The following is a 55515-nucleotide window of genomic DNA, read 5'->3' as shown; positions in this document are numbered from 1 at the left end:
CGGCCGGTGCGGATCGAGGCGAAGTCTTCCTTGGCTACCTCAACAGCCTTGTCCATCTTGTCCCCGGCTTCGAGCAAGGTTTCTTCGATCACGGTCTCTCCTCAGAAATCGGTTCCCGGCAAACCGGGCATTTCACAATCCTGGTCCCGCCCCGTGGGCGGAACCGTCCTAGAAATATCCTAGCTGTAACTAGGGCGTGACCAGCGTTCCCAGCTTCTCACCGCGGATGGCGCGAGTGACGTTGCCTTCGCCTTCCATGCCGAACACCACCATGGAGAGCTTGTTGTCCTTGCACATGGTCATGGCGGTCTGATCCATGACGCGGATGTCGCGACGGAGTGCGTCGTCGTAGCTCAGCTTTTCCAGCTTCTCAGCGCTCGGGTCCTTCTTCGGGTCGGCGGTATACACGCCGTCCACGCCGCTCTTGGCCATGAGCACCACGTCCGCGTGCACCTCGAGTGCACGCTGGGCGGCCACGGTGTCCGTGGAGAAGTACGGCAGGCCTGCGCCCGCACCAAAGATGACCACGCGGTTCTTCTCCATGTGGCGGATGGCGCGGCGCGGAATGTAGGCCTCGGCCACCTGTCCCATGGTGATGGCGCTCTGGACCCGGGTTTCAACACCGGCCTGCTCCAGGAAGTCCTGCAGGGCGAGGCAGTTCATGACGGTTCCCAGCATGCCCATGTAGTCGGCACGCGAACGGTCCATCCCGCTCTGGGACAGCTCGGCACCGCGGAAGAAGTTGCCGCCGCCAACCACGATCGCCACCTCGACGTCGGGAACGGCGGCAGCGATCTGCTTGGCCACTGCGCGAACGGTGTCCGGGTCGACGCCCAGCTTGCCGCCGCCGAAGACTTCACCGGACAGCTTCAGGAGAACCCGGCGCCTGCTCTTCTCTGACTGGACGGGAGTATTGACGGCTTCCATGGTGCCTTCCGGTTGGTGAACTCTGAGCTAGGTTATCGCGCATCCGGCCAGCGCTCATATTTCTTATGTGGCCGGTGCATGCAAAAGGGGCGGCCACCGAAGTGGCCACCCCCTTGCTTGTCAGACTAGGAGCCGACGCGGAAACGCGTGAACGCGGTTCCCTTGACGCCGGCCTCTTCGAGGACCTGCGCCACAGACTTCTTGGCGTCCTTGGCGAAGGCCTGGTCAACCAGGACCTCACCCTTGTAGAAGCCGGTAACGCGGCCTTCGACGATCTTGGTCATCGCAGCTTCGGGCTTGCCCTCGGCCTTTGCGGTTTCCTCGGCGATGCGGCGCTCGGACTCGACGAGCTCGGCCGGAACGTCCTCACGGGAGAGGTAGTTCGGAGCCATGGCTGCAACGTGAACGGCAACATCGTGTGCGGCGGTGGCAGCTGCTTCGCCTTCGCCGTCAACAGCGAACAGGACGCCGACCTGGGCCGGGAGGTCCTTGGACGTCTTGTGCAGGTAAGCGTCGACCGTAGCGCCCTCGATGCGGGAGATGCGGCGGACAACGACCTTTTCGCCGAGGATAGCGCCCTCTTCGACGACAACCTCGGACAGCGGCTTGCCGTCAACATCGGTGGCGAGGAGGGTCTCGAGGTCGGCAGCGCCGGACTCGACGGCGATGGCCAGCACCTTGTCAGCCAGCTGGATGAACTTGTCAGCCTTGGCAACGAAGTCGGTCTCGCAGTTGACCTCGATCATTACGCCGACGCCGCCCTCGACCTTGGCAGCAACCAGGCCCTCGGCCGTGGAGCGGCCTTCGCGCTTGGTGGCACCCTTGAGGCCCTTGATGCGGATGATCTCGATCGCCTTCTCGGCGTCGCCGTTGGCTTCGTCGAGAGCCTTCTTGACATCCATCATGCCGGCGCCGGTGCGCTCGCGCAGAGCCTTGATATCAGCGGCAGTGTAGTTCGCCATGTGAACCCCTCTGTCTAGAAAATTTTCGTGTGTACGGACCGACAGGACGGCAGCTCACCTGGTGAGCGGCCATCCTGTCAGTTGCCCGGACGCTGCTGACAGCGCCCGGAAATCCCGATGAAGTTATTACTTCGCGGTGTCGGTGCCCTCGGCAGCAGCCGGGGCTTCCTCTGCGGCCGGAGCATCTTCTGCGGCGGGAGCAGCCTCGGCAGCCGGAGCTTCCTCGGTCTTGCTGCCTTCGAGGAGCTCGCGCTCCCACTCAGCCAGCGGCTCTTCCGGGGTCTCGGTGGTGCCGGTTGCGCGCTGGTTGCGGGCGATGAGGCCCTCAGCAACGGCGTCAGCAACAACGCGGGTCAGGAGGTTCACCGAGCGGATGGCGTCGTCGTTACCCGGGATCGGGAAGTCGACTTCGTCCGGATCGCAGTTGGTGTCCAGGATGGCAACAACCGGGATGTTGAGCTTCTTGGCCTCGTCAACAGCCAGGTGCTCCTTCTTGGTGTCGACAACCCACAGCACGGACGGTGCCTTGGTCAGGTTGCGGATACCGCCGAGGTTGGACTCAAGCTTGGTGAGCTCGCGGCGGAGAAGCAGCAGTTCCTTCTTGGTGTACGCGGAGCCGGCGACGTCGTCGAAGTCGATCTCTTCGAGTTCCTTCATGCGCTGGATACGCTTGGCAACAGTCTGGAAGTTGGTGAGCATACCGCCGAGCCAACGCTGGTTGACGTACGGCTGGCCAACGCGGGTGGCCTGCTCGGCGATGGCTTCCTGAGCCTGCTTCTTGGTGCCGACGAACAGCACGGTGCCGCCGTGGGCAACGGTGGCCTTGACGAACTCGTAGGCGCGGTCGATGTAGGACAGCGACTGCTGGAGGTCAATGATGTAGATGCCGTTGCGCTCGGTGAAGATGAAGCGCTTCATCTTCGGGTTCCAACGGCGGGTCTGGTGTCCAAAGTGGACGCCGCTGTCAAGCAGCTGGCGCATGGTTACGACGGGCATGCCGACGCTCCTTCCGGCAGGTCATTCATGAGAGCGGCCGCGGCCGCTCTTACCCTGCCAATAGTTGACGGTTATTTAGCCTTACCCGGGCGGGCACAGGCTCCTGGCATCCATTGCGCCCCTCATCAGGACCGTTGCCGGGCCTGACCGCAAGAGGCACAATCCTCCGCAGCAGCAAGCAACTGCTTACCGGTGGTGGAGGGCTGGATACGCGTAGTCAGCTGCTGCTCCCCCGCACTCCTGAATGGGGCGTGCTGACGCTAGCCACGAAATGGAATGCGTTGAGGGCACAGCAAACTGCTCCACCAAGTGTACTACAGCGGACTGCAGCAAATGCACCGGTCCTGCCGCGCCGGGCGGCGTTTTCCACATAGGCCGGAGGCCCCGTTCCGGCCAGCGGATCGGGCGCCCATGCTGGGGACATGAGAGCCCACGCAATGGCAGCGCTGCTCCTGCTCACGACGGCGGCCGCCCCACCTTCCGTCGCACCCGCGCCTTCTGCTTTACCACCGGTTTCACCCGCTCGGGCCACTGCGCCGGCCCCGGCGGGCTGGAGTTGGCCACTTGCACCACGGCCGGCGGTCCTGCGCCCGTTCGACCCTCCGGACAAGCCGTGGCTGAGCGGGCACCGGGGTGTTGACCTTGGATCAGCATCCGACGGCGGTCCGGTCACCGCCCCGGAGTCCGGCACCGTCAGCTTTGTGGGCGTGGTGGTGGACCGGCCCGTCCTCACCATTGATCACGGCAATGGCCTGCGCAGCAGCTTCGAACCGGTGCGGAGCACGCTCAAAAAGGGCGCTTCCGTGGCCAAGGGCGCCGTGGTGGGCACCCTGCTGGCCGGCCACTGCGGCTCTTCACCTTGCGTGCACTGGGGCGTCCGCCGCGGAGAAGAGTACCTCAATCCGCTGTCCTTCATTCTGGACCTGCGGCCCTCGGTGCTGCTGCCGCTGAACTGACCTGCCAGTCGGTCGCGGACTAGACGATCGCGGAGACGCCGGTGATGGCCCGGCCAGCCACCAGCGTGTTGACTTCGTGGGTGCCCTCGTAGGAGTAGATCGCCTCGGCGTCCGCGAAGATCTTTGCCATCTCGAAGTCCGTCACAATGCCGTTTCCGCCGAGCAGGCTGCGGCCGATTGCCACGCTTTCCCGCATCCGTGCGGTGGTGAAGGCCTTGGCGAGGGCTGACTGCTCATCCTTGGCCTGGCCGGCATCCTCGAGCTGGGCCAGCCGCACCATCATGCCCATGGAGCTGACCGTGTTCCCCAGGATCTGGACCAGCTGGCTCTGCACCAGCTGGAAGGAAGCCAGCGGGCGCCCGAATTGGTGCCGCTCCACGGCGTAGCGCCGGGCCACGTCGAAGGCGGCCAGCTGCTGGCCCACCGCCTGCCAGGCCACAGCGAGGCGGGTGACCTTCAGGACCTTGTTGGTATCGCGGAAGCTGTTGGCGTTGGCCAGCTTGAAGAAGTCCGGCACCACCACGTTGTCGAGGGTGATGTCCGCGTTCTGCACGGTCCGCAGCGAGATCTTGTTCTCAATCTTCGTTGCAGTGAACCCCGGAAGCGCCGTGTCCACAAGGAAAGCCTTGACCTGGTTGTCGGCCACGTCGCGCGCGTAGACCACCACCCAGTCGGAAAATGTTGCGTTGCCGATCCAGCGCTTGGCGCCGTTGAGGATCCAGTGGTCGCCGTCCCGCCTTGCGGTGGTGCGGGTGCCACCGGCGACGTCGGAACCACCTAGGGGCTCCGTCAGCCCGAAGGCCCCGATCTTGCGTAGCGAGTAGATGTCCGGCAGCCAGGCATCCTGCTGCTCCCGGGAAGCCAGGGCTTCGATGGAGCCGGTGAAAAGCCCGTCGTGCACCCCCATGAAGGTGGCGATGGACGTGTCCGCGCGGGTAACCTCCGCATGCACAATGCCGGCAAACAGATTGGAATAGCCCTGGCGCCGCACGGGGCTGACGAGGTCGAGCTCGGCCAGCCTGGGAATCAGGTCCATGGGAAATTCGCCGCGGTTCCAGCAGTCCACAGCTATCGGCTTCACTTCCCGGGCCAGGAAAGAGCGGACCTCAGCCAGCCTGTCCCGCTCCTTGGAAGTCAGCAGCTGCTCGAAGGAGAAGAAGTCGCCATCGGCATAGGGCAGGTTGTTGATGTCTGATTCAGTGGCGGACATGGCACTCCTTCGGCGTGACCGGCGGCCGCGGCGTAGGAAGGCCGTTGCCAGCAGGGCTTGTTACTGATGAGTAACATATCGCACCAGAGCCCGGAAGGGAAAGCGCCCCGGACCAACCGGGAAAAGAAGAAGAGCCCCGATCCGCGATGACGCAGATCAGGGCTCTAAAGGTAGGGCTACTCGGACTTGAACCGAGGACCTTAGGATTATGAGTCCCGCGCTCTAACCAGCTGAGCTATAGCCCCGTGCACCCGTCCCGTTTTACCGGGTGGTGCGCCCGGCCAGCGCCAGCCCGGGAAGGGTCCGTCGTCGGCGGGGCAGATTCACTCTAGCAAACCGGAGAAGCGCCTCCGACCACTTCAGACACTCCCGCCCCGGACGAACAAGACCTAAACGACCTTGTCCTCGTAGTTCGCCCCGTAGTACAGATCCTCAAACGTCTGCAGCGTCCCCTCGATGCTGTGCGGTTCCACCATGCAGCGGCTGGCGTCGCCCATGGCTTTCCGCTCCTCGGCCGGCAGGCGGAGAATCCGGGTGATTTTCGCTGCGAGGTCCGCGCTGTCATTCGGCGTGAACAGGTAACCGTTTTCGCCGTCGCGCACCAGGTGCGGAAGTGCCATGGCGTCCGCCAGCAGGACGGGCGTTGATGCCGACATGGCCTCCAGCGTGACCAGCGACTGCAGTTCCGCGGTACCGGGCATGCAGAACAAGTCGGCCCGGATGTAGGCCTCACGGAGTTCGTCATCGCTGGCCAGGCCCAGGAACTTCACCCGGTTCTGCAGTCCGAGCTGTTCCACCAGGGCCTCAAGCGAGGGGCGCACCTCGCCGCCGCCGACGATTTCAAGATGGACATTCAGGTCCGCTGGGGTGGCGGCGACCGCCTTGATCAGCACGTCAACGTGCTTCTCCTCCGCCAGGCGGCCCGCGAACAGCACCGTCGGGTGTTCGTGCGGCTCAATGACTTCGTCAGGCTTGGGCTCATACGCCGCGGAGTCGATGCCGTTGGACAGCGGCAGCACTTTGCGCAGGAAGGCATGCTGGTGCATCGCCTTCGCGGCGAGCGGCGTGGGCGTCGTTACGACGTCCGCCTTGCCCATGACCTTCCCCATGTCCTTCCAGGAGATCTTCCCGATGATGTCCTTGAACCACTGCGGGAACGGCAGGAACGGGTTGAGGTTCTCCGGCATGAAGTGGTTGGTGGCGACGATGCGGATGCCGCGCTTCACTGCCTCATACAGGACATGCTCGCCGATCATGTAGTGGCTTTGGATGTGCACTACGTCCGGCTGGACCTTGTCGAACAGGAGGCTGATTTCCTTCTTGATCTCCCACGGGAAACAGACCCTGAAGTATTCGTGCGTGAAGACGCTGTGCGAGCGGAGGCGGTGGACAGTGGCCTCGGCGCGGAACTCCGTAAAGCTCTTGCCCTTGTCCTGGCGGCAGGCCAACACGTGGACATCGTGTCCGCGAGCCGTCATGCCTTTGGCCAGCCGGTAGCCGAACTGGGCGGCTCCGTTAACGTGTGGCGGGTACGTGTCGGCCGCGATAAGGATGGTCAGTGGACGCTGGGCGTCGGGCATGGTCACGTAGAAAGCTCCTGGTGGTCATGGTGGTCGGCTGCGGCTGACCACACCGGCCGGTGCCGGCACGTGATGCACCGGCACATTCTTGCCTGGTCCGCAGTGAAAACCGGCTAGTGGGACGCCCTGCCCGTGGCCTTCCGAACGTCCTTCTTCCGTTTGGTGACCTCGGGATGGTGTCTTGAAAGGGCAATTACTCCCACGATAGCAAGGGTTGCGGCCGTACCCATGGCAATAGCCAAGACGGCGTGGACATCGGGGCGCAGTTCGCCAAGGATCGTGATGCCGATCGCGATGCCCACAATGGGGTCGATGACGGTGAGTCCGGCTATCACCAGATCCGGCGGACCGGTGGAGTACGCGCTCTGGACGAACCAGGACCCGAGTCCCCCGGCCGCTGCGATGGCAACTACCGAATACCACGGCACGTTCAGCAGGAACTGGCCGTTCGGGTCCAGCAGGTGTTTGCCTATGATCCGGGTCAGCACGGCCACGAAACCGAACAGGATGCCGGCGCCCAGGATGTAAATGAACGCGCTCATGCGGTGCTTGAACATTGCGGCGAGGCTCCCGAAGATGCCCACCGCCAGGGAAAGCAGCAGTACGATCGTCAGTTCGTCCTCGGGCGTGACGTGGTGGCTTTCCTGCGTGACGTTGACGGCCAGCAGGACGAACAGCGCCGATCCCGTCACGCACGCGGTGATTGCTACTACCGTGGCGCGGTTGATGCTCAGCCCCTGGTCCTTGGCGTTGACCACAGTGGTGACCACCAGGGCGATGGCGCCGATGGGCTGCACCACGGTGAGGGGTGCTGTGACCAAGGCTACGGAGTTCATGGCCATGCCCATGCAGAGCAGGAGGAGGCCGAAGACCCACCGGGGGTTCCGCAGGAGGCGGAGGAAACCGTTGGAGCTCAGCGCAAGACCGCCGGTGTCCGCCTTCACAGCACTGCCCTGGCGCTGGGCACCAAAGGCGAGGCAAAAGGCGCCCAAGACCGCGAGCAAAACCGCAACCCAGACCATCAGCCGTTCCCGCCGTCGTCGGCCGTCTGCATTTTCCCTTTGCGCCGGATCGCCCAGAAATAGTTGTAGGCGGCAATCCAGTGGCCGACGAGCCCCAGCGCCAGAACGACCCATGCCGCCACGAACCATGCTCCGGCATACGGAATGGACAGTTTGGACAGCACCAGGAGCGGGGTTCCCAGCAGCAGCAGGCCGGTGCGGGCCTTGCCCACCAGGCTGACCGGCAGGTCCGGGTGCCCGCGGAAGTAGAACAGTGACAAGCCCAGCAGGACAGCATCGGGTACCACCAGCGCCGCAAGGTACCACCACTGCACGACGCCGGCGATCACCAGGGTGACCGCAACGGCTATCAGGGCGAGCCGGTCGGCGATGGGGTCCAGGACGCGCCCGAGTTTGGAGGTCTGGTTGAACCGCCGGGCGATGTAGCCATCCACCCAGTCGGTGCTGCCCATGATGGCCAGCACCAGCACGGCAAGTCCGTATTCCTTCTGGGCCAGCACAAGCCAGACGAAGATCGGCACGCCCATGAAGCGCAGTACCGTAACGAGGTTGGGGACGGTATAGATCAGATCGCGATCGACATGCGGCCGGCCGGGACGGGAACCAGCACCGATGAATCTCATCAGGCCTCCCTCTCCACGGCCGGCGGGCCTATCACAGTCTTCGTTCAGGGCAAGGCTCAGCTCTTGAAGAGTTTCCGCAGCAGGGCGAGCAGGACCGCGGTGGAGGCTGCGAGGGCAAGCAGCGGCTTCCAGCGTGCCTCCAGCTGGCCGGGCAGCGAGGCCTCCGAAGCGCCGGAGCGGGCCGACGTCGACAGGGCGGCGAAGCGTTCGGCGGCACGTCCACGGATCTCCTGGAACTTCTCGTTGCCCTCCGCGGCGCGGTGCTTCGCGACGCCGAGCAGTGCCTGGGCCTGGGGTTTCACATCCAGTTCCTCGCCAAGCTCGTCCCGCACACCTGTCAGGTGTTCACGGCGCTGCTTCAGCCGGCGGCGGAGTTCAGGCTCGGTGGCCACGGGAACATCCACGGCCTCGGCGGACTTCTTGGCTTCCTTGTCAGCCTTGGCCCTGGCCTTGTCCGCGGCCTTGGCTTCCGCCGCGGCCTTCGCCTGGGGCGAGTTGGGATCAAGCACAGCGGCGTCGAAGTCCGAGCCCTCTTTGGCGATGCCCAGGTCGTGCTTGAGGCCGCGGACGGTGTCCTCCGGAATCAGCGGCATGGCCTGCTTGAACTTCCGGAGGCCGATGAGCCCGCCAATCAGCGCAATAAGCAGGAAGACCGCGCTGACGAGCAGGGCCGCAAGCCAGGCCGGCATGATGGTGGCCAGGCCCATGATGGCTGCCACGATCAGACCGGTTACCAGCAGGGCCAGGAAGACGGCGGCCACGCCGAAGAACGCACCGGCGACGCCAAGCTGCTTGCCTTTGCGCTTCGCTTCGATCTTGGCAAGCGCGATCTCATCATTGAGCTGGCGCGGCGCAAGCTTGAGGGCCAGTTTCACTGTCTTTGGCAGCGCAGTGATACGCAGTCCTTGGTTGGTCCGCCCGATGTGACGCCCGCTCATAGGTTCCGCCTTACTGGTCCGTCGTCGATTTTTCGCTGTTTCGGGGGGTTTCCGGTGCGTCCGCGCTCCCCCGCTGACAAAACTATCATTCAGGGTCAGCCTGAACTTCTGGAATTAGCCCCGGCGAGCCCTCCAACGCTGTAAAAGTCTGATCTGTCAGCCCTAGGATGGTTCTCTGTGACCACCACCAACCCGGGCGATGCGCTCAGCCGCCGGCAGAAATTCCTGTACATCCTTCTACTCGGCGCGCTCACCGCCCTGGGGCCGTTCACCGTGGACCTCTACCTGCCCGCCTTCCCCGCCCTGGAAGCGAGCCTCAACGTCTCGGAAGCAGCCGTCCAGCTGACCTTGACCGGCACCACTGTCGGCTTTGCCCTGGGGCAGCTGGTGGTGGGACCTTTCAGCGACAAGTTCGGGCGCAGACTCCCGCTGATCCTGGCCACGGCCCTGCACATCGCTGCCTCACTCGGCGCGGCGCTCTCCACCGACATCGCGACCCTTGGCGTGTTCCGCGTCCTCATGGGCATCGGCGCCGCCGGCGGCGGCGTGGTGGCGATGGCCATGGTCCGCGACCTGTTCAGCGGCTACGCCATGGTCCGGATGTTCTCCCGGATGGCGCTGGTCAACGGGCTCGCCCCCATCCTGGCGCCCGTCATTGGATCCCAGCTGCTCCTCGTCATGCCGTGGCCGGGCATCTTCGTGTTCCTGGCCTGCTACGGCACCGCGGTGATCCTTGCCGCCATCGTGCTTGTCCGGGAGACACTGCCGCGGGAGAAACGGGGTCTATCCGGCCTGACGGCCCGGCAGCGGTACGGTGTCCTCTTCTCCGACCGGATCTTCGTGGGGCTGCTGATGCTGGGCGGGATGAACTTCGGTGGACTGTTCACCTACCTCTCGGCCTCCCCTTTCCTGTTCCAGGACGTCTTCGGGTTCTCCCCCCAGCAGTACGGCCTCCTCTTCGGCGTCAACTCGCTGGGCATCGTCGCCGGGGTGCAGACAAGTTCCCGGTTGATAAAGCGGGTCCCGCCGCAGTGGATCCTGGCCTGCTCCACGGCCTGGATGTTCCTGATGGCCGTGCTGATCGTCGTGTTCGACCAGCTGGGGTTCGGGCTCTGGGGCGTCATGGTTCCGCTGTGGTTCTACATCCTGGGCACCGGGTTCACCTTCCCCTGCGTGCAGGTCCTGGCACTGGCCAGCCACGGCGCGCAGGCCGGCACGGCCGCGTCCCTGCTCGGGGCGTCCACCTTCATGATGGCCGGCATCATCTCCCCCGTCGTCGGATGGCTGGGCGGTAATTCCGCCACGCCCATGGGCGCCGTCCAGGCCTGTTGCATCTTCCTCGCAGCAGCCGCCCTGTGGCTTGTGGTCCGGCCCCGGACGGTGCCTTCCATCCACTAAGTTCCCCTGATGCACGCCGGGTAGGCTGGCACCATGACCCGCAAACCCCACCGCAACGGCCGAGGGCTGTTCCTCGGCGCCATCCTCGGCGCCGTGGCCGGCTTCTTCGCGGGCAGGATGATGGGCAACGCGGCGCTGGGCATCCTGGTGGGCGCCGTCGTCGGTTCTGCCCTGCTGTACCGCGTCAATCCAGGACCGTGGAACCGGCCCTGACCCGCCCCTTCCCCAAAGCCGCGCCGTACGTCCGGACCGGGGGCGATCGACGTCAGACCATCTGTTCGCTGGGGTAGCTGCGCGATAAAGTTGTTACGTGCCCCACTGGCAGGATCATCCCCCGCTTCCGGCCACGTGGCAGCGGTGCGACTCCGGCATTCTGCCGTTGTGGTGGGACCGGCTGTGCACCCAGACCAGTGCGCAGTCGGCAGCGCTCTATGCGGCGGGACTTTTCACCGAGGACCGGCGCCGGCCCATAGCCCAGTGGTTCAATCCGGCTTTCAATGCCGCCCTGCTGGTGGCACCCGAAACGTCTCCCGAATGGCCGGTCCAGCGGTTCGGCATCTTCTATGCCCCGCCCGACGGCGGCTTCACGCGCGTGCACTCCTCGCCCCACGAGTGGCACCCCCGGGAGCCGCGGAAGTCCCCCACAGAGCGGGAAGCGTTTGAAGCCGCCATAGCCGAGGCAGAGCGCTTCCTCCAGGTGGAGATGGATTTCGTCTGACGCCGCACTGACGACACAAAAAAGTCCCGCGGCCGGCTCTGGGCCAACCGCGGGACTGTGCGCTCCTCCTGCTGGACTTGAACCAGCAACCCTTCGATTAACAGTCGAATGCTCTGCCAATTGAGCTAAGGAGGAATGAAGCAGGTATGACATTAGCAAACGTTCTGCCGCAATGTGAAATCGGCGCCAACACTGGGCACTAATACCCCTCCCGGGTATAAAAAAGTCCCCGTTCCGGAACCCGGAACGGGGACTGCGCGCTCCTCCTGCTGGACTTGAACCAGCAACCCTTCGATTAACAGTCGAATGCTCTGCCAATTGAGCTAAGGAGGAATGAAGCGGGTACTAGCCTAGCAAACACCCTGCCCGGAAACGAAATCGGCGTCTTTTGCTCTCCACCTAGGCATCGGAGCGGAGCGACCGGCGCTCCATTTCGAGCATCATGAGTTCGCGGTTCAGCTGCTGGAACTCCTCGGGGTGGGCAGTGGAATCGAGCCGCTGCAACTGCCCCAGCTTGTCCGCCTTAACGCGGGTGATCTGCAGCTCGGACAGCCTGGCGAGGATGTCCCGGCAGTACTTCTGCACCGCTTCGGCTGTATTAGCCGGCAGCGGCACCACGGCGAGCTCAGAAACCAGCGGCTGCAGCGGCTCGGGAACCTCCTGGCGCAACGCTTCCACCCACTGCACGGCGTCGCCGGAGAAGCCCGGAGCCGTGGCTCGGATGGCGTCGTGGATGGCCTGGTAGGCGGGCGTGGCGAACCTGGCGCTCGCGAACCGCTCCCAGGCCGCACCACCCAGCATCGCCGGTTCCTGCAGTGCCACCTCAAGGGCCTGCCGCTCCATGGACGCCACCGGGTCCCGGGGGTCGGGACGGTGGAAGGATGGAAGGACGCCCGACGGCGGAAGCGCCGCTACGCCGGGAGCTTCCGGATCGCTGCCCCGTTTCGCGGCGGCACCCACAGCCCTGGAGACGTCCTCAATGGGCATTCCCAGCCACCCGGCCAGTTCCCGGGCATAGCCAGGCCGGAGCCCGGCGTCGCGGATCTGCGCCACCACGGGGGCGGACTCACGCAGCGCGGCGACCCGCCCCTCCACGGTGTCCAGGTTGTGCTTCCGCAGGGTGGCGCGGATGGCGAATTCGAAAAGCGGCCGCCGGGACGCGATCAGGTCGCGGACGGCGGCGTCACCCCTCGTCTGGCGCAGGTCGCAGGGGTCGGCCCCGGTGGGTTCGACGGCCACATAGGTCTGGGCGACGAAGCGCTGGTCCTCTTCAAAGGCCCGGAGGGCCGCCTTCTGGCCGGCCGCGTCGCCGTCGAAGGTGAAGATGACCTCTCCCCCGGTGCCGTCGTCGGACAGCAGGCGGCGGGCAACCTTGATGTGGTCGGCGGCGAACGCCGTACCGCAGGTGGCCACCGCCGTCGGGATTCCCGCCAGGTGGCAGGCCATGACGTCGGTGTAGCCCTCCACCACCACCAGCTGCCGGTCCTTGGCGATGTTCCGCTTGGCAAGGTCGATCCCGTACAGCACCTGGGACTTCTTGTAGAGCGTGGTTTCCGGGGTGTTGAGGTACTTGGGGCCCTGGTCGTCCTCGTAGAGCTTGCGGGCGCCGAAACCGATGGTGTCGCCGGCGATGTCCCGGATGGGCCAGATCAGGCGGCCCCGGAAGCGGTCGTAGATGCCCCTGTTGCCTTCGGAGAACATCCCGGTGAGCTTCAGCTCCGGATCGGTGAAGCCCCGGCCGCGCAGGTGCTTGAGCAGCGCGTCCCATCCCTGGGGTGCGTAGCCGACGCCGAAGTGGTCGGCTGCGGCCCGGTCGAAGCCGCGCTGCTGCAGGAACTTCCGGCCCTCGGCGGCACCGGCTGTCAGCAGCTGGGCGCGGAAGAACTCGTCGGCGATCTTGTGGGCGTCGAGGAGCCGCTGGCGCTTGCCGACTTCCTCGCGGCTGGGACCGGTGCCGCCGTCCTCGTAGCGGAGCTCGTACCCGATCCGCGCGGCCAGCTTCTCCACGGCCTCGTGGAAGGAGGTGTGGTCCAGCTTCTGCACGAAGGAGATGACGTCGCCGTCCTCGCCGCAGCCGAAGCAGTGGTAGCGGCCCACCTGCGGGCGGACGGTGAACGACGGCGAGCGCTCGTCGTGGAAAGGGCACAGGCCCTTGTAGGAGCCGAGGCCGGCGCCCTTGAGTGTGACGTAGCCGTCGACGACTTCCTTGATGTCCGTGCGCTGGCGGACTTCATCGATGTCTTCCCGTTTAATCAGCCCAGCCACGAAGCAATCCTAGTCTCTGGGGCACTGCCACGGGCAGCGCTCATGGAGCGTATGTGGACTGGTGCGTCCAATCTCACCACAGGGACGGCAGGCTGCCGACGAGCCGTTCGTACATGGCCAGCGCCGAGCCGTCCGTCAGGGATGCGACCTGGTCGATGACCACCCGGAGCCGGGCGCCGTCGTCGGCAGCTTCGCGCCAGTCGGCGGCGAACATGGGCTCAAGGTGCCGGTCACCGGAGGCGTTCAGCGCCGTCACCAGGGCGTGGAGCACCTCGCGCTGGCGCTCGTAGATGGGCTGCCGGTGGTCCGTGGTCATCACGAACGTGGTGGCCAGGCCCTTCATCACCGCGATCTCCAGGACGGTCTCGTCCGGAACCATGAGTTCGGCGTTATAGCGGGTCAGGTTCGCCGGGCCGTAGACGGCGCGGGTGGTTTCCAGCGCGCTCTGGCAGAACCGGCCGATGAGCTGGCTGGTCATGTCCTTCAGCGCCGCCATGGACTTGCGGCTGCCGTCCGCCTCGCGCACCCAGACGTCGGTGGCTTCCAGCCGTGCCAGGGCGGCGTCGATGGCGGCGGGGTCGTTGTGCGGCAGGTACCACTGCTTGGCGTACCCCACCACGCGCGCCCGGTGGTCCGGGTTGTCCATCCACCGCAGCTGGAAGTGCCCGGCCACGATCGCGTCCTCAACGTCGTGCACGGAGTACGAGATGTCGTCCGCGAGGTCCATGACCTGCGCTTCGAGGCAGGACCGCCGTTCGGGGGCGCCTTCCCGGATCCAGTTGAAGATGGGCAGGTCGTCCTCATACGCGCCGAACTTGCTGGTGCGCTGGCCGTGGATCACGGGGGCGTCCAGGGCGGACCACGGGTACTTCGCGGCCGCGTCAAGGCTGGCCCGTGTGAGGTTCAGGCCGGCCGGCCTGCCCTCCGGGTCGAGGACCTTCGGCTCCAGCCGGGTGAGCAGCCGCAGGGTCTGGGCGTTGCCCTCAAACCCGCCGATCGCGTGGGCCATCTCATTGAGGGCCGATTCACCGTTGTGCCCGAAGGGGGGATGGCCGAGGTCATGGCTGAGGCAGGCGGTGTCCACCACATCGGGATCGCAGCCGAGGGCGCGGCCCAGTTCCCGGCCCACCTGCGCCACCTCGAGGCTGTGCGTCAGCCGGGTGCGGACAAAGTCGTCGGTGTCCGGGGCCACCACCTGCGTCTTGGCGCCGAGCCTGCGCAGCGCCGAGGAGTGCAGCACTCGGGCACGGTCGCGCTCGAAGTCGGAGCGGTACGTGCTTTTGGGCGGTTCCTCCACCCAGCGGGCGGTGTCGCGGGCTTCGTAGCCCGGCAGCGCCTGCGGGGTGGTGCGGGCTTCCGCCAGCCGGCTTTCAGCCACCGGACACATCCAGTTCTGCCGCGGCGATGTCACGCGACTGGTCCTCGTTCAGCTGGCGGCTCAGCAGCCAGTCCTTGGGCAGGGCCGGTTTTTTGGGTGAACCGGCGCGCCCGCGGGGCCCCTCCGAGTCGACGCCGGGATACGGCAGGTCCATGTCCAGCTGGTCGAGCAGTTCGCGGAGCACTTCGAGGGTGGGCACGGTGGCCAGTTTCGTCCTCAGGTCGCTGCCCACCACGTAGCCCTTGAAGTACCAGGCCATGTGCTTGCGGATCTCCCGCAGCGCCTTGTATTCGTCATTTCCGAAGGTTTCGACCATGAGCTCGGCGTGCCGGTATACGCCCTCGGCCACCTCGCGCAGGCCGGGACGGTGCCGCTGGTCGCTGCCTTCGAACGCCGCCTGCAGGTCGCCGAACAGCCAGGGCCGGCCCTGGCAGCCGCGGCCGATGACGACGCCGTCGACTCCGGTTTCGCGGACCATCCGGACGGCGTCCTCGGCGGACCAGATGTCGCCGTTGCCCAGCACCGGAATATCCGGAAGGGCCTCGCGCAGGCGGGCGATGGCGGACCAGTCAGCCTGGCCCGAGTAGAACTGAGCCGCCGTGCGGCCGTGCAGGGCGACGGCGGCAACACCGGAATCGCGCGCGATCCGGCCGGCGTCGAGGTACGTCAGGTGGTCATCGTCGATGCCCTTGCGCATCTTGATGGTCAGCGGGATGCCGCCCTTGGAGGCTTCCCGGACGGCGGTCTGCACGATGGAGGTGAAGAGGTCGATCTTCCACGGCAGGGCCGATCCGCCGCCGCGCCGGGTGACCTTGGGCACGGGGCAGCCGAAGTTGAGGTCGATGTGGTCCGCCCGGTCCTCCTCCACCAGCATGCGGACGGCCGCACCCACGGTGACGGGGTCCACGCCGTAGAGCTGGACGGACCGGACTTTCTCGTCGTCGTCGTGCGAGATGATGCGCAGCGATTCCGGCGTCCGCTCCACAAGGGCTCGGGAGGTGACCATCTCGGCCACGTACAGCCCGCCGCCGTATTCACGGCAGAGCCTGCGGAAGGCGGTGTTGGTGATTCCGGCCATGGGGGCGAGCACCACCGGGGTGTCCACGGTGATGGGGCCGAGTTTCAGCGGCGGAAGTTCCAGCCGGGGGGCGGGAGGCGTTGCTACAACAGTCACCCGTCCATTGTCTCAAAGGCGGGCAAATCGGGCAGAAGTCCGGGCGGGACGGCGACGGCGGCGTTCAGTCCCGCTGCACTGAATCATGCCGGGCAGCACGCCGTCCCCGCCGGGTCGCCGGCGCGTCAGCTTCGGCACGTTCCCGGCCAGCCACCGCCGCGGCGGCCGCGAGCGCGCCGGTGTCGTCGACGTCGTCGGCCGTTATGGCGGCATGGCCGCCCGGGTGGGGATCAGCATCCGACGTGCGGGGCAATACAGCCGACCGGACGCCCGTGGCCTTGACCACCAGCACGGCGATCAGCGTGGTGACCGGAATCGCCAGGACCAGGCCGATGGAGCCGACCAGCGTGCGGATGACCTCCTCGGACAGCTCGGCGCTGGTCAGCGCCTCCCCCAGCGGACGGTTGTAGAGCATCACGATGATGAGGATGGGCAGGGCGGCACCCGCATAGGCGAACGCAATGGTGTACACCGTGGAGGCGATGTGGTCGCGGCCGATCCGCATGGCCGAGGAGAACAGCTTCCGCGCACTCGTGTTGGGCGCGAGTTCGTACAGCTCCCACACCGCGGAGGACTGGGTGATGGTGACGTCGTTCAGCACGCCGAGCCCGGATATGATGAGGCCGCACAGGATGATGCCGGAGATTGAAATGCTGTCCGAGATGTTCACGAGCGTGGCGGCGTCGTGGCTTCCCACGCCGGCGAGGTTGGCCGCGTCGGTGGCCCAGGCCGCGAGCAGGGCGGTGATGCCGAGCCCGAAAATGGTGCCCAGCAGCGCCGTCGAAGTCCGCGCCGAGAATCCGTGCGCGAAGTACAGCACCCCGATCATGATTACCGTCGAGCCCACCAGGGCCAGCAGGAGCGGAGGCTTGCCCTCCACGAGGCCGGGGAGCATGAAGCTGCCCAGCACAAAGTAGGCGCCGATGAGGCCGATCAGGGCGCGCAGCCCCCGCCAGCGCGCCACGGCTACCACCACGACGGCGTAGAGGATGGCCAGCAGGATGATCGGCATGGTGCGGACGAAGTCCACAAAGATGTACGACGGCGACCCCTGGGCCGCCGGGGCATCGGTGCCGGTGGCTGCCGCCTGGGCGTGGGACAGGTTGAGGTAGCGGATGTTGTCGCCCACCTTGACGCCGTGCGACTTGGCGATGTCCGGGTTGATCACCACTTTGACAGGGTTGCCGCCCTTGTCCGGCTCTGTGAATGCGAAGGTGCATTGCGAACCGCCGCCTGTGCTGCCCTGCGCTGGGCCGTCCTGGGCTGCCGTGCCTCCGGCCGCGCTGTCTCCGGCTGACGCCTGCGTGCAGCTCTCGGTGACCACGCGCTGGATCCGCCCGGTGTCGAATGTGACGCCCGGGGCTGCGGCATACGGGTTGGCCAGGGTCAGGCCTTCCTTGCTGCCCGAGGGCCAGAGCGCGGCCATGGCCGCAAGGGTCAGCAGGGTCAGCGGGATCAGCACCGCAGCCAGAATCCTGTTTGCTTTCCTGCGGGCGGCCATCGCTTCAGCGGTTGGCTCCGAATGCCCTGTATGACCGTGGGAGTGACCTGAACCCATCAGCAGCTAAACCTCATGCTTGAACTCTACGGCGGCCGCCATAGGGTTGATAAATGAACGACGAAACGTCGGAGGATGCAGCAGTGAGCCAACACCGAACTGGCAACGAAGCGGTGCTGACGGTTCTGGCCCCGTCCGGTCCCACCCGCGGCGTGGCCCTGGTGCTGCACGGCGGCAAGTCGCGCAGCTTCGAGCCCGTCCAGGCCAGGCACCTGAGCCCGGCGCGGATGGTGCCGTTCGCCCGCCACCTGCACGGTGCCGGCAAAAAGCACGGCCTGGAGGTCTGGATCCTGCGGAACAGCGTGCGCGGCTGGAACGGCGAGGACATGACCCCGCTGAAGGATGCGCGCTGGGCGCTGGCCAAAATCCGCGAGACGCACCCCGGAGCGCCCGTCTACCTGCTGGGGCATTCGATGGGCGGCCTCACCGCCATCTGTGCGGCGGATGAACCGGGCGTGGACGCCGTGGTGGCGCTGGCTCCGTGGCTCGATGACGCCACTCCCGCCTCCGCGGTCGCCGGACGGAAGGTCCTGATCGTTCACGGGAACGAGGACCGGTGGACGAGCCCGGCGGCATCACTGCGGTTCGCGCGGCGGGCGGCTTCGGGAGCGGCGGAGATGAGGTACGTCTCGCTCCGCGGGGCCGGGCACTTCATGTTCCGGAGGGTAGGGCTGTGGCACAGGCTGGCCACCGGGTTCCTGATGAAGGCCTTCCTGGAACGGACTGGGGTTCCCGGGGCAGGGCCCTCTGCGTCTACGGCAGCCCTGGACAGGGTGCTGCCCCCGTCCGGCGAGGCACTGCCGCTAGTTCTGTGAAACATCTTTCATGAGCCCGTTTGCGCTGGAGGCGTTCGTGGCCAGCCTGCCGTGGGCAGCGCTGGGCGTGGTGCTGGTGCTTGCCGTGACGTACGCCGTTGCCATCGGGGCCGGGGCGGCCAGTACCGTGGCCGGCAGTATCGTGGCCGGCGGCCAAGCGCGGCATTCGGTGATGGACGTGGCGTGGGGCCCGGGCTTTGTCGTCATCGCGTTGATCTCCTATGTCCTCTCGGCCGCGGAGGGCGACAGCGGCAGGCGGGTACTCCTGCTGGTTCTGACAGCCATCTGGGGAATCCGGCTCGGCACTCACATCGGCCGCCGGGCGCGCGGCGGCCATGAGGACCCCCGCTACGTGGCGTTGCTCAAAGGAGCACGCGGGTCGCGGAACGCCTACGCCCTCCGCCGCGTCTACCTGCCACAGGGCCTCGTGATGTTCTTCGTCTCGCTGACCATCCAGGTGGGCATGTTCGCCGCCGGTCCGCTCGGGCCTCTCGCCGTGGCTGGTTCGGCAGTATGGCTGACCGGATTCATCTTCGAGTCGGTGGGCGACCGGCAGCTGGAGCAGTTCAAGAAGGATCCTGCCCGCAGGGGAACCGTCCTGAACACCGGGCTGTGGCGCTACACAAGGCACCCCAACTACTTTGGCGACGCCGCCGTCTGGGCCGGCCTGTTCCTCATCGCGGCTGAGTCCTGGCCCGGCGTCCTGACCGTTCTCTCCCCTGCACTGATGATCTGGACGCTGACCGCCAAGACCGGGAAGCCGCTCACGGAGCAGGCCATGTCCGGCCGCCCCGGCTACCGTGCCTACGTGCAGTCCACCAGCGGCTTCATCCCGTGGCCGCCGCGGCGGCACTGAGATCCGGCAGCATCGTATGCCCTGGACCCCGGCCGCCAGCAACCGCTTCTACCGCCTCCTCGTGCGGGCAGGGCTCTTCCTGCGGTGGCTGTTCCGGATCCGCCTGATGGTGACGGGACAGGAAAACCTGCCGGACGGGAAAGCCGGTGCCGTCGTCGCCATCACCCACTTCGGCTACCTGGACTTCGCCGCTGCCGAGCTGGTGTTGTGGCGGCACAACCGCGGGCAACTGCGGTTCATGATCCACCAGGGAGCGGCGGACCACTGGCTCGCGGGTCCATTTATCAGCGCAGCGGGCCAGGTGGTGGTGCCCCGCGGTTCGGGAACTGCGGCGTACGACGACGCCGTGGCCAGGCTCCGTGCCGGCGACTACCTGGCGGTCATGCCGGAGGCCGGCGTCAGCCGCAGCTTCAAGGTCCGCGAGTGCAAGACGGGCGCCGTGCGGATGGCGGCCGAGGCAGGCGTGCCGCTCATTCCGGTCTCCGTCTGGGGTGCCCACCGGATCCTGACCCGCGGCAACGGCCTTCCGCTGCACCGCGTCCGGCGTGCTCCGGTACGGGTGCATATCGGCGAGCCGGTGCGTTTGACTGCGGGCATCGACGCGGAGGCTGAAACGGCGCGGCTCCGCAGGACGCTGCAGGCTGGAGTCGACGCCGCCATCGCCAGCTTTCCCGTGGCGGCGCGGCGCGGCGACTGGTGGATGCCGGCGGACCTCGGCGGCGGTGCCATCTCAGAGGCGGAACGGCGAAGGCTCGATGCCGCCGACCTGGCGAGGGACCGCCGTCGTACTTCCCGAACCACATCGGCCCCGGTACACCCACGTGAGTAGCAGCCCAAGTAGGTATCAGTACAGGGCGTTCCCAGCCCTGAGAACGCCCTGAACTGCTACACAGTTGCGTCAGTCGGAGACGACGAACGTCTCGGAGCCCTGGCGGCGGGCCTTGCCCGCTTCCATCAGCGGCTCGACGACGGTGCGAAGCGCTGTCATCGAATCGTCCACTTCCATGAGCACCGGGTACTGGTATGCGATGAGTGCCAGCAAGTCGCGGACCGCGGCCTGGGCCTCGTCGGCATCCAGCTCCGGCTCATGGCCGAGGAACACATCCGAGGGGTGATCAGAGTTGCCCTGCGCATAGCTGATCGCGAAGGCCTGGATCTTGCCCTTGCGGGTTGCCGGCACGCCTGACCCGAAGGCGCTGGCTTTCGGGGCGCGCAGAACGATCGCGCCATGCGCACCGCTGAGCTCGTCCAGGAACAGCCGCTGCACCGTACCGATGCCCAGTTCACCCGGGCTGTCCCAGCCGTGGACGGACGAGTAGTACCGTCCGACGACGTCGGACAGCTCCACCGAACCGGTGGCCAGGTCCTGGATGCGCTCCGACGCCGCTTCCTCGGAACCGTCGCCGAAGACCGGAAGCTTCAGGGCCGCCGGCTCCACCACGACGAGCCGGGTGTGCTGGATCGGGGTAAGCCCCGCAGCTTCTGCGAAGGCGGCACCGGTGGTGCCCGGCTCCACCTTGCAGCGCAGCCGGGTAACGCCCGACGGCGACCCTTCCGCCTCGCGGCGCAGCATCATGAGCAGCGTGGAACCAATGCCCGATCGGCGGTGGTCCCGGGCCACTTCGACGTACACCCACAGCCGCTCCGGGTGAAGGCTGGCCTCGTGGACCACGCCGGCGGCGACTGGGATGGCCACGCCGTCGACGACGTCCTCGGCCACGATGCAGCGCCGCCACGGCGCGTTGCCCGAGGGCGCGAGGGTGGCGCGGAACTGGCCCGCCTGATCGGTTTCCGGGTCGCCCCAGACCTCAAGCAGCGCGAGGTCGTCGCCCTCGTGCCATTCACGGTATTGGATCGCCACGGCTAGGCGCCGATCAGCCGTGCGGCCAGGTAGCCCTCCACCTTGTCCAGGGACACGCGTTCCTGGCTCATGGTGTCGCGTTCACGGATGGTGACCGCCTGGTCCTCGAGCGTGTCGAAGTCCACGGTGATGCAGAACGGGGTGCCGATCTCATCCTGGCGGCGGTAGCGGCGGCCGATGGCGCCGGCGTCGTCGAAGTCGATGTTCCAGTTCTTGCGCAGCTGGGTGCCCAGGTCCTTGGCCTTCGGGGACAGGTCCTCGTTACGGCTGAGCGGCAGCACAGCAGCCTTGACCGGGGCGAGCCGCGGGTCGAGCTTGAGCACGGTGCGGACGTCCACGCCGCCCTTGGCGTTGGGGGCCTCGTCCTCCGTGTAGGCGTCGATGAGGAACGCCATGAAGGACCGGGTCAGGCCGGCGGCGGGCTCAATAACGTACGGGGTGAAGCGCTCGTTGGTGGCCTGGTTGAAGTAGCTGAGGTCCGTCCCGGAGGCCTTGGCGTGGGTGGAGAGGTCGAAGTCGGTGCGGTTGGCGATGCCTTCCAGCTCGCCCCACTCTGAGCCCTGGAAGCCGAAGCGGTACTCGATGTCGGTGGTGCCCTTGGAGTAGTGGCTCAGCTTTTCCAGCGGGTGTTCAAAGTAGCGCAGGTTTTCCTCGCGGATGCCCAGGCCGGTGTACCAGGACATGCGCTCCTTCATCCAGTACTGGTGCCACTCTTCGTCCGTGCCCGGCTCCACGAAGAATTCCATTTCCATCTGCTCGAACTCACGGGTGCGGAAGATGAAGTTTCCGGGCGTGATTTCGTTGCGGAAGGACTTGCCGATTTGGCCGATGCCGAACGGCGGCTTCTTTCGGGAGGTGGTGAGCACGTTGTTGAAGTTCACGAAGATGCCCTGCGCGGTTTCGGGGCGCAGGTAGTGCAGGCCTTCCTCGCTGGCTACCGGGCCCAGGAAGGTCTTCAGGAGGCCGGAGAACTCCTGCGGCTCCGTCCATTCGCCGCGGGTTCCGCAGTTGGCGCAGGCGATGTCCTTGAGGCCGTTCTCGGCCGGGCGGCCCTTCTTCTCCTCGTATTCCTCTTCGAGGTGGTCGGCGCGGTAGCGCTTGTGGCACGAGAGGCACTCGACGAGCGGGTCGGAGAAAACGTCCACGTGGCCCGAGGCTTCCCACACCTGGCGGGGCAGGATCACGGAGGAGTCCAGGCCCACCACGTCCTCGCGGCCGCGCACCACGGACTGCCACCACTGGCGCTTGATGTTTTCCTTCAGCTCGGCACCGAGGGGTCCGTAGTCCCAAGCGGAACGCGAGCCTCCGTAGATCTCGCCGGCCTGGAAAACGAAGCCTCTCCGCTTGGAAAGGGAAATGACCTGGTCGAGGACGGATTTTGCTGCCATGGGAACTCCAATTTCTACAGGGCCGCTGGGTGCGGTCCGCGGTGTCTGTGGCCCTGGACCGCGGCTGGATGCCGGGCGGGGGCGTGGGAAAGGGAAAACAGTGCAGGAAGCTGCGAGACCTAGCCTACCGGGAGCTGCCTCCGGAAGGCGCCCTCATCTGCGGAAGCCGCGCCGTCACCTCCGAAAGGCACCCCGTCACCTTCGGAACGCGCCCCGGGGCCAGGGCAGGGTGGCCACCACGATGGAAGCGAGGGTCAGCAGGGTTCCCAGGACCGTGGCAGCCTCCACCACGGTGCCCGGCGTCGGCGCCAGCAGGTCCAGGCCGAGCGAGCCCAGCAGCTGGCCGGCGATCATGCCGAGGCCCGTCACCAGCACCCCTAGGCTGCGGACAAGAAGCGCGCCGAGGCCGATGAACACGCAGCCCATGGGCCCGCCGAGGTAGTACCACCATTCCGCCGGCAGCGGGTTGGCCGGCCCGGCGACGGCCACCTTGATGGACCAGGCCACCCACAGCACGCAGGTGCCGGCGATGAAGTTCACCAGAGTGGCAGCGATCGGGGTGCCGTAGTGCACGGTGGCAGTGCCGTTCATGGCCTGCTGGAAGCTCATGAGGAAGCCGGCGAGAACCGGCAGGATGACCGGCAGCAGGAGCGATGCGGGGTCGGCAACCCCGCCGGCCGCCGCGCTTCCTGCCGCGCTCGCCGCGCCGCCGGCGAACCGGGGTGACACCGCCCAGGCGACGGCTGCGATGGTGAGGATGCAGCCGATGACCCGGATGCCGGTCACCGACTTCTTGCCTGCCGGACCGATGCCCAGGCGGTCCACAAGGAGGCCGCTGAGTGTCTGTCCGGTGACGGTTGCCACGGTGAAGAGGGCGATGCCCAGCAGCCCCACGGTGAAGGATTGCGCGAAGACGAAGAACGCACCAATGCCGCCCGCGAGCGCGTAGTACGGCGGGAAGCGGCGTTCACGCAGCGCGGGCAGGATCCGGGCGAGGCCGGCCCGCCCGCGGGGGGCCAGCAGGGACACGACGACCATCACGATCAGCCCGGTGCTGAAACTGACGACGGCGGCGGCGATGCCGTCACCGAGGCGTGCACCCAGGGCCCCGTTAATCCGCCCCTGGACGGGAATGGCAAGGCCGGAGGCCACGGCCATCGGGAGGCCCACGGCAAGGGGCAGCCGGGGTGCATGGGTCATTGGTTTCACCTTACGTCAGGCATCATTACTGGTATGAGCAACCCGGAAATCGAAGAGATCACCATCCGCGACACCATGATCCGCCTGGGCCAGCTCCTGAAGCTTGCCAACCTCGTGGAGGACGGCGTGGAGGCAACGGAGCTGATCAAGAACGGCCTGGTCAAGGTCAACGGTGAGATCGACGACCGTCGTGGCCGGCAGCTTCACAACGGGGACACCGTGACGGTGAACGGCCAGACCGTCCGGGTCAGCGCTCCCCAGGCGTAAAAGCTTGCTTCGCTAAAAGGGGCTTACTTTTTCAACACCTCGTGGGTGAGGAACTCGGACACGTGCCCGATCTCCTGGGCGTTGATGCCGTGCCACATGCCGGTGTAGAGGACCTTGGTCAGCTTCACGTGCTTGCGCACCCAGCCCATCGTGTACTCGATCTTGTCCGGCGTGATGACCGGATCCTGCTGATCCCGGCCCCAGAACAGCGGCACTGTTCCGTCCAGCTCGGCGTCGCGGAACTCGCCGTCGGACTCCGCGTTAACCACAAAGCCTGAAAGTCCGACGACGGCGGCAAAGTCAGTGGGCCGCTGACGCAGCAGCGTGGTGGCCATGGCCATACCCATCGAGAACCCGAGCAGCGTGACGGACGGGTGGCTGGCCTTGACCGTGTCCAGCCAGTCCAGCACGTACGCCGACGCGTCCTTGACGGCGTCTACGGAATATTCGATCGACCCCGTCAGCGGGAACCAGGAAAAGCCCGGCCCCATGGCGATGGGGGCCCGGACCGATGCCACCGTGAACTCGTCCGGGAGCATGTCAGCCAGGCTGAGGAGGTCCTGCTCGTTCGCGCCGTAGCCGTGCAGCAGGACGAGCAGTGGCTTGCCGGCCCTGGCTTCCTCAGGCTTGGACCACAGAACAACGGGGGCAGGAAAGGAGTCGGCTAAAGTCATGGCTCCATTCTTACAGTTACCCGCGGGTTGCAACCTACGGTGGCGTAGTCAGGCGGCGGCGGTACAGGATGGGCTGACTGGACTGGCAAAGGCGAGGAGCAGCGTCGGGCATGGAACCCCATGAGGTGCTGCGGACGCGGCTGGCCGGCCAGCAGCTGAGGGAGCCGCGGGCGGCCACCGCCGAGGAAGCCGTGAAGAACCTGCTGGCCGTACAGGCGCAGGAGTTCCCCTATGCGCGCTGGTCCTTGGCCCAGCGGACCGGCGGCGCGACGGCCGCCGATGTGGAGCAGGCACTCGCCGACGGCCGCATTCTCCGGACCCACATCCTCCGGCCCACGTGGCATTTTGTGCACCGCGATGACCTGCCGTGGCTGCGGGCCCTGGGTGCTGGTGAGCGGCGCGCCCGTGAGAAGTCCCGGCGGCGCACTGCGGCAGACGTATGCGGCGTTCGATGAGCGCGTCGCCGGGGCCGCCCCGGCTGCCGCGCCCTCCCGGGAAGAGTCTTTGGCGGCCCTGACGCTGAGGTACTTCGGAAGCCGGGGGCCTGCCACCGTCCGGGACTGCGCGGACTGGTCGGGACTCACGATGACTGATGTGCGCAAGGGGTTGGCGCTGGCGGACGAGACCGCTCCGGGCGCCATCGTTGCGGCCAGCTTCGACGGCTCTGACTTCTATCTTCGGCCGCCGGAATCCGGAAGGGAGACACTGGGGCACGGCGGCGGGTTGGGGCGGGGCTTGGAACCGGAGCGGGCCGGGGATGGACGGCCGCAGATCGATCTGGTCCAGTGCTACGACGAATACATCATGGGCTATTCGGTCTCTCGGCATTACTTCGGTGGAACCGCGCCCGCCTATCCCTTTGGCGACAACCCCATGCATGTGGTCCTGGCCGACGGAGTGCAGGCCGGCTCCTGGCGGCACTCGCTGGTCCGGCGCGGGTCCGCCGCGCAGCGCTGCGAACTCGACATCCGTCTTTCCCGGCCGCTCGGCCCTGCCGCTGAGCAGGCACTGGCGGTGGCAGTGGCTGACTACGGGGACTTTCTCGAAATGCCGACAGTTCGGATTCCGGCTGGTTCCTGACTTCCACCGCAGCCTTCCGGTGCAGCCGTGCGCTTTCGGCATAAGGACGCCGGGCCCGTTTCCTGACAGGACTAAGCTGGAATGGACACTCACCGGGAGGCTTCACCGTGTTCGACTTATTTTTCTGGATCATCATTCTGGCCGTCCTGATTCCCATGGGCATGCGGATGTACCGGAGGTCAGTCCAACAGCGCAACCAAGGGCCCGGCCTGCCCGGACAGTACCCGGGCCAGTTTCCCAATCAGGGACCCGACCAGTTCGGCAACCAGCCGGGCAGCCCGTTCGGAGGCCCGTTCCAGGGCCGTCCGGACAACCGGCCTCGGGACGGCTACACGCAGCAGGACTACTTCAGCGGCGGGTTGGGATTCCCCCAGCGGGGTGGCCGGGAAGAGCTTCCGCCCCTGAATCAGCCCGGTCCCGGCGGTGCCGGTGCGCCGTCGTGGCAGCAGGGGCAGGTTCCCTATGAGGACAGCCCGGAATACCGCGCCAACCCGCCACAGCAGAATCCGGCCCCTTCCACTGGACCGGCACCTTCGACTCCCCCGCCGCCGTCGGCTCCGCAGGGGTTCCGTGCACGGAAACTGGCTGAACTGGACCAGCAGTACAGCGAAGGCCAGCTCTCCATGGAGGAGTACATGGCCCGGCGCAACGACATCATGAACGGCTAGGCCGAGGTACAGCTCCCGCTGAGCTGGAGTTTTTGGGCCATTATCTGGACAAAAACTCCATTTAGGGCAGGGCGTACGACGGCGGCGCTCGGTTTGGGGCCGCAGGTGGCCGTTCGCACGGGAAGCCGTTCGCACGGGAAAAGGAACAGCCCGCGTGCCGCTGCTTGTGGCTGCGGGACGCGGGCTGAGGCCCGGGACGGTCTTGACCGGCCCAAATCAAGGTTTGATGTAAACCGAGAGTCGAGTTTAGTCGATCTGCGGGAAGCCGAGGTCAATGATCGAGGTGGACGGGTCCGGCCAGCGCGTGGTGACCACCTTGCCCCGGGTGTAGAACCGGATGCTGTCCGGGCCGTACATGTGGGTGTCGCCGAACAGGGAGTTCTTCCAGCCGCCGAATGAGAAGGTGCCCACCGGGACCGGAATCGGCACATTGACGCCCACCATGCCGGCATCGACGTCGAACTCGAACTGCCGTGCGGCGCCGCCGTCGCGCGTGAAGATGGCCGTGCCGTTGCCGAACTCGTTCTCGTTGACCAGCCGGACGGCGTCGCTGTAGGTGTCGACGCGGACGACTGACAGGACCGGGCCGAAGATCTCGTCGTCGTACACCTTCATGCCCGGCTTCACGTGGTCCACCAGGCTGACCCCGATAAAGAAGCCGTCCGAATCGAACTGCTGCGAACGCCCGTCGACGACGACGGTGGCACCTTCGTTTTCCGCTCCCGCCACGTAGGAGGCCACGCGGTCCCGGTGCTCCGCGGTAATCAGCGGACCCATCTGGGAGGCCGGGTCGGTTCCCGGGCCGATCTGGAGGCCAGCCATCCGGCTGGAGATCGCCTGCACCAGGTCGTCGGCGATGTTGCCCACCGCCACCAGGACGCTGACGGCCATGCAGCGTTCGCCCGCCGAACCGTAGGCCGCGGAAACCGCAGCGTCGGCCGCCATGTCCAGGTCGGCGTCGGGCAGCACCACCATGTGGTTCTTCGCGCCGCCCAGGGCCTGGACCCGCTTGCCGTGGTCGGCCGCCCGCTTGTAGATCGACTGCGCGATGGGCGTGGAGCCGACGAAGCTCACGGCTTTCACGTCGGGGTGCTCGAGCAGGACGTCAACGGCTTCCTTGTCCCCCTGGACCACGTTCAGCACGCCGGCGGGCAGCCCCGCTTCGGCAAAAGCCTCGGCGATGAAGATGGCGGCCGACGGATCCTTCTCGCTGGGCTTCAGCAGCACGGTGTTGCCGCAGGCCAGAGCGCTGCCGATCATCCACAGCGGGACCATGGCCGGGAAGTTGAACGGGGTAATGCAGGCCACGACGCCCACCGGCTGGCGCACGGAGTGGACGTCGATGCCGCTGGAAACCTGCTCGGAGCGCTCACCCTTGAGCATGTGGGACAGGCCGGTGGCGAACTCGATGTTTTCCAGGCCGCGGGAAATTTCACCCGCAGCGTCGGAGAGGACCTTGCCGTGCTCGCTCGTGAGAATCGCCGCGAGCTCGGGCTTGCGCTGGTTCAGGATCTCACGCACGCGGAAGAAGATGTTGGTGCGCTTGGCCAGGCTGGTGGCCCGCCACGCGGGCAGCGCGGCCCGGGCGGCCGCGATGGCCTCCTCGGTCCGCGACGCCGAGGCCAGCGCCACCTGCTTCTCCTGCTCGCCGGTGGCGGGGTTGAAGACGGGGCCGAAGCGTTCGGCGTCGCTGACACGGCTGCCGTTGATGAAATGCGGAATCGTTTCCAAGGAACGTCTCTTTTCGTGTTTCAGAGTTGGGGGAAGATGTGGGGACAGGGCTATTTGGCGGAGTTCAGCGAGCCGTCGGCGAGCTTGATGATCATGGAGCAGTCCTTGCCCGCTTCGCCAGCGTCGATGAGCTGCTGGAACAACTGCTGGACGTGCTTGCCGATCTCGAGCGGCGTGCCGGTGTCCTCGGCGGCGCTGATGGCAAGGCCGATGTCCTTGTTGGCCAGTTCGGTGGTGAAGGTGGGCGCAAAGTCGTTGTTGGAGGCGGCGGTAGGGACCACGCCGGGCACCGGGTACCAGGTCCGCAGTGCCCAGGAGTCGCCCGAGGAAACGGACGCGATGTCCCAGAAGACTTGCTTGTCCAGGCCCAGCCGGTCGGCCAGGACGGCGCCCTCGGCGGTGGACGCCAGGTTGATGAAGAGCATCAGGTTGTTGCAGATTTTGGCTGCCTGCCCGGTGGTGGCGCCGCCGGTGGGGATGATGTTGGCTGCCATCGGGCCGATGTAGCCGGTGGCGTCTGCGACGGCGCCCTCCTCGCCGCCCACCATGAAGGTCAGCGTCCCGGCCTTGGCCCCGCTCATGCCCCCGGACACCGGGGCGTCCACAAAGCGGAAGCCGGCGGCAGCGGCGGCGTCGTGCAGGTCCTGGGCGGAGGCAATGTCGATGGTGGAGGAGTCCACCAGCAGCGTGCGGGTGTCGGCATGGGCGAGGACGCCGTCTTCGCCAAGGTAGACCGCGCGGGCGTGCTCACCCTTGGGCAGCATGGTGAACACCACGTCAGCGCCGGCGACGGCCTCGGCAATGCTGCCGGCAGGCTTGACGCCGGCCTGCTCGGCGGCCGCGAGCGCCGCCGTGTTGAGGTCGAAGCCGCGGACATCGTGCCCGGCCTTCGCAAGGTTAGCGGACATAAAACCGCCCATGTTGCCGAGGCCGATCCAGCCGATTACTGCCATGTCGCAAGCTCCTTTGCTTCGGATCCGGCCTCGGAGGCCGGAAGGTCTGTGTCCACCATCACACCCTGCTAGAGTGCAATCAAGGGGAAAAATTACAGACGGTATGTGCACTGATGCACACGGATGAAAGGCTTGCCGTGGACCAGAGGCGGCTTCCGAGCCCGGACGACCTGCTGATCCTGCTGACGGTGGCGCGCCTGGGCAGGTTCAACGCGGTGGCGGAAACGCTGGGCACCACCCACACCACCATCTCCCGCCGGATCCTCGCCCTGGACAGGCAGCTTGGCGGGCGCACTCTCGAACGCAGCCCGCACGGCTGGGAACTGACCCAGCTCGGCGCGGCCGCCGTGGAGGCGGCGGAGGCCATCGAGAACACCCTCGGATCGCTCTCCGGCCTGATCAGCCAGGATCAGAGCGCCCTGTCCGGGCTGGTGCGCGTGGCGACGACGGACGGTGTCGGAGCCGTGTTCGTCACGCCCGCGCTGGTCCGCCTGCAGCAGCAGAACCCGCAGCTGAACATCGAGATGCTGAGCGCCACGCGGAAGGTCAGCCAGAACAGATCCGGCGTGGACCTGGAGATCGTGGTTGGCCGGACCGACGTCAGCAACGCCCAGACCATCTTCCTGAGCAACTACTACCTGCGCCTCTACGCCAGCCCCGGCTACGCCGCGGAGCACGGTCTGCCGGAAACGCTCGACGACGTCGGGCAGCACGGCTTTGTCTCTTACGTTGAGTCTGCGCTCCAGGTGGCGGAGCTGGGTCACCGCTGGTCCTCGCAGCTGCCCATGCCCTCCTCCAGCTTCCAGGCCACGAGTGTGTTCGCTCAGGTGGAGGCGGTGCGGCAAGGCGCAGGCATCGGGCTGCTGCCGAACTTCATGGTGGCCGGGCAGCCGGACTTCGTTCCCGTGCTCGCCGACGACTTCGAGCGCCAGCTCCCCATCTGGGCGGTGGCACGCCCGGAATCCCTCCGCTCGGCCGCGGTGCAGGCCGTCGTCGCGTCACTCAAGGACGAAGTGAAGGCCCGGGCAGAGGTGCTGGCGGGCTGATGCGGCGCAGACCCGCACGCTGCCGTCAGGCCTGGAACAGGCGCCGTACCACCTGCCCCGACGCCAGTGCATCAAGCCCCTCGTTGATCTCGGTGAGCGGCCTGGTGTCGGTGTGCAGCAGCTCCACCGGCAACCTGCCCTCGCGCCAGTAACCCAGGTAGAGCGGGATATCGCGTCCGGGAACGGCGTCGCCCATGTAGGAGCCGAGGAGACGTTTGCCGGCTCCGGCAAACTGCAGGGCGGGCACCGTCAGCTCGGCCGACGGATGGGGCAGGCCTACAGAAACCACTGCGCCGCCCCGCGTCACGTGCCCGAGGCACGCGGCGATCACGCCGGCCGAGCCAACGGCTTCGATGGCGACGTCGACGCCGTCGCCGGCGGCGTCCGTGATGAGACTGGCCGCGTCGTCAGGCGTGCCTACGGCTGTGGCACCGCAATCGAGGGCTAGCTGGTGCTTGCCGGGATTTGGATCGATGGCGATCACACTGCCGGCCCCCGCGAGGGAGGCGGCCATGACAGCGGAAAGGCCCACCGCACCGAGCCCGAAGACGGCCACCGACTGGCCGGCCGTCACAGCGGCCGTATTCAGCACCGATCCCATTCCGGTGAGCACAGCGCAACCAAACATCGCCGCCACGGTGTCCGGGACGTCGTCGTCAATCACCACCACCGATTCCCGGGCCACCACGGCGTAGTCGGCGAAGGCCGAGACGCCCAGGTGGTGGTTGATCCGCTCCCCCGACGGCGTCCGCAGCAGGGCCTCGCCGTGCAGCAGGTCGCCGGAGCCGTTGACCTCCGCCGCCCGGTGGCAGAGCGCAGGACGGCCGGCGCGGCACGCGCGGCAGTCCCCGCAGCTCGGGACGAAAACCAGCACCACGTGGTCATCCACCGACACGTCGGAGACGCCGGCGCCGACGGACACGACGCGGCCCACCGCCTCATGGCCCAGCGCCATGGGAAGGGGCCGGACCCGTGAACCGTCCACCACGGAAAGATCGGAATGGCACAGGCTGGAGTAGGTGATGGCAACGCCCAGCTCACCGGCGCGCGGTTCCGGCCGCTCCAGCTCCTGCACCACCAGGGGCCGTGCGTCCTTGTAGCTGGGCTTCTGCGGCGCGGTATCGGTCTTGGCGACGGTCGAGTAGAGGACTGCAGCTTTCATGGAAATCCTTGGTGTCGGTGAAACGGGCATCTGCCCGGACCGCGTGCATGCGGTCCGGGCAGATGCTGAATGCTCGTAGTTTGAGGCTGCGGGCCTGTTTACTTCTTGCCTGCCGCGAGCAGGTCGGCCGTGCCCTGGGCGTCGGCCGCGTCCACGTCGTGGAGCGAGACGCCGCGGGTCTCCTTCAGGAAGAACACGGCGACGGCGGTGATGGCGCAGGCGATGAGCAGGTAGATGGCTACCGGAACGGAGGACTTGTAGGTGGAAAGGAGCGAGGCGGCGATGATCGGGGCCAGCGAACCGGCCACGATGGAGGTCACCTGGTAGCCCAGGGAGACGCCTGAGTAGCGCATCCGGGTGGGGAACATTTCCGCCATGATCGCGGGCTGGCCGGCGTACATGAGCGCGTGGAACAGCAGGCCGATCATGATGGAAGCCAGGATGATCACGTCGTTCTTGGTGTCCATCATCGGGAAGGCGAAGAAGCCCCAGGTGGCGCCCAGGATTGCGCCTGCCATGTAGACGGGCTTGCGGCCGAAGCGGTCCGAAAGCTTGCCGACGAGCGGAACGGCGACGAAGTGCACGGCGTGGGCGAACAGCAGGAGCAGCAGGATCCGCGTGGTGTCGGCCTGGACCACGGTCTTGAGGTACGTAATGGAGAAAGTCACCACGAGGTAGTAGAGGATGTTCTCGGCGAAGCGCAGGCCCATGGCGGTGAAGACGCCGCGCGGGTAACGCTTGAAGACCTCGGCAACGCCGTAGCCCTTGTGCCCGGCCTCGACCTCTTTGCGGGCTTCGAGGAAGATCGGGGCGTCGTTGACCTTGGTGCGGATGTAGTAGCCGATCACAACGATCACCGCGGAGAGCCAGAACGCCACGCGCCAGCCCCAGCCGAGGAAGGCGTCCTGGGTCAGCGTCGAGGACAGGATGAACAGCACGGCCGTGGCGAGCAGGTTGCCCATGGGCACGGCCGACTGCGGCCAGCTGGCCCAGAACCCGCGGGACTTGCTCGGGCTGTGCTCTGCGACGAGGAGAACCGCACCGCCCCATTCACCGCCGACGGCGAAGCCCTGCGCGAACCGCAGGAACACCAGGAGCGCTGGCGCCCAGTAACCGATCTGCTGGAACGTCGGCAGGCAGCCCATCAGGAAGGTGGAGACACCCACCAGGATGATGCTCAGCTGCAGCAGCTGCTTGCGGCCGAACTTATCGCCGAAGTGGCCGAAGACGATGCCGCCGATCGGGCGGGCAATAAAGCCTACGGCGTAGGTGAGGAAGGCGGCGATGATGCCGTCCAGCTCGGTGCCGGCGTTGGGGAAGAAGGCCTTGCCGAAGACCAGGGTGGCTGCCGAGGCGTAGAGGAAGAACTCATACCACTCCACGACGGTGCCGGCCATGGACGCCGTGACAACTTTCTTGAGGCCTGAGGCCTTGACGTCGGTTTCCTCTACACGCCTTGCGGCGGAGCTTTCCGTACTCATTGCAAACTCCTTCGGCGTCTTCCTCGACGCCACGGGGACCGGTCGATGGCGAAGGGGGTGTGATGCGCACCACGAACGCCGGATTCAACGAGTATGGTCTGCCAATGAAGCAAGCTCAACGTCAAATAGTGCAGGGCGCATCTGCATTAATGCACATTTATGGCATTAACGTTGGCACGATACGACTGGCTCCGGCCGCATGGACCGGGCCTGGGGTCAGCTGGGGTCAGTCGAGGAGGTGTGCCCTCAGCTGCGCGTTCAACTGGCCGATCTCCGTGAGGAAGCCGTCGTGGCCGATCGGCGAATCGATCATGTGGACATCCACGTTTCCGGGCAGGGACTCCGCAAGTTCCAGCGACTGGGCGGGAAAGTACAGCCGGTCCGACTCCACGGCGGCAACAAAGAAGTCGGCGGTGGTCCGGGCGAGGGCCTCCCTGAGCGTTCCCCGCCCGCGGGTGACGTCGTGGCTCATGAGCGCTTCTGTTAGGGCGATGTAGCTGTTGGCGTCGAAGCGCCGGACCAGCTTGTTGCCCTGGTGGTCGAGGTAGCTCTCCACCTGGTAACGGCCGCGCCCCGCCAGGGCGTCGGCCTGCAGCGGCTCTTCAGCGGCCTGGGCGTTCCTGCCGAACCGGAAATCGAGTTCGTAGGCAGACCGGTAGGTGATGTGTGCAATCCGCCGTGCGAGAGCCAGGCCGTCCGCCGGTTCCGGTCCGCCGTAGTAGTCACCGCCGTTGAAATGGCGGTCCTGCCGGATGGCAAGCGTTTGAGCCTGCGCGAACGCGATCTGTTCCGCCGTGCTCCGGGCGCCGACGGCGATGACACCGCAGCGGCGCACCCGCTCCGGGAAAGTCACTGCCCACTCGAGGGCGCGTGCCCCGCCCATGGAGCCGCCCACCACGGCATGCCAGCTGCGGATGCCGAGCCGGTCAGCCAGCCGCGCCTCGGCCACGGTGGAGTCCCTCAGCGTCACCAGCGGAAAGCGTGAACCCCAGGGCTTGCCGTCCGGAGCGGTCGACGACGGCCCGGTTGACCCGTAACAGCCGCCCAGGATGTTGATGGAAATGACGAAGAACCTGTCGGTATCCGCCGGCGCACCGGGCCCGGCGAGCTGTTCCCACCAGCCCTCTTCAGTCCCCGCGCCGCCCCGGGTCACGTGCGTGTCCCCGGTGAGGGCGTGCTGAACGAGGATGGCGTTGGAGCCGTCCTCGTTCAGCGTTCCCCAGGTTTCATAGGCCAAGGTCACGTCCGGCAGGAATCCCCCGGCTTCGAGTTCCAGGCTGCCGATGTTGAGGTGCTGGACAGTGCCTTCGGAAAAGCGGCCGTCTGGGACAGTGCCGCTCCCGGCCGCACCACTCAGGGCCGAGCCATGCGGAGCCTTGCCGGCGGGTACGTCGGTGCTGACAGAAATCGTCACAGGTAAACCTCTTCTACGCGCTTGCCCGCCGGCAGCTGTCCGGCAGGCCAGGTCTTCACCCGGGGCACCCCACCGCGGAAGGAGGGTTGCCGGCCAGCAAGCCGGGGCTGTCGCTGGCACTCATGACCTGTTGCCCAGTTTACGAAACAGGCGGACATCTGCGCTAAGAATGTGACGGCTGTGTGACCCCCGGCCCCTCACGCGCCGATTTCAGTGCATTTCCACGAAGCGCTTTGCCGCCGCGCCTGGAGGTTTCCCGGCCAGCGCTTCGTGGCTTGCTTCGCTGGCACGCATGACCTGCTATCCGTGTGGGAACGGGACTATTACGCGCACATCTTTGTGAAGAACTTCGTCAAAGTATGGACTTTTCGCAGGGTTAGGCGACCCTTAGCTGAGAGCCCCGTCACAAAGTGCCAAGATGAGGGCATGCGCATGGATCACGTCTCTTACGCCTGTGAACACGATGGCCTGGCGGCCACCACCGAACGTATCTCCTCTGCCCTCGGCGTCGAAGCCGTAAAGGGTGGGGTGCACCCCCGGTTTGGGACCCGGAACATGATTATCCCCCTGGCCGGACACAAGTACCTTGAGGTCGTTGAGGTCCTTGACCACCCGGCGTCGGACAAGGCACCGTTCGGCCAGGCCGTCCGGGCCCGGTCCGCGGCGGGCGGCGGCTGGATGGGCTGGTGCGTCGAAGTTGACGACCTGGCCCCCTTCGAGGAACGCCTGGGCCGCTCCGCGGTCAACGGCAACCGCAAGTTCCCCGACGGCCGGGAGCTTGTCTGGAAGCAGATCGGCATCCTGGGCCTGATCGCGGACCCGCAGGTCCCCTACATGCTGAAGTGGGAGGGTGATGCGGAACTGCACCCATCCAACGCCTATGACAGCAATGTGAAGATGTCCAGCCTCACGATCGCGGGCTCTGCCGAGCGCGTGACCGAGTGGCTCGGCGAGCCCGTCGAAAGGCCGCTGGAGGACGTCGCCGTGAACTGGGTCGCCCCGCACGGAACGCCGGGCATCCTCTCGGTCACGTTCGAAACCGCAGCGGGCGCCGTCACCATCTGACGCACTTTCCGCCCTTCACTCCGGCCGCCATCAGCGGGTGCCAATGACGTCACCCGCCGATGGCGGCCGAATCACTTTTAAGGGGTGTCGCTGGCCCCGCACATCGGCCGTGCCGGATGGATGATCCCAGCCCGGGTGACCTAGCCCAGGCCGACCGCTTTGCCGAAGAGGCTGAACCCGACGAACGCGACGGTGTCCAGCAGGGCGTGCGCGATAACGAGCGGCATCACCCGGCGGGTCCCGGTGTAGATCCAGGCGAAGACCACGCCCATGATGGCGTTTCCTATGAAGGGCCCGAACCCCTGGTACAGGTGGTAGCTGCCGCGAAGCATTGAGGACACGAAGATCGCCAGGGGCATGGACCAGCCGAACTTGCCGAACCGGTCCAGGAGATAGCCCACCACAATGACTTCCTCCACGACCGCATGGCGCAGGGCAGACAGGATCAGCACGGGCACGGTCCACCAGTAGGCGTCCAGGCCGCTCGGGATGATCGCCGTCGTAATGCCCAGGGCACGTCCGGCGGCATATAGGCCCAGCGACGGGACGCCGATCAGGGCGGCCAGCCCGAGCCCCTGCAGCAGGTCCTTGCCCGGCCGGGCAAAGTTGAATCCCAGCTTCCGGAACGCGGAGCCGGCGTCGTGCCCGGCCCCGGGCTTCGCCTGGCGCTGGTCTGTCAGAAAGTAGATCACCAGCAGGACCGGCACCAGGGCGAAGATGATGTCCAGCAACTGGTAGGTGAGGTCGAAGTACTCGCGCGTGCTTTGCGACCTGTTCAGCGTGGACGTCCCCTGTGCCAGCGGTGCCCGGGTCATTTTGTCCAGCAGCTGCACCACGGAGTAGACGGCGGACTGGCCGAGCGACAGCCCGAGGACAATCCAGACTTCGAACCGCAGCCGACGGCGGGAAGGAACCAACATGTTCCTATCTTGCCTGCACCGGCTGGTACTTTCCTGTCAGCCAGTCCGTTCCTGTCCGGCCGCGGGCTGACCCTATGCTGGGGAACTATGAGCGCTCCCGGGAAAATCATCATGATCCGGCACGGCCAGTCGGCGGCCAACGCGGATACCTCCATCTACAACAGGGTGCCCGACTACCGGATTCCGCTGACGGAGCTCGGACTGGAACAGGCAAAGGCCGCCGGGGAACGCATCCGGCGCGAGCTGGACGGCCGGCAGGTGAGCGTCTACGTCTCACCGTACCTGCGCGCCCACCAAACCCTCGAGGCACTGAACCTGGGCCCGCTGACCGAGCGGGTGATCGAGGAACCGCGGCTGCGCGAACAGGACTGGGCCAACTTCCAGATTTCCGGCGACATCGAGGACCAGAAGGAACTCCGCAACGCCTACGGCCACTTCTTTTACCGCTTCCGTGAGGGCGAGTCCGGCTCCGACGTGTACGACCGGATCTCCTCGTTCATGGAAACCCTGTACCGGCACTGGTCCAAGCCGGACTACTCCCCCAACGCCCTGCTGGTCACGCACGGGCTGACCATGCGCCTGTTCTGCATGCGCTGGTTCCACTGGTCCGTGGAGTATTTCGAGTCGCTGAACAACCCCGAAAACGCCGAGGTCCGCATGCTGGTCCGCAACCGTCTGGGCAAGTACGACCTCGACACACCGTTCACGCAGTGGGTGGACCGGAGGGTGGACGAAACCGTGCTGGACGCCCCGCCGGTGATCTTCTGAGCCGTCTTCTTTTCTAGGCGCCGGCCACGAGCACTTCGGTGCCGCGGGCTTCGAACGCGGCCTTGTCTGCCGCGGAAATGCCCGAGTCTGTGATGAGCCGGGTGAAGTTGTAGCCGTCCATGGTGGCGAACGCCCGGCGGCCCACCTTCGACGAGTCTGCGATGACGTAGGACTCGCTGGCGCGGCTGGCCAGCAGGGCGTTGACCGTTGCCTCGGCCTCGCCGGTGTTGGTGGGCCCTACCTCGGGGTCGACGCCGTTGACCCCGATGAAGGCGATGTCCAGCACCACCTTCTGCATGATGATGTCCGTGTACGGGCCCACGAGCTCATAGGACCGCGTGTTGAGGATGCCGCCGGTCACCATCACCTTGATGTTGGGCCGGACGGCCAGCTGCGAGGCGATGTTGATGGCGTTGGTGACCACGGTCAGGGTGGGCTGGTTCGACGGCGAGTTGAGGTCCTCGCGGGTGGCCAGGATCTGTGCGAGGGCGGTGCTCGTGGTGCCGCCGCACAGGCCGATGACCATGCCCGGGGTGATGAGCGCCGAGGCGGCCAGGGCGATCTCCTGCTTGGCCACGGCATGGTCGTCCCGGTTGTACCTGCCGGGAAGGTCGTAGGCCAGAGCGCCGGTGGTGGCGCCGCCGCGGGTCCGGGTCAGCAGCCGCCGCTTGGCCAGGCTGTCAAGGTCCCGCCGGGCGGTGGCCGGTGACACGCCGAGCCGGGTGACGATTTCCTCGACTTCTACCTGGCCGGCCTCGGCAAGGAGATCAAGGATGGCCGTCAGTCGGTCGGTGCGTGTCATGCAGGGCCTTTCAAGATCCAAAAACGTCACAAAGAAATGACGCTTTGTGATTGTATCAGACCCCGAACGAGCATCTTGCGTCACCGCCGGCGGGTAATGGCACCGCCCGACACTATCTTGCCCGCACCCCTGCACGCCAAACCGCGTGGGTCAGCGGCATGCCGGGGCGGTAGGCGAGGTGGGTGGCGGACGGGGCGTTGAGGACGTGCAGGTCCGCCCGGTGTCCGACGGCGAGGGAACCCACGGCGCGTTCGCCGTCGACGTCGTTACCGGACTGGCGCTGCAGCGCCAGGGCGCCGCCGTAGGTCGCCGCCCGGACGGCCTCATGGACACTCAGTCCCATCTGGAGAACGGCGGTGGTGACGCAGAACGCCATGGAGCTCGTGTAGGACGTGCCGGGGTTGCAGTTGGACGCGAGCGCCACAGGCACGCCGGCGTCCAGGAGCTGCCGGCTGGGGGCCAGCGGCTGGCGGGTGGAGAGGTCGCAGGCCGGCAGGCAGGTGGCCACCGTTCCCCGCCCGCCCGTTCCCGCGGCGGCATCCCAGCCGGACCAGCTGGCGGCGAGGTCTGCGATGTCCTGCTCCGAAAGATAGTTGACGTGGTCCACGCTCGCCGCGCCGAACTCCACCGCGAGGCGGACGCCGGGGCCGTGCCCCAGCTGGTTGCCGTGCACCCGCAGTCCCAGCCCGGCGTCGCGGCACGCCTGCAGCACGGCACGGGACTGCTCCGCCGAAAAGGCGCCCCGTTCGCAGAACACGTCGGCCCATGTCACGTAGGGGCGGACCGCGTCCAGCATCGGGCCGCAGACAAGTTTGGTGTACTCATCCGCATCAACCCCGGCCGGCACCAGGTGGGCGCCCAGGTAGGTGACCTCGTCCGCCACCGTCGAGGCGATCCGTGCACACCTGGCCTCCTGCTCGACGTCCAGGCCGTAGCCGGTTTTCGTCTCCAGGTACGTCGTGCCCTGCGACACGGCTTCGGCGATGCGGCCCTGGGCCAGCCGCGTGAGGTCGTAGTCGCCGGTGTTCCGGGTGGCGTCAGTGGTGACGGCGATGCCGCCGGCGCTGTATTCCTCCCCTGCCATCCGGGCCTCGAACTCCGCTGTCCTGTCGCCCGAGAAAATGAGGTGCGTGTGGGAGTCCACCCAGCCGGGCAGCACGGCCCGGCCGCCCGCGTCCACGGCGTCGTCGGCCGCCGGGGCGGCGGATGCCTGGCCGATCCACGAGATCCGTTCGCCCTCGATCACCACTGCCGCGTCCTTGAGGACGCGGTGCTCCGCGTCCTGGGTCATCAGTTCGGCAATGTTGGTGATCAGGCTACTCATGGATCCATTCTTCAGCGCCGGATGGACCAGCGCGTCGCAGGCAGCGCATCCGCCGTCCGGGATACCGGACCGGCGCCGACATCCTGCCCGGCACCCTGCCCCGCCAGAATCTGTGCCGCGGCCAGTTCCGCGATGCCGGACGACGTCTGGAAACCATAGCCGCCCTGGCCGGCGAGCCAGAAGAAGCCGCGGGCCTCGGCGTCGAACCCCACCACCGGTACGCCGTCGGCCGCTTCGGTGCGCAGGCCGGTCCAGGCCGTCCGGACGGGGCCGATTCCCAGCGTCGTCAGCGTGTTGAGCCGGGAGATGAGCCGCTCAACGTCCCCGGGACGGGGACGGGCGTCCTCCGCCGGGCTGGCCACATGTTCCGACGGCGAGATCAGCACGTCGCTGCCTTCCCTGCGGAAGTAGAAGGAGTCGTCGGCGGCGGCCACCATGGGGCTGCCTTCGGGCAGGGGATGATCGACGCCGACAATCGCCGCCGTGCGGCGGTACGGCTGCAGACCGATCTTTTCGACGCCGCTCAGCACCGCCAGCTCGTCCGCCCAGGCGCCGGCCGCGTTGACCAGAACGCCGGCGGAGAAGCCTTCCTGCCCGGCGCCGACCTCCCAGCCGGATCCCAGCCGCTGCGCTGAGTGGACCCGGGCGCCGGTGATGATGTCCACGCCGGCTGCCTCGGCGCGCGCCCGGTGCCTCTCCAGGAGCACCGGAGCGTCGCAGCCGAAGGACCCGGTGTCCAGGCCGGCGGCGGAGAAGGACTCAGGCTTCAGTGCCGGGCACAGCCCCAGCGCTTCCCCGTGGCTGACCCGCCGCATTTGACCGCTGGCCTCGGCCCGCACCGTCTCTTCGTCCCCGATCAGCAGGAAGCTCCGCGGGGAGAGCACGGGCTCAGGACGCTGGGCATCCTCCGCCGCAATCAGTTCGAGCGTGCGGACGGTGAGTTCCTGCACCACCGGCGGACCGTAGCTGGGGATGAGCTGCCGGGCCGAGCGCGACGAGGTGTGGTACGCCAGCTGCTGCTCCGCCTCCACGAGGGCCACGGTGCATTTGCCGGCCAGCGCGGAGGCCAGGGACAGCCCGGCAATCCCGCCGCCCACAATGACTACGTCATACGTTGATGCCATGGGCTCCATCTTTACAGATGGCCGGACTTTACAGGTGACCGGAGCCTACGCAGCCACGGCGTCCCTGCTCTTGACGAACGCCTGGACGCAGGTTTCGACGTCGTCAGCGCTGTGCGCGGCGGACAGCTGGACGCGGATCCGTGCGGCGCCGCGTGGCACCACGGGGAAGCTGAAGGCGGTGACGTAGACGCCGTGCTGGAGCATCTGGTCGGCCACCTTCGTTGCCAGGACGGCGTCGCCGAACATGACCGGCACGATGGCGTGCTCGCCGTCGAGCAGTTCGAAGTCTTCCTCCGTCATCCGGCGGCGGAACAGCTCCGCGTTGCGGAACAGCCTGGCCCGCAGCTCGCCGGAGGTCTGCACGAGCTCCAGGGCCTTGATAGTGGCTGCCACGATGGCGGGCGCGAGGGAGTTTGAGAAGAGGTAGGGGCGGGCCTTCTGCCGGAGCATGGCCACCACTTCGCCGCGGCCGGACACGTAGCCGCCCGAGGCGCCGCCCAGCGCCTTCCCGAAGGTGCCCGTGAAGATGTCCACCCGGTGGGAGACACCGGCGTGCTCCGGGGTCCCGGCTCCGGTGGCTCCCATGAACCCGACGGCGTGGGAGTCGTCCACCATCACCAGGGCGTCGTGCTTCTCGGCGAGGTCGCAGATGGCCTCCAGCGGGGCAAGGTAGCCGTCCATGGAGAAGACGCCGTCGGTGACGATGATCTTCCGCCGGGCGTCCTTCGCTTCCACCAGCTTCGCCTCCAGGTCAGCCATGTCCTGGTTGGCGTAACGGAACCGCTGCGCCTTGCAGAGCCGGATGCCGTCGATGATCGAGGCGTGATTCAGGGCGTCGGAGATGATGGCGTCCTCCGGGCCGAAGAGCGACTCGAAAACGCCGCCGTTCGCGTCGAAGCAGCTGGAGAACAGGATGGTGTCCTCCGTGCCCAGGAACTTTGAGACCCTGGCTTCGAGTTCGAGGTGGAGGTCCTGGGTGCCGCAGATAAACCGGACGCTGGCCATGCCGAAGCCGCGCTCGTCCATGGCGGACTTGGCCGCCGCGATGATCTCGGGGTGGTCGGCCAGGCCCAGGTAGTTGTTGGCGCAGAAGTTCAGGACGGGCGAGCCTGATTCACCGATCTGTCCGGCGGTGATGTGGCTGGCCTGGGCGGAGTCGATGTGGCGCTCGGTCTTGTAGAGGCCTGCGGTACGGATGTCGTCGAGCTCGGCACGGAGCTGGTTCTTGATGGCTGAGTACATGGCGGGTTCTCCTCGGCTGGGAAACTGTCAGAAAGGTGTGGAAGGGCAGGGGGCCGGATTTTCGGGCCAGGTTGCGGGTCAGATTTCCGACCAGTCGAGCACCACTTTGCCGCCGACGCCAGCCTTCGCGATTTCGAAGCCCTTCTCCCACTGGCTGGCCGGCAGCACGTCAGTGACCACGGCGGAGATGCTGGCGTGCACCGCGGGGCTGGAGGACAGCATGGCGCTCATGGCGTACCAGGTCTCGAACATCTCGCGGCCGTAGATGCCCTTCAAGGTCAGCATGTGCGTGACCACCTTGCCCCAGTCGATGTCGATGGACTGGCTGGGAAGGCCCAGCATGGCGATGCGGCCGCCGTGGTTCATGTTGTCGATCATCTCCGGCAGTGCCGTGGGGTGGCCGGACATCTCCAGTCCGATGTCGAAGCCCTCGCGCATGCCCAGCTCCCGCTGCGCTTCCCGGACCCGCGTCTTGGAGACGTCAATGGCCAGGTCCACGCCGAGCTGCCGGGCCAGCTCCAGCCGCGGGGCCGAGACGTCGGTGATGGCGATCTTGCGGGCGCCGGCGTGGCGGGCCACGGCGATGGCCATGAGGCCGATCGGCCCGGCACCGGTGATTAGCACGTCCTCCCCCACCAGCGGGAAACTCAGGGCGGTGTGCACCGCGTTGCCGAAGGGGTCGAAGATGGCGCCAAGCTCGGGCGTGACGGACGGGTCCTGGTGCACCCAGACATTCGTCTCCGGAATGACTACGTATTCGGCAAACGCCCCGTCCCGCTGCACGCCCACGCTGACCGTGTGAATGCACATCTGCCGGCGGCCCGCGCGGCAGTTGCGGCAGATCCCGCAGACGATGTGGCCTTCGCCGGAAACCCGGTCGCCCACCTTGACGTAGCGCACGTCCTCGCCGGTAGCCACCACCTCGCCGTAGAACTCGTGGCCGGCGATCAGCGGGGCCTCGATGATGCCCTGCGCCCAGGCGTCCCAGGACTGGATGTGCAGGTCCGTGCCGCAGATGCCGGTGGTGAACACGCGGATCTTGACCTCGCCGGGTCCGGCCTCGGGTTCCGGGCGGTCTGTCAGTTCAAACCCGGCGCGGGCGCCGGCTTTGTAGAGGGCCTTCATTGGCTTCCTAACGTTCGGCATGCGGTGGCATGCGGGAATTCTCCCTTCATTAGAGCCACCTTCGACCCATTAGCACAAGGGGAATTTTCTCAATCGACGATTAAGGAATTGCTAAGGAATAGGATGGGCGCATGGAGATCCACCAGCTCGAAATGCTGCGCGAGCTTGGCGCGCTCGGAAGCGTCAAGGCCGTCGCCGACACCCTGCTCGTCACGCCCTCCGCCGTGTCCCAGCAGCTTGCCCAGCTGCAGAAAAGCGTTGAGGTTCCGCTGACCCGCAAGGAGGGCCGGAACCTGGTCCTTACAGAGGCCGGCCAGGTGCTCGCGGATGCCGGTGCCGCCGTCGTCAGCGCCATGGCCGACGCGCGGATGGCGATCGGCGCGTACCACGGCTCCACGGTGGCGCCGGTGACGGTGAGCGGGTTCCACAGCGCGGGGCAGGCGCTGTTTGCGCCGCTCGCCCGGCTCCTGGACGGCCCCGACAAGCCAAAGGTGTTGCTCTCTGACGAGGACGTGGCGCAGCAGGATTTTCCCGCGCTGACGGCGCGGTACGACCTTGTGCTGGCGCACCGGATGGACCACAGCCCCAAGTGGCCGGAGGAAAGGGTGGCGGTGATACCGCTGGCCCATGAGCCGCTGGACGTGGCGCTGCCGGCCGGCCACCGCCTGGCCGGTCAGGCGGCGCTGACGGCGTCCGACGTCGTCGGCGAACCTTGGGTGACCAGCCGCACCGGCTACTCCCCCGCGGACGTGCTGTCCGCCGTCGCCGCGGTCTCCAGCCGGGAGTTGAACATCGTGCACCGGATCAACGACTACTCCACGGTGGCGGCGCTGGTCGCATCAGGAAGCGTGATCGGCCTGCTGCCGCGCCACACTGCGCGGCCGGTGCTGAATCCGGACATTGTGCTGCGGCCGCTGCACGGGATCAGCACCCGGCGCCGGATCGATATCCTGGCGCGCCCGGAAAACCTCAAGCGCGCCTCGGTCCGGGTGGTGTGCGAGGCGCTGCAGGACATCATGGCCCGGCTCAGCCACGGTTAAACCCAACTGGTTAAACCAAACTGGGTCGCAGTTGTTGTCGTTATGAGCACTCAAAACGACGTTAAACTGCGACCCAGTTGGATGGAGTACTCAGGCGGTCACGCCGAGCTTCTCCAGGATCAGCTCGCGCACGCGTCCGGCGTCTGCCTGGCCGCGGGTGGCCTTCATGACGCCGCCCACGATGGCGCCGATGGCCTGCACCTTGCCGCCGCGGATCTTCTCCGCGACGTCGGGCTGAGCGGCCAGGGCTGCATCGATGGCTTCCAGGAGCGGGCCGTCGTCGGACACCACGGCGAGGCCGCGCTTCTCGACTACCTCAGCCGGGGTGCCTTCGCCGGCGAGGACGCCGTCCAGCACCGCGGAGGCCATCTTGTTGTTGATCTTGCCCGCTTCCACCATCTTGCTGAGTTCCACGATGGTGGCCGGCGTGACGCCCAGCTGGCCGGGGTCGACGTCGGCGTTCTTGGCGCGGCCCACGATCTCGCCCATCCACCACTTGCGGGCCACGGAAGCCGTCGCGCCGGCGGTGATGGTTTCCTCGATCTCGTCCAGCACGCCGGCGTTGACGACGTCGCGGAACTCCAGGTCCGAGTAGCCCCAGTCCTGCTTCAGCCGCTTGCGGCGCTCAGCTGGCGGCTCGGGCAGCGTCTGGCGGATCTCCTCCACCCATTCCCGGGAGGGAACCACGGGAACCAGGTCCGGCTCCGGGAAGTAGCGGTAGTCGTCGGCGTCGGACTTTGCCCGGCCCGACGTCGTCGTGCGCGTGTCCTCGTGCCAGTGGCGCGTTTCCTGGATAACCGGCTCGCCGGAGTCCAGGACGGCGGCGTGGCGCTGGATCTCGTAGCGGACGGCGTGTTCGACGGCGCGCAGCGAGTTCACGTTCTTCGTCTCGGAGCGGATGCCGAAGCGTTCGCGGCCGTGCGGACGCAGCGAGACGTTGGCGTCGCAGCGGACGTTGCCGCGCTCCATCTTGGCGTCCGAGACGCCGAGGTTCTTGACGATTTCACGCACGGCGGCCACATAGGCCTTGGCGAGCTCGGGGGCGCGGGAACCGGCTCCCTCGATCGGCTTGGTGACGATCTCGACGAGCGGAACGCCTGCACGGTTGTAGTCAACCAGCGAGTATTCGGCGCCCTGGATGCGTCCGGCCGAGCCGCCGAGGTGGGTCAGCTTGCCGGCGTCCTCCTCCATGTGCGCGCGTTCGATCTCGACGCGGAACACGGTGCCGTCCTCGAGCTCGATGTCCAGGTATCCGTCGTACGCGATCGGCTCGTCGTACTGGGACGTCTGGAAGTTCTTGGGGGTGTCCGGGTAAAAGTAGTTCTTTCGGGCGAAGCGGCAGGACTCGGCGATCTTGCAGTTCAGCGCCAGGCCGATCTTGATGGAGGACTCCACCGCGGTCTTGTTCACCACCGGCAGGACGCCGGGCATGCCCAGGTCCACCTCGTTGACGTTGGTGTTGGGCTCGTCGCCGAACACGTTGGGCGCGGAGGAGAACATTTTGGTCTTCGTGTTGAGTTCAACGTGGACCTCGAACCCCAGGACGGGGTCGTACTTCTCCATGGCTTCTTCGAAGCTCAGGGTTGCATCGGTGCTCATTATTTTGCCTCCTGGGTTTCGAAGGTTTCGACGTGCTCAACCACCGGGCTAGCCAGTTCGGGGGCCTTGTCCAGCAGCGGGCCGCCCCATTTCGCTTCCAGCAGGGATTCCAGGACAGCGCCCACCCGGTAGAGGCGGGCGTCCTCGCGAGCCGGTGCCAGCAACTGGATGCCGACAGGCAGTCCGTCCTCGTCGGCCAGGCCGCCGGGCAGGGACAGGCCGGGGACGCCGGCCATGTTGGCGGGGATGGTGGCGACGTCGTTGAGGTACATGGCCAGCGGGTCGTCCAGCTTCTCGCCCAGCTTGAACGCCGTGGTGGGCGCCGTAGGGGAAATCAGGACGTCGGCCTTTTCGAAGGCAGCGTCGAAGTCGTGCTGGATGAGCGTGCGCACCTTCTGGGCGGAGCCGTAGTAGGCGTCGTAGTAGCCGGCGGACAGCGCGTACGTGCCAAGGATGATGCGGCGCTTGACCTCATCGCCGAATCCGGCGGCGCGGGTGGCGCCCATGACACGCTCGATGGTCAGCGGCGGCTCCTCGGGGAGCACCCGCAGGCCGTAGCGCACGCCGTCGAACTTGGCCAGGTTGGAGGAGGCCTCGGACGGCATGATCAGGTAGTAGGCGCCCAGCGCGTACTGGAAGTTGGGGCAGGACACCTCAACGATCTCCGCGCCCGCCTCCTTCAGCAGCTCGAGGGATTCGTTAAAGCGGTTCTCGACGCCGGCCTGGTAGCCCTCGCCATGGAGCTCCTTGATGATGCCGATCTTCATGCCGTCCACGTTGCCGAGGCGCGCCGCGGCCACAAGGTCGCCCAGCGGGTCGGGCAGGGAGGTGGAGTCGTGCGGGTCGTGGCCGCCGATGACCTGCTGCAGCAAAGCCGAGTCCAGGACGGTGCGGGAGACGGGGCCGATCTGGTCCAGGGAGGACGCCATGGCGATGGCGCCGTAGCGGGACACGCCGCCGTAGGTGGGCTTGACGCCCACGGTGCCGGTGACGGCGCCGGGCTGGCGGATGGATCCGCCGGTGTCCGTGCCGAGGGCCAGCGGCGCTTCGAAGGCTGCGACGGCGGCTGCCGACCCGCCACCCGAACCGCCTGGGATGCGGTCCAGGTCCCACGGGTTGCGGGTGGGGCCGAAGGCCGAGTGCTCGGTGGAGGAGCCCATGGCGAACTCGTCCAGGTTGGTCTTGCCCAGGATCGGCATCTTCGCGGCGCGCAGCTTCTTGACGACGGTGGCGTCGTACGGGCTGTGCCAGCCTTCGAGGATCTTGGAGCCGGCCGTGGTGGGCTGGCCGATGGTGACGATGAGGTCCTTGACGGCGATCGGTACGCCGGCGAGCTCGTGCAGCTCCTCGGCGGCCTGTCCGCCAGCTGCGCGGATGGCGTCCACCTCGGCGGCGACGGCGAGTGCTTCCTCCGTGTTGACGTGCAGAAACGCGTTGACGCCGCGTTCTCCGCCGTCGACGGCGGCGATGCGGTCCAGGTGCGCCTGGGTGACCTCGACGGCGGTTACCTCGCGGGCGGCAAGCTTCGCGGCCAGCTGGGCTGCGGACAGACGGATGAGTTCCGTGCTGTTGGTTTCAGTCATGTTCTAGTCCTCATCCAGGATTGCCGGGACCTTGAAGCGGTCTGCGTCCGAGTCCGGAGCGCCGGAGAGTGCCTGCTCGGCGGTGAAAGTGTGGCCCACCACATCCTCGCGGAACACGTTGCTCAGCGGAATCGGGTGCGAAGTTGCGGGAACACCGTCACCTGCGGCCTCACTCACGGATTTCACCGCGTCTACGATGACGGCAAGTTCGCCGGCCATCCTGTCCAGCTCTTCAGCACTCATCTCAATGTGCGCAAGCCGCGCTAGGTGCGCGACGTCGTCACGGTTGATCGCAGCCATGGATCTCCCTGCAAGTTCGGAATGGGTTTCCGGACTAGTCTACTGTCACGTTGCCCTGCCACTCCGCACTCGCTCGGCGGTAGTGGTCGCCTTCCGGCCTCAGGCCGGACGATCCTCCGCGTGCTGCTCGTTCCTCGCTTTGACGCACGCTTCCGGATGTCCGTCCCGATACCGATGTGCCTCTCTTGGCAGGGCGTTTACCCGGCAACAAGACAAAGAAGAGCAGAGCGCGGAAATCTCTTCCGCACTCTGCTTCCTATTATTTTGGTACCGGTGGTGTTTCTCGGCCTTCTAGTGGATGCCGATGGCTCCGGTCAGGACTGCTACTGCCAGCATGACGAGGGCTACTACTGCGCTCCTCCAGAGGACCTTCTTGTGGTGGTCGCCCAGGTCCACCTTGGCCAGGGAGACCAGGAGCAGGATGGCGGGAACCAGCGGGCTCTGCATGTGGAACGGCTGGCCGGTGATGGAGGCACGGGCCATCTCTGCCCCGCTGATGCCGTAGTGGGCGGCGGTCTCGCTCAGGACGGGCAGCACGCCGAAGTAGAAGGCGTCGTTGCTCATGAAGAACGTCATAGGGATGCTGAGCACGCCGGTGATGACGGCCATGAACGGACCCATGCTGGACGGGATGATCTGCACCAGCCACGCGGACATGGCCTCAACCATGCCGGTGCCGGTCAGGACGCCGGTGAGGACTGCGGCGGCCATGACCATGCTGACGACGGCGACGATCGAAGGTGCGTGGGCCACGAGCTGGGCGCCCTGGTCCTTGACGTGCGGGAAATTCACCAGCAGGGCGATGGCCGAGCCAACCATGAAGACGTACGGCAGCGGCACGAGGTCCGCGATGAGCATGCCCATGACGGCGACGGTGAGGGCCAGGTTGAACCACTGCAGCTTGGGGCGCAGGGTCTTGCGGTTGGGGTCCAATGCGGTGTCCGCCATGGCGGTGTCGCTGTCAACAACCAGGGTCTCGGTGCGTTCCAGGACTGCAACCGACGAACCGTCGGAGGAACCGCCGACGGCGGGGCCGCCGGTTGCGGGAACAGGTGCGGTAGCGCGGCCCGAACCACCGCGGCCGAAACCGGTGCGGCCGCCGCCGGCGGGAGCTCCGCCGTCGAACCCTTCAGCAGTGTTGGGCACGCCCCAGATTTCCGGCTGCGTGGTGCGGAGGCGGTTGCGTTCCTGCAGGCCCAGCACCCAGGCGAAGACCAGGACGACGGCGAGGCCGGCGATCAGCGACGGAATCATGGGGACGAAGACCTCGTTGACGTCGATCTTCAGGGCGCTGGCGGCGCGGGCGGTGGGGCCGCCCCAAGGCACGATGTTCATGGTGCCGTTGGCCAGGCCGGCCACACAGGTGAGGACCACAGGGCTCATCTTCAGGCGGAGGTAGATCGGAAGCATGGCGGCCGTGGTGAGGATGAAGGTGGTGGAGCCGTCGCCGTCGAGCGACACGGCAGCGGCCAGGAGCGCGGTGCCCAGGACCACCTTGGCCGGGTCATTGCCGAGCTTGCGCAGAATGAACCGGACCAGCGGATCGAACAGTCCGACGTCGATCATCAGGCCGAAGTAGATGATGGCGAACATCAGCAGTGCGGCGGTGGAGGTCATGGACTTCATTGAGTCCATGACCATGTCACCGATGCCGAGGCCGGCGCCTGCGAACAGACCGAAAATGGTGGGGACGATGATCAGCGCCAGCACTGGCGTCAACTTCTTCGTCATGATCAGCACCATGAAAACCGCGATCATGGCGAATCCAAGTAATACCAGCACAGCCGGCTCCTTCTAAGTGAACAGCACCACCCCGGTGTGATGCGTACTACAGACGTTAGAGTGGCCCCGGTCACGGCAGTGCCTTTGGCTCAATTGATTGGCATACTGCTTATTGGGAGCATTTTGCTCATTCTGCTCACACGCCCCGCTGCCGGCCCAAAACCGCCCCGCAGCTCCCCCAACCCACGAAGGAGTGCCATCATGAGCCCCGCCGGCAGGCTTCCGCTCAGGTTCTCCACCCAGACGTTGCTCCTGCAGCTGGGCGTGGTGCTCCTCGTTGTGCTCCTGAGCGGCGCGGTGCATGCGTGGCTGACGTTCGAACGGCTGGGCCGCGAGGCTGAAAACCAGGCGCTGACCCTGGCCCGGACCGTGGCCTCGGACCCGTCGGTCCGCGCCAACGTGCAGGCCATCAGCCGGCAGCCCGGCACTCCCCCGCCCGCACAACTGAAGGCCGGGCCGCTCATGGCGGTGGCCGAGGGCGCCCGGGCCAGAACCGGGGCCCTGTTCGTCGTGATCACCGACGAAACGGGGCTGCGGCTGGCCCACCCCGACGCCGACCGGCTGGGCGAGCGCGTAAGTACGGACCCGTCCGAAGCGCTTGCCGGCCGCGAGGTGACCACCCGCAACACCGGCACGCTGGGCCCGTCGGCCGGGGCGAAGGTACCTGTTTTTGCGCCGGGTTCCGGGTCGGGTTCCGGGTCGGGTGCTGTGGTGGGCGAGGTCAGCGTCGGCTATTCAACCGAGTCCATTGGCCAGAGCCTGGCCCGGGACATCGTGCCGATCGTACTGACCGCGGCCGGCTCGCTGGCCGCCGGTGTCCTGGCGTCGTTCCTTCTCCGCCGCCGGCTGCAGCGGCTCACGCTCGGCCTGGAACCGGAGGAAATCGGCGCGCTGGTGCACGACCAGGTGGCGGTCCTGGAAGGGGTCGACGAGGGGGTTGTGGGCATCTCCGCTGACGGCCGGATCAGCGTGTTCAACGCCGCGGCCCAGCGCCTCCTTGGCCAGCCCGACCTTTCCGGCCAGCTCTGGCAGGACGCCCCGGTACCGGCCCGACTCAGGGCCCTCACTCTGCCCGACGCCCGTGAGGGCGAGGCCGCGGAACTGGTTGCGGGCGAGCAGGTCCTCGTGGCCAGCGCGCGGAAGGCGCTGCACCGCCGCGAAGACCTGGGCTGGGTGGTCATGCTCCGTGACCGCACCGAGCTCCAGCACCTGACCCGCCAGCTCGACGCCGTGGGCACCATGTCCACCGCGCTGCGTGCGCAGCGGCACGAGTTCGCCAACCAGCTGCACACGATCGCCGGGTTCATGAGCATCGGCCAGCACCAGCAGGCGCGCAATTACCTTGAGCGGCTCGCCGCCACAGGCCCGCTGAAGTTCCCCGTAGACCAGGCCGAACTGTTGCAGGACCCGTATCTCCAGGCCTTCATCGGCGCCAAGGGCGTGGAGGCCGACGAGCGGGGCGTATCGTTGCGGATCGGGCCGGAAACGCTGGTGCGGGGCCAGGTGACGGAGCCGCAGGACGTTACCACGGTGCTCGGAAACCTGATCGATAACGCGGTCAACGCGGCGGTGGCCGGCACAGCCGCCGAGCGGTGGGTGGAGCTTGAGCTGCTGGACAACGAGGGCGACGGCGGCGGCACCCTGCACGTCGTCGTCGCGGATTCCGGCGACGGGCTGCCCGACGGCGGCAACCCCGAGGCGGTGTTCGCCGAGGGGTTCACGACGGCGGCCGGCAGCGCTCTCCAGGGACAGGGCCGCGCCGGTGGCCAGGGCTTGGGCCTGGCGTTGGCGCGGCAGCTGGCGCGGCGGCGCGGGGGCGACGTCACGGTGCTCGAACCCGGCAACGCCGGCGGACCCGGTGCGGTGTTCATGGCCACGCTGCCGGGCACCACCACGGCGCGCAAAGACTGACGGGCGTGCAAAGACGATGAATACCGGACGGAAGGACGAGGATGTCTGAGGATTTCAGGGTGCTGATCGTGGATGACGACTTCCACGTCGCCAAGCTCCACGCCGCCTATGTGGATTCCGTGGCCGGGTTCCTGGCGCTGCCCCCGGCGGGTTCGGCGTCATTGGCGCTTCAGTCCATCCACAGCCTGCGCCCGGACCTGGTGCTGCTGGACGTCTACCTGCCGGACGCCTCGGGCCTTGACCTCCTGCATCAACTGGACGTGGACACGATGATTCTCAGTGCGGCGTCGGACGCCGCGTCGCTGCGGACGGCGTTCCGGCGCGGCGCCCTCGGATACCTGCTCAAGCCCTTCACGGCCGAATCCCTGTCGCAGCAACTGCGCTCCTATGCCCGGTACCGGCGGATCCTCGGCCAGCCCGGTTCCCTGGACCAGGACACCGTGGAGCGGGCGAAGCGGGCGCTCATTCCGGGTGACGTCTCGCCGTCGGCCAAGCCGAGATCCGCGACGGAGGCTGCGGTGCTGGAATCGCTGGTGCCCGGCGAGCAGTACTCGGCGGCCGACGTCGCCCGGCGGGTGGGCGTGTCCCGGGCCACCGCGCAGCGGTACCTCTCCTCGCTCGCGGACGACGGCGCCGTCGAGATCCAGCTCCGCTATGGCACCACCGGCCGGCCCGAACACCGCTACGGTCTCCCGGCGTCCTAGAGCGCGAACTGGCAGGTAAAGCCCTCAGAACCGGGATTTGAGGGCATCTGCTGCCAGTTCGCGCTTGAGGTGGGGAAGTTCTAGCTGGCGCTCTTCTGCGCGACGAGTTCGATCTCCACGAGCATTTCCGGGTCCAGGAACGGCAGCACATGGATCAGGGACAGCGTGGGGCGGATCTCGCCGAAGACCTCGCCGTGCGCACGGCCGGCGTCCTCCCACTTGCTTATGTCCGTCAGGTACAGCTTCGACTGCACGACGTCGGCGAGCGCGAATCCGGCGTCAGCCAGGACCGTCTCCAGCTTCTGCAGAATGAACTGGGTCTGCTCGTAGAAGTCGTTGCCGACGATGCCGTTCTCGCCGCTGGCAGAGGTGGCCGAAATGTAGAGCGTGTTGTCCACCTGGACAGCGCGGGAGTACCCGAGCTTCTGTTCCCAGACCGAGCCGGTGCCGAACGTCTTGCGCATGCTGCTGCGCCTTTCACTAGGGGTTTTAAGTCGGCTCCAGCCTAGGCGGCGTGGACGTCGAGCCTGAAAACCAGCAGCTTTATGTCGGTGCCGGGCACGAACCAGTCGCGCTCGGGCACCCGTCGGAAGCCGGTCTTCCGGTACAGCCCGTGGGCGCTCTCCCAGTCTCCGCCGGTGGTCAGTGCCACGGCACCGATCCCGTCCAGTGATCTGGCGTGCGCAATGATCGCTTCGACCATGGCCAGGCCGGCGCCGCTGCGCTGCACGGCCGGATCCACCACCAGCATGCGGAACTCAAGCTCGTCGTCAAGCGCGATATCGGCATACTTCTCGCCGGCCAGCGCCAAGGTCACCGAACCGACGATTTGGCCGACCCGCTCCGCCACCCAGATGGTTGACCGGCCTGCGCGGGTGGCGACGTCCTGGATCTGCTTCATGTACGGGTGGTCCGCGGTCTCGAAATAGCCCGCCGCCAGATAGGCGTCCCGGGTGATGCGGGCGATGGCCGCAAAGTCGGCGGGGACTGCGGGACGGACGGTGATCTGCGGCTGCACCCGTCAATGGTAGTGCCGGCAGACCTATGCGCCCCGCGAAACAGCTGTATCCGTGACTGATCTATCAGTGCCGGCCTGACGGATGCGGGATGCCCCTGCTTTGTTTTGGGTGTAGACCCGAACGGTTGGCGGGACGATAATTCCTGCACCGCACACCATCCAATGAAGGGAAGAGCCCATGAACGAGGAAGGGGCTCCGCGGCTGACCGTCGTGCAGCCCGGACAGGGCAGGGAAGCGCAACTCGGCGGGATCGGCGTCGTGTTCAAGCTCCTTGGCGAGGACACCAACCAGCAACTGTCCATCGTGGAGCACCCGTTCCCGGTTGGCGCGCTGGTACCGCCGCATATCCACACCCGCGAAGACGAGTACTCGATCGTCCTTGAGGGCGAAATAGGGTTCCGCTCCGGTGACCGCGAGGCGGTCCTGGGTGCGGGCGGGTACATCACCAAGCCACGGAATGAACTTCACACCATGTGGAACGCGGGTAAGGTGCCCGCCCGCATGATTGAGGTGATCAGCCCCGCCGGATTCGAGCACTTCTTCTGGGGCCTTGCCAACCACATCGAAGCCGGACTGCCGGACCCCGAGACCGTCGAGAAACTCGCGGCCCACTTCGGTCTGCGCTTCGCCGAAGCGCCCTGGCTGCCGGACATCATTGCGCGCTACAACCTGACGCCGCCGCAAATGTGAACCACCCGGGCCGCGTTCGGCCCGGGCAGCGGCTCCGAACCGTCCATGTGAAGCACCCTGCTACAGCGGGAACTTGCCGGACATCTCGAGCGTTCCCGCGCATGTCCAGGCGGACAGCCGTTCCTCAGCGGAGGGCCCTCCTTCAAGCGGGCTGGTGAGCCGGGGGCGCCGCACCCAGCAGCCGGCCTCCTCGGCCACCAGCGCGCCCGCGGCGAAGTCGTGCTCGTTCAGGCCCCGCTCGCCGAAGGCATCGACTGTTCCGTCCGCAACCATGCACAGGTCCAGGGCGGCCGAGCCGAGCCGGCGCACGTCGGCGAAGCCGTCCACGAAGCCGCCCAGCGCCGCGAACTGCTCCGCGCGCACCTCCGGGTCATAGCTGAAGCCGGTGGACAGGATCTGGCCGCCGCGGCCGGGAACAGGACCAGTGAGCTGCACCCGCTTCCCGTCCTGTTCCAGCCACGCGCCCTGGCCCCTCGAGGCGTAATACACACGCCCCAGCGCGGGCGCGTGCACGACGCCGGCCAGCCAGACGCCGTCGGAATCGGCAACAGCCACCGACGTGGCGTAATAGACGATGTTGCGGATGAAGTTGGTGGTGCCGTCGAGCGGGTCAATGGACCACCGCAGCCCGGTCGGTTTCTCGGGACGTGTTGTCCCGTGCTCCTCGCCGGTGATCACGTCGTCCGGCCGCGCACTGCGGATGGCGGTGCGCACGGCTTCCTCGGCGGCCACATCGAAGGCGGTAACCCAGTCACCGGCTTCGCCCTTGTTGGTCACGGTCCCGGAGTCCAGGGCGCCGTTGCTGCGTTCGCCAAGGACACCGGCACCGGCAGCCGCGGCCGCCTTGGCCACGGCGAGGAGCCCGGTCACCTCTGAGGTGTTTGCAATATCCGGTGTCACTCGGAATCTTCCCCGTCGGCCGGGTGCGGCGTTGCCTCAGGAGCCTCAGCCGGGGCTTCAGCTTCCCAAGTGCCAGCTCCGTCAGCAGCACCATCTGCGTCCGCGATGCCGGGCCCGTTGGCCAGCAGCTCCCGGAAACCGTCCTCGTCCAGGATGGGCACACCCAACTGCTCGGCCTTGTCCCGCTTGGTGCCGGCGTTGTCACCGGCCACCAGATAGCTGGTCTTCTTCGACACCGACCCTGCCGCCTTGCCGCCGCGGACCAGGATGGCCTCCTTGGCCTCGTCGCGGCTGAAGCCTTCCAGGGTCCCGGTGACCACTACGCTCAGCCCCTCGAGGGTGCGCGGTGTGGACTCGTCCCGCTCGTCCTTCATCCGGACTCCGGCGGCTGCCCAGCGGTCGATGATTTCGACGTGCCAGTCCTCGGCGAACCATTCCTTGAGTGCGGCTGCGATCGTGGGGCCGACGCCGTCCACCCCCGCGAGCTCCTCCTCGGAGGCCTGCCGGATGGCGTCCATGGTGCCGAAGTGGTTAGCCAGGGCTCGCGATGCGCGGGGGCCGACGTGCCGGATGGAGAGCGCCACCAGGACGCGCCACAGCGGCTGGGTCTTGGCCTTTTCGAGTTCGTTGAAGAGCTTCCCGGTGGTGGCTGTGGGCTTGGACGGCGTCTTGGCCGTGCCCTTGCTGTAGAAGTAGGGCACCAGCTCGAACTCGCCGGTGGGAACACCCTTGGACCGCTTCTCGCGCCGGATCTTCACCGGTTCCAGGTCCTCGGGCGTCAGGTCGAAAAGGGCCGCTTCGCTGACCAGCGGCGGGACCTCAGGCTCCGTCGGCTGGGTCAGCGCGACTGCAGCCTCCCAGCCCAGGGCTTCGATGTCGAATGCTCCCCGGCTGGCAACGTGGAACACGCGCTCACGCAGCTGCGACGGGCAGGACTTGGCGTTGGGGCAGCGGATGTCCACGTCGCCTTCCTTCCCGGGTGCCAGCGGCGTGCCGCAGGACGGGCATTCCGTGGGCATCACAAAATCCCGCACGGGCGGGTCCTGCTGGTCCCGGAGCGCCAGCACCGGGCCGACGATCTCCGGAATGACGTCACCGGCCTTGCGCAGGACCACGATGTCGCCGATCTTGACGCCTTTGGCCTTGACCACGTCCTGGTTATGCAGCGTCGCCATTCCCACCGTGGAGCCCGCCACTTTGACCGGTTCCATGATCCCGAACGGCGTGACGCGGCCGGTACGCCCGACGTTTACGGCGATGTCCAAGAGCTTGGTGTGCACTTCCTCGGGCGGGTACTTGTAGGCGACAGCCCAGCG

At 66.9% G+C, this 55515-nt stretch carries 54 protein-coding genes, 3 tRNA genes and 1 riboswitch (2 of these 58 running past the window's edge); of the genes, 18 read left to right on the top strand and 39 right to left on the bottom strand.

The genetic code is table 11. The features are described 5' to 3' along the window. The 4 genes from frr to rpsB all read right to left on the bottom strand — a co-directional run. Positions 1-92 carry the start of a ribosome recycling factor gene (gene frr, locus G9E11_RS14670; RefSeq protein ID WP_190606907.1) on the bottom strand. The gene continues 466 nt to the left of window position 1, outside the view, so the window shows 92 of its 558 coding nt (coding positions 1-92); it begins with the start codon at positions 90-92; its stop codon lies off the left edge, out of view. 97 nt (positions 93-189) lie between these two features. Then, positions 190-927 (bottom strand): UMP kinase, encoded by a 738-nt coding sequence (gene pyrH, locus G9E11_RS14665; RefSeq protein ID WP_190606905.1) that lies wholly within the window; start codon positions 925-927, stop codon positions 190-192. A 125-nt stretch (positions 928-1052) separates the two neighbouring features. Continuing rightward, a complete protein-coding gene (gene tsf, locus G9E11_RS14660) occupies positions 1053-1889 on the bottom strand; it encodes a translation elongation factor Ts (protein WP_190606903.1) in 837 nt (278 codons plus the stop codon). Between the two features lie 126 nt (positions 1890-2015). Further along, a complete protein-coding gene (rpsB, locus tag G9E11_RS14655; RefSeq protein ID WP_190606901.1) occupies positions 2016-2885 on the bottom strand; it encodes a 30S ribosomal protein S2 in 870 nt (289 codons plus the stop codon). 422 nt (positions 2886-3307) lie between these two features. Here rpsB and G9E11_RS14650 point away from each other — a divergent pair, with 422 nt between their 5' ends. Then, positions 3308-3841, top strand: a complete 534-nt coding sequence (locus G9E11_RS14650) for a M23 family metallopeptidase (protein WP_190606900.1) — start codon at positions 3308-3310, stop codon at positions 3839-3841. A gap of 19 nt (positions 3842-3860) precedes the next feature. Here the strand turns inward: G9E11_RS14650 and G9E11_RS14645 are convergent, their stop codons facing one another. The 6 genes from G9E11_RS14645 to G9E11_RS14620 all read right to left on the bottom strand — a co-directional run bounded on the left by G9E11_RS14645 (position 3861) and on the right by G9E11_RS14620 (position 9214). Next, complete coding sequence (locus tag G9E11_RS14645) at positions 3861-5051, bottom strand: acyl-CoA dehydrogenase family protein (RefSeq protein WP_190606899.1); 1191 nt, start codon at positions 5049-5051, stop codon at positions 3861-3863. A 171-nt stretch (positions 5052-5222) separates the two neighbouring features. Next, positions 5223-5296, bottom strand: a tRNA-Ile gene (locus G9E11_RS14640). A gap of 144 nt (positions 5297-5440) precedes the next feature. Beyond that, the gene (locus G9E11_RS14635; protein ID WP_190606897.1) at positions 5441-6637 is read right to left on the bottom strand and encodes a glycosyltransferase; all 1197 of its coding nucleotides are present in this window, start codon (positions 6635-6637) and stop codon (positions 5441-5443) included. Positions 6638-6744: 107 nt separating this feature from the next. Next, positions 6745-7653, bottom strand: coding sequence for a DMT family transporter (locus tag G9E11_RS14630; protein WP_190606895.1), 909 nt, complete (start codon positions 7651-7653; stop codon positions 6745-6747). Further along, entirely contained in the window at positions 7653-8276 is a 624-nt protein-coding gene (locus tag G9E11_RS14625; protein ID WP_190606893.1) for a CDP-alcohol phosphatidyltransferase family protein, read from the bottom strand. The genes G9E11_RS14630 and G9E11_RS14625 overlap by 1 nt, the downstream gene beginning before the upstream one ends. Before the next feature lie 56 nt (positions 8277-8332). After that, positions 8333-9214 carry a phage holin family protein gene (locus G9E11_RS14620; protein ID WP_190606891.1) on the bottom strand — a complete coding sequence of 294 codons (882 nt, stop codon included), beginning with the start codon at positions 9212-9214 and terminating at the stop codon, positions 8333-8335. A gap of 177 nt (positions 9215-9391) precedes the next feature. Here G9E11_RS14620 and G9E11_RS14615 point away from each other — a divergent pair, with 177 nt between their 5' ends. The 3 genes from G9E11_RS14615 (at position 9392) to G9E11_RS14605 (ending at position 11330) form a co-directional block, all read left to right on the top strand. Next, positions 9392-10612, top strand: coding sequence for a multidrug effflux MFS transporter (locus G9E11_RS14615; RefSeq protein ID WP_190606889.1), 1221 nt, complete (start codon positions 9392-9394; stop codon positions 10610-10612). A 33-nt stretch (positions 10613-10645) separates the two neighbouring features. Further along, complete coding sequence (locus G9E11_RS14610; protein WP_102970802.1) at positions 10646-10825, top strand: hypothetical protein; 180 nt, start codon at positions 10646-10648, stop codon at positions 10823-10825. 97 nt (positions 10826-10922) lie between these two features. Further along, positions 10923-11330 (top strand): hypothetical protein, encoded by a 408-nt coding sequence (locus G9E11_RS14605; RefSeq protein WP_076798221.1) that lies wholly within the window; start codon positions 10923-10925, stop codon positions 11328-11330. Positions 11331-11392: 62 nt separating this feature from the next. Here the strand turns inward: G9E11_RS14605 and G9E11_RS14600 are convergent. The 6 genes from G9E11_RS14600 to G9E11_RS14575 form a co-directional block, all read right to left on the bottom strand. Then, positions 11393-11465: transfer RNA gene (locus G9E11_RS14600), tRNA-Asn, on the bottom strand. 125 nt (positions 11466-11590) lie between these two features. Next, positions 11591-11663: transfer RNA gene (locus G9E11_RS14595), tRNA-Asn, on the bottom strand. Positions 11664-11729: 66 nt separating this feature from the next. Beyond that, positions 11730-13595 carry a DNA primase gene (dnaG, locus tag G9E11_RS14590; RefSeq protein ID WP_190606886.1) on the bottom strand — a complete coding sequence of 622 codons (1866 nt, stop codon included), beginning with the start codon at positions 13593-13595 and terminating at the stop codon, positions 11730-11732. A gap of 73 nt (positions 13596-13668) precedes the next feature. Then, entirely contained in the window at positions 13669-14982 is a 1314-nt protein-coding gene (locus G9E11_RS14585; RefSeq protein ID WP_190607107.1) for a deoxyguanosinetriphosphate triphosphohydrolase, read from the bottom strand. Then, positions 14966-16147, bottom strand: a complete 1182-nt coding sequence (gene dusB, locus G9E11_RS14580) for a tRNA dihydrouridine synthase DusB (RefSeq protein WP_190606884.1) — start codon at positions 16145-16147, stop codon at positions 14966-14968. The genes G9E11_RS14585 and dusB overlap by 17 nt, the downstream gene beginning before the upstream one ends. Positions 16148-16211: 64 nt before the next feature. Further along, the gene (locus tag G9E11_RS14575) at positions 16212-17648 is read right to left on the bottom strand and encodes a YibE/F family protein (protein ID WP_246468939.1); all 1437 of its coding nucleotides are present in this window, start codon (positions 17646-17648) and stop codon (positions 16212-16214) included. A 110-nt stretch (positions 17649-17758) separates the two neighbouring features. Between G9E11_RS14575 and G9E11_RS14570 the strand changes: the two genes are divergently transcribed. Genes G9E11_RS14570 through G9E11_RS14560 form a run of 3 tightly spaced genes read left to right on the top strand, consistent with a single transcriptional unit; the run spans position 17759 to position 20205 of the window. After that, on the top strand, positions 17759-18520 hold the full coding sequence (locus G9E11_RS14570; protein WP_190606880.1) for an alpha/beta hydrolase: 762 nt from the start codon (positions 17759-17761) through the stop codon (positions 18518-18520). A gap of 10 nt (positions 18521-18530) precedes the next feature. Continuing rightward, positions 18531-19376 (top strand): DUF1295 domain-containing protein, encoded by an 846-nt coding sequence (locus tag G9E11_RS14565; protein ID WP_190606878.1) that lies wholly within the window; start codon positions 18531-18533, stop codon positions 19374-19376. A gap of 16 nt (positions 19377-19392) precedes the next feature. Then, the gene (locus G9E11_RS14560) at positions 19393-20205 is read left to right on the top strand and encodes a lysophospholipid acyltransferase family protein (protein WP_190606876.1); all 813 of its coding nucleotides are present in this window, start codon (positions 19393-19395) and stop codon (positions 20203-20205) included. Positions 20206-20274: 69 nt separating this feature from the next. On the opposite strand, the gene G9E11_RS14555 is transcribed toward G9E11_RS14560, so the two are convergent. The 3 genes from G9E11_RS14555 to G9E11_RS14545 all read right to left on the bottom strand — a co-directional run bounded on the left by G9E11_RS14555 (position 20275) and on the right by G9E11_RS14545 (position 23825). Continuing rightward, positions 20275-21237 (bottom strand): GNAT family N-acetyltransferase, encoded by a 963-nt coding sequence (locus G9E11_RS14555; RefSeq protein ID WP_190606874.1) that lies wholly within the window; start codon positions 21235-21237, stop codon positions 20275-20277. 2 nt (positions 21238-21239) lie between these two features. Beyond that, a complete protein-coding gene (locus tag G9E11_RS14550; RefSeq protein WP_190606872.1) occupies positions 21240-22625 on the bottom strand; it encodes a glycine--tRNA ligase in 1386 nt (461 codons plus the stop codon). 195 nt (positions 22626-22820) lie between these two features. Continuing rightward, positions 22821-23825 (bottom strand): DMT family transporter, encoded by a 1005-nt coding sequence (locus G9E11_RS14545; RefSeq protein ID WP_190606871.1) that lies wholly within the window; start codon positions 23823-23825, stop codon positions 22821-22823. Between the two features lie 33 nt (positions 23826-23858). On the opposite strand from G9E11_RS14545, the gene G9E11_RS14540 reads away from it, so the two are divergent. Beyond that, entirely contained in the window at positions 23859-24092 is a 234-nt protein-coding gene (locus G9E11_RS14540; protein WP_190606869.1) for an RNA-binding S4 domain-containing protein, read from the top strand. 23 nt (positions 24093-24115) lie between these two features. Here G9E11_RS14540 and G9E11_RS14535 read toward each other — a convergent pair whose 3' ends face one another. Then, the gene (locus G9E11_RS14535) at positions 24116-24766 is read right to left on the bottom strand and encodes an alpha/beta hydrolase (protein WP_190606867.1); all 651 of its coding nucleotides are present in this window, start codon (positions 24764-24766) and stop codon (positions 24116-24118) included. A 110-nt stretch (positions 24767-24876) separates the two neighbouring features. Between G9E11_RS14535 and G9E11_RS21540 the strand changes: the two genes are divergently transcribed. From G9E11_RS21540 to G9E11_RS14525, 3 genes are all read left to right on the top strand, one after another. Next, positions 24877-25221, top strand: a complete 345-nt coding sequence (locus G9E11_RS21540; RefSeq protein ID WP_311764374.1) for a DNA glycosylase AlkZ-like family protein — start codon at positions 24877-24879, stop codon at positions 25219-25221. After that, positions 25172-25846, top strand: a complete 675-nt coding sequence (locus G9E11_RS14530; RefSeq protein ID WP_311764373.1) for a DNA glycosylase AlkZ-like family protein — start codon at positions 25172-25174, stop codon at positions 25844-25846. The genes G9E11_RS21540 and G9E11_RS14530 overlap by 50 nt, the downstream gene beginning before the upstream one ends. Positions 25847-25953: 107 nt before the next feature. Then, on the top strand, positions 25954-26514 hold the full coding sequence (locus G9E11_RS14525; protein ID WP_190606865.1) for a hypothetical protein: 561 nt from the start codon (positions 25954-25956) through the stop codon (positions 26512-26514). Positions 26515-26760: 246 nt separating this feature from the next. On the opposite strand, the gene G9E11_RS14520 is transcribed toward G9E11_RS14525, so the two are convergent. Beyond that, entirely contained in the window at positions 26761-28245 is a 1485-nt protein-coding gene (locus G9E11_RS14520) for a CoA-acylating methylmalonate-semialdehyde dehydrogenase (protein ID WP_190606863.1), read from the bottom strand. 50 nt (positions 28246-28295) lie between these two features. After that, the gene (gene mmsB / locus G9E11_RS14515; RefSeq protein WP_190606862.1) at positions 28296-29198 is read right to left on the bottom strand and encodes a 3-hydroxyisobutyrate dehydrogenase; all 903 of its coding nucleotides are present in this window, start codon (positions 29196-29198) and stop codon (positions 28296-28298) included. 113 nt (positions 29199-29311) lie between these two features. On the opposite strand from mmsB, the gene G9E11_RS14510 reads away from it, so the two are divergent. Next, positions 29312-30244, top strand: a complete 933-nt coding sequence (locus G9E11_RS14510) for a LysR family transcriptional regulator (RefSeq protein WP_190606859.1) — start codon at positions 29312-29314, stop codon at positions 30242-30244. Positions 30245-30269: 25 nt separating this feature from the next. Here G9E11_RS14510 and G9E11_RS14505 read toward each other — a convergent pair whose 3' ends face one another. The 3 genes from G9E11_RS14505 to metX form a co-directional block, all read right to left on the bottom strand. Continuing rightward, positions 30270-31406: a zinc-binding dehydrogenase gene (locus G9E11_RS14505; RefSeq protein WP_190606857.1), complete on the bottom strand. Its 1137-nt coding sequence runs from the start codon at positions 31404-31406 to the stop codon at positions 30270-30272. 98 nt (positions 31407-31504) lie between these two features. After that, positions 31505-32887, bottom strand: a complete 1383-nt coding sequence (locus tag G9E11_RS14500) for an MFS transporter (RefSeq protein ID WP_190606855.1) — start codon at positions 32885-32887, stop codon at positions 31505-31507. Positions 32888-33113: 226 nt separating this feature from the next. Beyond that, a complete protein-coding gene (gene metX / locus G9E11_RS14495) occupies positions 33114-34172 on the bottom strand; it encodes a homoserine O-acetyltransferase MetX (protein ID WP_414635199.1) in 1059 nt (352 codons plus the stop codon). Positions 34173-34313: 141 nt separating this feature from the next. Further along, positions 34314-34429, bottom strand: a riboswitch (SAM riboswitch). Positions 34430-34727: 298 nt separating this feature from the next. On the opposite strand from metX, the gene G9E11_RS14490 reads away from it, so the two are divergent. Further along, a complete protein-coding gene (locus G9E11_RS14490; RefSeq protein ID WP_102970773.1) occupies positions 34728-35366 on the top strand; it encodes a VOC family protein in 639 nt (212 codons plus the stop codon). A 140-nt stretch (positions 35367-35506) separates the two neighbouring features. Here G9E11_RS14490 and G9E11_RS14485 read toward each other — a convergent pair whose 3' ends face one another. After that, a complete protein-coding gene (locus tag G9E11_RS14485) occupies positions 35507-36286 on the bottom strand; it encodes a CPBP family intramembrane glutamic endopeptidase (protein WP_190606853.1) in 780 nt (259 codons plus the stop codon). 87 nt (positions 36287-36373) lie between these two features. On the opposite strand from G9E11_RS14485, the gene G9E11_RS14480 reads away from it, so the two are divergent. Next, positions 36374-37054 carry a histidine phosphatase family protein gene (locus G9E11_RS14480; protein WP_190606851.1) on the top strand — a complete coding sequence of 227 codons (681 nt, stop codon included), beginning with the start codon at positions 36374-36376 and terminating at the stop codon, positions 37052-37054. A gap of 13 nt (positions 37055-37067) precedes the next feature. Here the strand turns inward: G9E11_RS14480 and G9E11_RS14475 are convergent, their stop codons facing one another. The 5 genes from G9E11_RS14475 to tdh all read right to left on the bottom strand — a co-directional run bounded on the left by G9E11_RS14475 (position 37068) and on the right by tdh (position 42671). Next, the gene (locus G9E11_RS14475) at positions 37068-37856 is read right to left on the bottom strand and encodes a DeoR/GlpR family DNA-binding transcription regulator (protein ID WP_190606849.1); all 789 of its coding nucleotides are present in this window, start codon (positions 37854-37856) and stop codon (positions 37068-37070) included. A 112-nt stretch (positions 37857-37968) separates the two neighbouring features. Next, on the bottom strand, positions 37969-39180 hold the full coding sequence (hutI, locus tag G9E11_RS14470) for an imidazolonepropionase (RefSeq protein WP_190606847.1): 1212 nt from the start codon (positions 39178-39180) through the stop codon (positions 37969-37971). A gap of 11 nt (positions 39181-39191) precedes the next feature. Continuing rightward, positions 39192-40304: an NAD(P)/FAD-dependent oxidoreductase gene (locus G9E11_RS14465; RefSeq protein WP_190606845.1), complete on the bottom strand. Its 1113-nt coding sequence runs from the start codon at positions 40302-40304 to the stop codon at positions 39192-39194. A gap of 45 nt (positions 40305-40349) precedes the next feature. Next, positions 40350-41546, bottom strand: coding sequence for a glycine C-acetyltransferase (locus tag G9E11_RS14460; protein ID WP_190606843.1), 1197 nt, complete (start codon positions 41544-41546; stop codon positions 40350-40352). 78 nt (positions 41547-41624) lie between these two features. Next, the gene (gene tdh, locus G9E11_RS14455; RefSeq protein ID WP_190606841.1) at positions 41625-42671 is read right to left on the bottom strand and encodes an L-threonine 3-dehydrogenase; all 1047 of its coding nucleotides are present in this window, start codon (positions 42669-42671) and stop codon (positions 41625-41627) included. Positions 42672-42802: 131 nt separating this feature from the next. Between tdh and G9E11_RS14450 the strand changes: the two genes are divergently transcribed. Further along, complete coding sequence (locus G9E11_RS14450) at positions 42803-43711, top strand: LysR family transcriptional regulator (protein WP_190606839.1); 909 nt, start codon at positions 42803-42805, stop codon at positions 43709-43711. Between the two features lie 90 nt (positions 43712-43801). Here the strand turns inward: G9E11_RS14450 and gatB are convergent, their stop codons facing one another. The 4 genes from gatB to G9E11_RS14430 all read right to left on the bottom strand — a co-directional run bounded on the left by gatB (position 43802) and on the right by G9E11_RS14430 (position 48975). Beyond that, on the bottom strand, positions 43802-45310 hold the full coding sequence (gatB, locus tag G9E11_RS14445; RefSeq protein WP_190606837.1) for an Asp-tRNA(Asn)/Glu-tRNA(Gln) amidotransferase subunit GatB: 1509 nt from the start codon (positions 45308-45310) through the stop codon (positions 43802-43804). Further along, on the bottom strand, positions 45310-46893 hold the full coding sequence (gene gatA / locus G9E11_RS14440; protein WP_190606835.1) for an Asp-tRNA(Asn)/Glu-tRNA(Gln) amidotransferase subunit GatA: 1584 nt from the start codon (positions 46891-46893) through the stop codon (positions 45310-45312). Before gatA ends, gatB begins: the two co-directional genes overlap by 1 nt. 3 nt (positions 46894-46896) lie before the next feature. Beyond that, complete coding sequence (gatC, locus tag G9E11_RS14435) at positions 46897-47193, bottom strand: Asp-tRNA(Asn)/Glu-tRNA(Gln) amidotransferase subunit GatC (RefSeq protein WP_190606833.1); 297 nt, start codon at positions 47191-47193, stop codon at positions 46897-46899. Positions 47194-47484: 291 nt separating this feature from the next. Next, positions 47485-48975 carry a CitMHS family transporter gene (locus G9E11_RS14430; protein WP_190606831.1) on the bottom strand — a complete coding sequence of 497 codons (1491 nt, stop codon included), beginning with the start codon at positions 48973-48975 and terminating at the stop codon, positions 47485-47487. A gap of 201 nt (positions 48976-49176) precedes the next feature. Here G9E11_RS14430 and G9E11_RS14425 point away from each other — a divergent pair, with 201 nt between their 5' ends. Both G9E11_RS14425 and G9E11_RS14420 read left to right on the top strand, forming a co-directional pair. Next, positions 49177-50886 carry a sensor histidine kinase gene (locus tag G9E11_RS14425; RefSeq protein WP_190606829.1) on the top strand — a complete coding sequence of 570 codons (1710 nt, stop codon included), beginning with the start codon at positions 49177-49179 and terminating at the stop codon, positions 50884-50886. Positions 50887-50927: 41 nt separating this feature from the next. Further along, positions 50928-51590: a response regulator gene (locus G9E11_RS14420; protein WP_190606827.1), complete on the top strand. Its 663-nt coding sequence runs from the start codon at positions 50928-50930 to the stop codon at positions 51588-51590. An 80-nt stretch (positions 51591-51670) separates the two neighbouring features. Here G9E11_RS14420 and G9E11_RS14415 read toward each other — a convergent pair whose 3' ends face one another. Together G9E11_RS14415 and G9E11_RS14410 are read right to left on the bottom strand one after the other, a co-directional pair. Continuing rightward, positions 51671-52054: a RidA family protein gene (locus G9E11_RS14415; RefSeq protein WP_190606825.1), complete on the bottom strand. Its 384-nt coding sequence runs from the start codon at positions 52052-52054 to the stop codon at positions 51671-51673. Positions 52055-52095: 41 nt separating this feature from the next. After that, positions 52096-52608 (bottom strand): GNAT family N-acetyltransferase, encoded by a 513-nt coding sequence (locus G9E11_RS14410; protein ID WP_190606823.1) that lies wholly within the window; start codon positions 52606-52608, stop codon positions 52096-52098. Between the two features lie 178 nt (positions 52609-52786). Between G9E11_RS14410 and G9E11_RS14405 the strand changes: the two genes are divergently transcribed. Further along, a complete protein-coding gene (locus G9E11_RS14405; RefSeq protein WP_190606821.1) occupies positions 52787-53299 on the top strand; it encodes a cupin domain-containing protein in 513 nt (170 codons plus the stop codon). Between the two features lie 60 nt (positions 53300-53359). Here G9E11_RS14405 and G9E11_RS14400 read toward each other — a convergent pair whose 3' ends face one another. Further along, positions 53360-54199: an inositol monophosphatase family protein gene (locus G9E11_RS14400; protein WP_190606818.1), complete on the bottom strand. Its 840-nt coding sequence runs from the start codon at positions 54197-54199 to the stop codon at positions 53360-53362. Next, positions 54196-55515, bottom strand: partial view of an NAD-dependent DNA ligase LigA gene (ligA, locus tag G9E11_RS14395; RefSeq protein WP_190606816.1) — the 3' portion only. Its footprint extends 1032 nt past the window's final position; only the last 1320 of its 2352 coding nucleotides appear in the window; the start codon falls outside the window, past its right edge — the gene reads right to left on this strand; the stop codon is at positions 54196-54198. Before ligA ends, G9E11_RS14400 begins: the two co-directional genes overlap by 4 nt.

The organism is Arthrobacter ipis (assembly GCF_014694315.1).
Lineage (GTDB): Bacteria > Actinomycetota > Actinomycetes > Actinomycetales > Micrococcaceae > Arthrobacter > Arthrobacter ipis.
This window is presented reverse-complemented; position numbering and strand designations above follow the sequence as displayed.

Bases quoted from the DNA above. Each gene is read 5' to 3' on its own strand.
- G9E11_RS14425 (WP_190606829.1), top strand. From the start codon at position 49,177: ATGAGCCCCGCCGGCAGGCTTCCGCTCAGGTTCTCCACCCAGACGTTG.
- G9E11_RS14490 (WP_102970773.1), top strand. From the start codon at position 34,728: ATGCGCATGGATCACGTCTCTTACGCCTGTGAACACGATGGCCTGGCG.
- pyrH (WP_190606905.1), bottom strand. From the start codon at position 927: ATGGAAGCCGTCAATACTCCCGTCCAGTCAGAGAAGAGCAGGCGCCGG.
- mmsB (WP_190606862.1), bottom strand. From the start codon at position 29,198: ATGGCAGTAATCGGCTGGATCGGCCTCGGCAACATGGGCGGTTTTATG.
- G9E11_RS14420 (WP_190606827.1), top strand. From the start codon at position 50,928: ATGTCTGAGGATTTCAGGGTGCTGATCGTGGATGACGACTTCCACGTC.
- tsf (WP_190606903.1), bottom strand. From the start codon at position 1,889: ATGGCGAACTACACTGCCGCTGATATCAAGGCTCTGCGCGAGCGCACC.
- G9E11_RS14540 (WP_190606869.1), top strand. From the start codon at position 23,859: ATGAGCAACCCGGAAATCGAAGAGATCACCATCCGCGACACCATGATC.
- G9E11_RS14610 (WP_102970802.1), top strand. From the start codon at position 10,646: ATGACCCGCAAACCCCACCGCAACGGCCGAGGGCTGTTCCTCGGCGCC.
- G9E11_RS14460 (WP_190606843.1), bottom strand. From the start codon at position 41,546: ATGTACTCAGCCATCAAGAACCAGCTCCGTGCCGAGCTCGACGACATC.
- G9E11_RS14620 (WP_190606891.1), bottom strand. From the start codon at position 9,214: ATGAGCGGGCGTCACATCGGGCGGACCAACCAAGGACTGCGTATCACT.
- G9E11_RS14415 (WP_190606825.1), bottom strand. From the start codon at position 52,054: ATGCGCAAGACGTTCGGCACCGGCTCGGTCTGGGAACAGAAGCTCGGG.
- G9E11_RS14450 (WP_190606839.1), top strand. From the start codon at position 42,803: ATGGAGATCCACCAGCTCGAAATGCTGCGCGAGCTTGGCGCGCTCGGA.
- G9E11_RS14550 (WP_190606872.1), bottom strand. From the start codon at position 22,625: ATGGCAGCAAAATCCGTCCTCGACCAGGTCATTTCCCTTTCCAAGCGG.
- G9E11_RS14650 (WP_190606900.1), top strand. From the start codon at position 3,308: ATGAGAGCCCACGCAATGGCAGCGCTGCTCCTGCTCACGACGGCGGCC.
- G9E11_RS14465 (WP_190606845.1), bottom strand. From the start codon at position 40,304: ATGGCATCAACGTATGACGTAGTCATTGTGGGCGGCGGGATTGCCGGG.
- G9E11_RS14560 (WP_190606876.1), top strand. From the start codon at position 19,393: ATGCCCTGGACCCCGGCCGCCAGCAACCGCTTCTACCGCCTCCTCGTG.
- G9E11_RS14405 (WP_190606821.1), top strand. From the start codon at position 52,787: ATGAACGAGGAAGGGGCTCCGCGGCTGACCGTCGTGCAGCCCGGACAG.
- rpsB (WP_190606901.1), bottom strand. From the start codon at position 2,885: ATGCCCGTCGTAACCATGCGCCAGCTGCTTGACAGCGGCGTCCACTTT.
- gatA (WP_190606835.1), bottom strand. From the start codon at position 46,893: ATGACTGAAACCAACAGCACGGAACTCATCCGTCTGTCCGCAGCCCAG.
- G9E11_RS14570 (WP_190606880.1), top strand. From the start codon at position 17,759: ATGAACGACGAAACGTCGGAGGATGCAGCAGTGAGCCAACACCGAACT.
- G9E11_RS14535 (WP_190606867.1), bottom strand. From the start codon at position 24,766: ATGACTTTAGCCGACTCCTTTCCTGCCCCCGTTGTTCTGTGGTCCAAG.
- G9E11_RS14575 (WP_246468939.1), bottom strand. From the start codon at position 17,648: ATGGCCGCCCGCAGGAAAGCAAACAGGATTCTGGCTGCGGTGCTGATC.
- G9E11_RS14510 (WP_190606859.1), top strand. From the start codon at position 29,312: ATGCACACGGATGAAAGGCTTGCCGTGGACCAGAGGCGGCTTCCGAGC.
- G9E11_RS14505 (WP_190606857.1), bottom strand. From the start codon at position 31,406: ATGAAAGCTGCAGTCCTCTACTCGACCGTCGCCAAGACCGATACCGCG.
- gatC (WP_190606833.1), bottom strand. From the start codon at position 47,193: ATGGCTGCGATCAACCGTGACGACGTCGCGCACCTAGCGCGGCTTGCG.
- G9E11_RS14625 (WP_190606893.1), bottom strand. From the start codon at position 8,276: ATGAGATTCATCGGTGCTGGTTCCCGTCCCGGCCGGCCGCATGTCGAT.
- G9E11_RS14630 (WP_190606895.1), bottom strand. From the start codon at position 7,653: ATGGTCTGGGTTGCGGTTTTGCTCGCGGTCTTGGGCGCCTTTTGCCTC.
- tdh (WP_190606841.1), bottom strand. From the start codon at position 42,671: ATGAAGGCCCTCTACAAAGCCGGCGCCCGCGCCGGGTTTGAACTGACA.
- G9E11_RS21540 (WP_311764374.1), top strand. From the start codon at position 24,877: ATGGAACCCCATGAGGTGCTGCGGACGCGGCTGGCCGGCCAGCAGCTG.
- G9E11_RS14585 (WP_190607107.1), bottom strand. From the start codon at position 14,982: ATGTGTCCGGTGGCTGAAAGCCGGCTGGCGGAAGCCCGCACCACCCCG.
- G9E11_RS14480 (WP_190606851.1), top strand. From the start codon at position 36,374: ATGAGCGCTCCCGGGAAAATCATCATGATCCGGCACGGCCAGTCGGCG.
- G9E11_RS14565 (WP_190606878.1), top strand. From the start codon at position 18,531: ATGAGCCCGTTTGCGCTGGAGGCGTTCGTGGCCAGCCTGCCGTGGGCA.
- G9E11_RS14545 (WP_190606871.1), bottom strand. From the start codon at position 23,825: ATGACCCATGCACCCCGGCTGCCCCTTGCCGTGGGCCTCCCGATGGCC.
- gatB (WP_190606837.1), bottom strand. From the start codon at position 45,310: ATGAGCACCGATGCAACCCTGAGCTTCGAAGAAGCCATGGAGAAGTAC.
- hutI (WP_190606847.1), bottom strand. From the start codon at position 39,180: ATGAGTAGCCTGATCACCAACATTGCCGAACTGATGACCCAGGACGCG.
- G9E11_RS14500 (WP_190606855.1), bottom strand. From the start codon at position 32,887: ATGAGTACGGAAAGCTCCGCCGCAAGGCGTGTAGAGGAAACCGACGTC.
- G9E11_RS14485 (WP_190606853.1), bottom strand. From the start codon at position 36,286: ATGTTGGTTCCTTCCCGCCGTCGGCTGCGGTTCGAAGTCTGGATTGTC.
- G9E11_RS14475 (WP_190606849.1), bottom strand. From the start codon at position 37,856: ATGACACGCACCGACCGACTGACGGCCATCCTTGATCTCCTTGCCGAG.
- G9E11_RS14645 (WP_190606899.1), bottom strand. From the start codon at position 5,051: ATGTCCGCCACTGAATCAGACATCAACAACCTGCCCTATGCCGATGGC.